This is a genomic window from Pseudomonas sp. LARHCG127 (assembly GCF_052871455.1).
In genome coordinates this window covers 239743-297413 of sequence record NZ_JBIXJT010000007.1, presented here as the reverse complement: position 1 = coordinate 297413, position 57671 = coordinate 239743, and the positions used below count along the sequence as shown (strand labels likewise).

General features: G+C 61.5%; 43 protein-coding genes, 4 tRNA genes and 1 riboswitch (1 of these 48 running past the window's edge). Of the genes, 11 read left to right on the top strand and 36 right to left on the bottom strand.

Going from position 1 to position 57671, the window contains the following annotated elements:
- A protein-coding gene (locus ACIPQ1_RS14740) for a dicarboxylate/amino acid:cation symporter (RefSeq protein ID WP_186728810.1) crosses the window boundary here: on the bottom strand, window positions 1-307 show its 5' portion. It extends 1046 nt beyond the left edge of the window; 307 of the gene's 1353 nt are visible here — the first part of the coding sequence; the start codon lies at window positions 305-307; its stop codon lies beyond the left edge, outside the window.
- Window positions 308-639: 332 nt separating this feature from the next.
- On the opposite strand from ACIPQ1_RS14740, the gene ACIPQ1_RS14735 reads away from it, so the two are divergent.
- Window positions 640-1638 (top strand): AraC family transcriptional regulator, encoded by a 999-nt coding sequence (locus ACIPQ1_RS14735; RefSeq protein ID WP_250964202.1) that lies wholly within the window; start codon window positions 640-642, stop codon window positions 1636-1638.
- A gap of 145 nt (window positions 1639-1783) precedes the next feature.
- On the opposite strand, the gene ACIPQ1_RS14730 is transcribed toward ACIPQ1_RS14735, so the two are convergent.
- The 3 genes from ACIPQ1_RS14730 to ACIPQ1_RS14720 form a co-directional block, all read right to left on the bottom strand.
- Window positions 1784-3130: an ATP-binding protein gene (locus tag ACIPQ1_RS14730; protein ID WP_250964203.1), complete on the bottom strand. Its 1347-nt coding sequence runs from the start codon at window positions 3128-3130 to the stop codon at window positions 1784-1786.
- Window positions 3127-3804, bottom strand: a complete 678-nt coding sequence (locus ACIPQ1_RS14725; RefSeq protein WP_053124352.1) for a response regulator — start codon at window positions 3802-3804, stop codon at window positions 3127-3129. Before ACIPQ1_RS14725 ends, ACIPQ1_RS14730 begins: the two co-directional genes overlap by 4 nt.
- Window positions 3805-3914: 110 nt before the next feature.
- Window positions 3915-4514: a hypothetical protein gene (locus ACIPQ1_RS14720; RefSeq protein ID WP_186707038.1), complete on the bottom strand. Its 600-nt coding sequence runs from the start codon at window positions 4512-4514 to the stop codon at window positions 3915-3917.
- Window positions 4515-4659: 145 nt separating this feature from the next.
- Here ACIPQ1_RS14720 and ACIPQ1_RS14715 point away from each other — a divergent pair, with 145 nt between their 5' ends.
- Window positions 4660-5451, top strand: coding sequence for a dienelactone hydrolase family protein (locus ACIPQ1_RS14715; RefSeq protein ID WP_446534352.1), 792 nt, complete (start codon window positions 4660-4662; stop codon window positions 5449-5451).
- Between the two features lie 199 nt (window positions 5452-5650).
- Window positions 5651-6376, top strand: coding sequence for a 4'-phosphopantetheinyl transferase family protein (locus ACIPQ1_RS14710; protein ID WP_411385400.1), 726 nt, complete (start codon window positions 5651-5653; stop codon window positions 6374-6376).
- 145 nt (window positions 6377-6521) lie between these two features.
- Here ACIPQ1_RS14710 and ACIPQ1_RS14705 read toward each other — a convergent pair whose 3' ends face one another.
- Together ACIPQ1_RS14705 and ACIPQ1_RS14700 are read right to left on the bottom strand one after the other, a co-directional pair.
- A complete protein-coding gene (locus ACIPQ1_RS14705) occupies window positions 6522-8132 on the bottom strand; it encodes an ATP-binding protein (protein WP_208665517.1) in 1611 nt (536 codons plus the stop codon).
- A complete protein-coding gene (locus ACIPQ1_RS14700) occupies window positions 8129-8851 on the bottom strand; it encodes a response regulator (protein WP_186707042.1) in 723 nt (240 codons plus the stop codon). The genes ACIPQ1_RS14705 and ACIPQ1_RS14700 overlap by 4 nt, the downstream gene beginning before the upstream one ends.
- 865 nt (window positions 8852-9716) lie before the next feature.
- On the opposite strand from ACIPQ1_RS14700, the gene ACIPQ1_RS14695 reads away from it, so the two are divergent.
- A complete protein-coding gene (locus ACIPQ1_RS14695) occupies window positions 9717-12608 on the top strand; it encodes a ribonucleoside-diphosphate reductase subunit alpha (protein ID WP_053124363.1) in 2892 nt (963 codons plus the stop codon).
- A 270-nt stretch (window positions 12609-12878) separates the two neighbouring features.
- Here ACIPQ1_RS14695 and flgE read toward each other — a convergent pair whose 3' ends face one another.
- The 6 genes from flgE to ACIPQ1_RS14665 all read right to left on the bottom strand — a co-directional run bounded on the left by flgE (window position 12879) and on the right by ACIPQ1_RS14665 (window position 17965).
- Window positions 12879-14177, bottom strand: a complete 1299-nt coding sequence (gene flgE / locus ACIPQ1_RS14690) for a flagellar hook protein FlgE (protein ID WP_186707043.1) — start codon at window positions 14175-14177, stop codon at window positions 12879-12881.
- 28 nt (window positions 14178-14205) lie between these two features.
- Window positions 14206-14928 carry a flagellar hook assembly protein FlgD gene (gene flgD, locus ACIPQ1_RS14685; RefSeq protein WP_250963484.1) on the bottom strand — a complete coding sequence of 241 codons (723 nt, stop codon included), beginning with the start codon at window positions 14926-14928 and terminating at the stop codon, window positions 14206-14208.
- Window positions 14929-14943: 15 nt separating this feature from the next.
- Window positions 14944-15387, bottom strand: a complete 444-nt coding sequence (flgC, locus tag ACIPQ1_RS14680) for a flagellar basal body rod protein FlgC (RefSeq protein ID WP_250963483.1) — start codon at window positions 15385-15387, stop codon at window positions 14944-14946.
- Window positions 15388-15390: 3 nt separating this feature from the next.
- Window positions 15391-15798 carry a flagellar basal body rod protein FlgB gene (gene flgB, locus ACIPQ1_RS14675; RefSeq protein ID WP_186707045.1) on the bottom strand — a complete coding sequence of 136 codons (408 nt, stop codon included), beginning with the start codon at window positions 15796-15798 and terminating at the stop codon, window positions 15391-15393.
- Window positions 15799-16151: 353 nt separating this feature from the next.
- Window positions 16152-16979 carry a protein-glutamate O-methyltransferase CheR gene (cheR, locus tag ACIPQ1_RS14670; protein WP_003178919.1) on the bottom strand — a complete coding sequence of 276 codons (828 nt, stop codon included), beginning with the start codon at window positions 16977-16979 and terminating at the stop codon, window positions 16152-16154.
- Window positions 16980-17038: 59 nt separating this feature from the next.
- Window positions 17039-17965, bottom strand: a complete 927-nt coding sequence (locus tag ACIPQ1_RS14665; protein ID WP_186707047.1) for a chemotaxis protein CheV — start codon at window positions 17963-17965, stop codon at window positions 17039-17041.
- A 78-nt stretch (window positions 17966-18043) separates the two neighbouring features.
- Here ACIPQ1_RS14665 and flgA point away from each other — a divergent pair, with 78 nt between their 5' ends.
- The 4 genes from flgA (at window position 18044) to ACIPQ1_RS14645 (ending at window position 20649) form a co-directional block, all read left to right on the top strand.
- A complete protein-coding gene (flgA, locus tag ACIPQ1_RS14660; protein ID WP_446534351.1) occupies window positions 18044-18808 on the top strand; it encodes a flagellar basal body P-ring formation chaperone FlgA in 765 nt (254 codons plus the stop codon).
- Between the two features lie 172 nt (window positions 18809-18980).
- The gene (flgM, locus tag ACIPQ1_RS14655) at window positions 18981-19295 is read left to right on the top strand and encodes a flagellar biosynthesis anti-sigma factor FlgM (RefSeq protein ID WP_446534350.1); all 315 of its coding nucleotides are present in this window, start codon (window positions 18981-18983) and stop codon (window positions 19293-19295) included.
- Window positions 19296-19342: 47 nt separating this feature from the next.
- Window positions 19343-19810 (top strand): flagella synthesis protein FlgN, encoded by a 468-nt coding sequence (locus ACIPQ1_RS14650; RefSeq protein WP_186707050.1) that lies wholly within the window; start codon window positions 19343-19345, stop codon window positions 19808-19810.
- Between the two features lie 92 nt (window positions 19811-19902).
- On the top strand, window positions 19903-20649 hold the full coding sequence (locus ACIPQ1_RS14645; RefSeq protein ID WP_186707051.1) for a flagellar brake protein: 747 nt from the start codon (window positions 19903-19905) through the stop codon (window positions 20647-20649).
- Window positions 20650-20710: 61 nt separating this feature from the next.
- Here ACIPQ1_RS14645 and ACIPQ1_RS14640 read toward each other — a convergent pair whose 3' ends face one another.
- The 9 genes from ACIPQ1_RS14640 to ACIPQ1_RS14600 all read right to left on the bottom strand — a co-directional run bounded on the left by ACIPQ1_RS14640 (window position 20711) and on the right by ACIPQ1_RS14600 (window position 39146).
- Window positions 20711-22066: an MFS transporter gene (locus tag ACIPQ1_RS14640; RefSeq protein ID WP_411385403.1), complete on the bottom strand. Its 1356-nt coding sequence runs from the start codon at window positions 22064-22066 to the stop codon at window positions 20711-20713.
- A gap of 70 nt (window positions 22067-22136) precedes the next feature.
- A complete protein-coding gene (locus tag ACIPQ1_RS14635; RefSeq protein WP_446534370.1) occupies window positions 22137-23378 on the bottom strand; it encodes a glutamine synthetase family protein in 1242 nt (413 codons plus the stop codon).
- 331 nt (window positions 23379-23709) lie between these two features.
- Complete coding sequence (locus tag ACIPQ1_RS14630) at window positions 23710-24402, bottom strand: sensor histidine kinase (protein ID WP_060741029.1); 693 nt, start codon at window positions 24400-24402, stop codon at window positions 23710-23712.
- The gene (locus ACIPQ1_RS14625; RefSeq protein WP_186707053.1) at window positions 24395-26002 is read right to left on the bottom strand and encodes a tetratricopeptide repeat-containing response regulator; all 1608 of its coding nucleotides are present in this window, start codon (window positions 26000-26002) and stop codon (window positions 24395-24397) included. Before ACIPQ1_RS14625 ends, ACIPQ1_RS14630 begins: the two co-directional genes overlap by 8 nt.
- 400 nt (window positions 26003-26402) lie before the next feature.
- A complete protein-coding gene (locus ACIPQ1_RS14620; RefSeq protein WP_446534349.1) occupies window positions 26403-27302 on the bottom strand; it encodes a PoNe immunity protein domain-containing protein in 900 nt (299 codons plus the stop codon).
- Window positions 27303-36380 (bottom strand): two-partner secretion domain-containing protein, encoded by a 9078-nt coding sequence (locus ACIPQ1_RS14615; RefSeq protein ID WP_446534348.1) that lies wholly within the window; start codon window positions 36378-36380, stop codon window positions 27303-27305.
- A 45-nt stretch (window positions 36381-36425) separates the two neighbouring features.
- Window positions 36426-36944, bottom strand: coding sequence for a toxin-activating lysine-acyltransferase (locus tag ACIPQ1_RS14610; RefSeq protein WP_109753925.1), 519 nt, complete (start codon window positions 36942-36944; stop codon window positions 36426-36428).
- Window positions 36945-36953: 9 nt separating this feature from the next.
- Complete coding sequence (locus ACIPQ1_RS14605; RefSeq protein WP_446534347.1) at window positions 36954-38615, bottom strand: ShlB/FhaC/HecB family hemolysin secretion/activation protein; 1662 nt, start codon at window positions 38613-38615, stop codon at window positions 36954-36956.
- A 454-nt stretch (window positions 38616-39069) separates the two neighbouring features.
- A tRNA-Arg gene (locus tag ACIPQ1_RS14600) sits at window positions 39070-39146 on the bottom strand.
- Between the two features lie 527 nt (window positions 39147-39673).
- Between ACIPQ1_RS14600 and ACIPQ1_RS14595 the strand changes: the two genes are divergently transcribed.
- The gene (locus tag ACIPQ1_RS14595) at window positions 39674-40000 is read left to right on the top strand and encodes an Arc family DNA-binding protein (protein ID WP_186707061.1); all 327 of its coding nucleotides are present in this window, start codon (window positions 39674-39676) and stop codon (window positions 39998-40000) included.
- Window positions 40001-40126: 126 nt separating this feature from the next.
- Here ACIPQ1_RS14595 and mgtE read toward each other — a convergent pair whose 3' ends face one another.
- Entirely contained in the window at window positions 40127-41569 is a 1443-nt protein-coding gene (mgtE, locus tag ACIPQ1_RS14590) for a magnesium transporter (protein WP_060741018.1), read from the bottom strand.
- A 321-nt stretch (window positions 41570-41890) separates the two neighbouring features.
- Here mgtE and ACIPQ1_RS14585 point away from each other — a divergent pair, with 321 nt between their 5' ends.
- Window positions 41891-42394, top strand: coding sequence for a cell envelope protein SmpA (locus tag ACIPQ1_RS14585; RefSeq protein WP_250963467.1), 504 nt, complete (start codon window positions 41891-41893; stop codon window positions 42392-42394).
- A 40-nt stretch (window positions 42395-42434) separates the two neighbouring features.
- On the opposite strand, the gene ACIPQ1_RS14580 is transcribed toward ACIPQ1_RS14585, so the two are convergent.
- The 7 genes from ACIPQ1_RS14580 to ltaE all read right to left on the bottom strand — a co-directional run bounded on the left by ACIPQ1_RS14580 (window position 42435) and on the right by ltaE (window position 48401).
- Window positions 42435-42511: transfer RNA gene (locus ACIPQ1_RS14580), tRNA-Arg, on the bottom strand.
- 72 nt (window positions 42512-42583) lie between these two features.
- A tRNA-Arg gene (locus ACIPQ1_RS14575) sits at window positions 42584-42660 on the bottom strand.
- 107 nt (window positions 42661-42767) lie between these two features.
- A tRNA-Ser gene (locus ACIPQ1_RS14570) sits at window positions 42768-42858 on the bottom strand.
- Window positions 42859-42920: 62 nt separating this feature from the next.
- Window positions 42921-43109 carry a carbon storage regulator CsrA gene (csrA, locus tag ACIPQ1_RS14565; RefSeq protein WP_003178872.1) on the bottom strand — a complete coding sequence of 63 codons (189 nt, stop codon included), beginning with the start codon at window positions 43107-43109 and terminating at the stop codon, window positions 42921-42923.
- Between the two features lie 184 nt (window positions 43110-43293).
- Window positions 43294-44535, bottom strand: a complete 1242-nt coding sequence (locus ACIPQ1_RS14560; protein ID WP_053124398.1) for an aspartate kinase — start codon at window positions 44533-44535, stop codon at window positions 43294-43296.
- Between the two features lie 90 nt (window positions 44536-44625).
- Window positions 44626-47250, bottom strand: coding sequence for an alanine--tRNA ligase (gene alaS, locus ACIPQ1_RS14555; RefSeq protein WP_446534346.1), 2625 nt, complete (start codon window positions 47248-47250; stop codon window positions 44626-44628).
- 146 nt (window positions 47251-47396) lie between these two features.
- Window positions 47397-48401, bottom strand: coding sequence for a low-specificity L-threonine aldolase (gene ltaE / locus ACIPQ1_RS14550; protein ID WP_446534345.1), 1005 nt, complete (start codon window positions 48399-48401; stop codon window positions 47397-47399).
- 253 nt (window positions 48402-48654) lie between these two features.
- Window positions 48655-48823: riboswitch (FMN riboswitch) on the top strand.
- Between the two features lie 98 nt (window positions 48824-48921).
- On the opposite strand from ltaE, the gene ACIPQ1_RS14545 reads away from it, so the two are divergent.
- Complete coding sequence (locus tag ACIPQ1_RS14545; protein WP_411385414.1) at window positions 48922-49431, top strand: 6,7-dimethyl-8-ribityllumazine synthase; 510 nt, start codon at window positions 48922-48924, stop codon at window positions 49429-49431.
- A gap of 123 nt (window positions 49432-49554) precedes the next feature.
- Here ACIPQ1_RS14545 and astE read toward each other — a convergent pair whose 3' ends face one another.
- The 7 genes from astE to ACIPQ1_RS14510 form a co-directional block, all read right to left on the bottom strand.
- Entirely contained in the window at window positions 49555-50562 is a 1008-nt protein-coding gene (gene astE / locus ACIPQ1_RS14540; RefSeq protein ID WP_411385415.1) for a succinylglutamate desuccinylase, read from the bottom strand.
- A gap of 12 nt (window positions 50563-50574) precedes the next feature.
- Entirely contained in the window at window positions 50575-50862 is a 288-nt protein-coding gene (locus ACIPQ1_RS14535; RefSeq protein ID WP_003178862.1) for a hypothetical protein, read from the bottom strand.
- Between the two features lie 69 nt (window positions 50863-50931).
- The gene (gene astB / locus ACIPQ1_RS14530; protein WP_250963461.1) at window positions 50932-52278 is read right to left on the bottom strand and encodes an N-succinylarginine dihydrolase; all 1347 of its coding nucleotides are present in this window, start codon (window positions 52276-52278) and stop codon (window positions 50932-50934) included.
- A 144-nt stretch (window positions 52279-52422) separates the two neighbouring features.
- Window positions 52423-53892, bottom strand: coding sequence for a succinylglutamate-semialdehyde dehydrogenase (gene astD, locus ACIPQ1_RS14525; protein WP_446534344.1), 1470 nt, complete (start codon window positions 53890-53892; stop codon window positions 52423-52425).
- Window positions 53889-54914 (bottom strand): arginine N-succinyltransferase, encoded by a 1026-nt coding sequence (astA, locus tag ACIPQ1_RS14520; protein ID WP_186707069.1) that lies wholly within the window; start codon window positions 54912-54914, stop codon window positions 53889-53891. The genes astD and astA overlap by 4 nt, the downstream gene beginning before the upstream one ends.
- A 54-nt stretch (window positions 54915-54968) precedes the next feature.
- Window positions 54969-55988: an arginine/ornithine succinyltransferase subunit alpha gene (gene aruF / locus ACIPQ1_RS14515; protein ID WP_003178851.1), complete on the bottom strand. Its 1020-nt coding sequence runs from the start codon at window positions 55986-55988 to the stop codon at window positions 54969-54971.
- 149 nt (window positions 55989-56137) lie between these two features.
- Window positions 56138-57358, bottom strand: a complete 1221-nt coding sequence (locus ACIPQ1_RS14510) for an aspartate aminotransferase family protein (RefSeq protein ID WP_186707070.1) — start codon at window positions 57356-57358, stop codon at window positions 56138-56140.
- Window positions 57359-57671 lie beyond the last annotated feature (313 nt).

Sequence of the window (57671 nt, the reverse complement as noted above, 5' to 3'; positions counted from 1 at the left end):
GTTGCACGACGTTGACCACGACCAGGCCGATCAGCAGGGCAATGGTGGAGACGATTTCAAAGTACAGCAGCGCGTAGCCGCCGGTCTTGCCCACCGATTTCATGTTCTGCATGCCGCCGATACCACTGACGACGGTACAGAAGATGATGGGAGCGATGACCATTTTGATCAGTTTGATGAACCCGTCGCCGAATGGCTTGAGGGCAACACCGGTCTGCGGGTAGAAGTGGCCGAGCAAAATGCCGATGGCAATGGCTACGATCACCTGGAAATACAGGGATTTGTACAGTGGCTGACGAGTCGTCATGGCAAACCTTCCTCAAGAGTCCCGCATGACGACTTCCACCTGTCGTCCACGGCACCTCAATTGCGAACCCTCCTGCACTGGAGGGATTTGTTTTGTTCGGCTGCACGCGGCAGACCTGCAGGCTCTATCGCAAAGCCCGTGCCATTTTCTGGAAATGCCCTACAACCGTTATTACAGAAGGCGTTGTGGATTCCTCAGCGGTTAAACACGGCGGCAGAACATGGCGGATTTCCGCCAACAGGGTGTTTATCACTCCGGGATTTGGCGGATATCCGCCTTGTCCAACCTCGGCCCCCTGCTACCATCGCCCGCTTAACGGACGGATTTCTGCCATGCGCCAACGCACGATCGCCAGCCACTTCGCCCGCGCCGCCTTGGGCGGTGCGCGTCGGCAAGGCTTCGACTATTTGCCTTTGCTGCAACAGCTGGGCATCAGCCCCGAACTCTTGGATGAGCCGCGCGCGCGGATTGCGCCGGAGCAGTTCGCCCGCCTGTTGCAGGCCCTGTGGCTGGCAATGGAGGACGAATATTTGGGGTTCGGCCGGGCACCGAGTAAACCCGGGACGTTTGCGATGATGTGTCACGCGTTGATCCACTGTCGGACCCTGGGCAAGGCCCTGCAGCGCGGCTTGTTGTTCTATGGGTTATTCCCCGACGCCCCGCGCCTGACGCTGGAAACCGAAGGCGAACGCGTGCGGCTGGTACTGGACGATTCGACGCTGTGGGACCCGGATCACTTCCTGACCGAAAGCCTGCTGGTGGTCTGGCATCGCCTCGCCAGTTGGCTGATCGGCCAGCGGATCGGCCTGGAGCAGGTGACGTTCGGCTACACCAAGCCCGCCCACGCGGCTGAGTACGACTTGTTGTTCCCCTACCCATTGGCGTTCGACGCACCCGGCAGCAGCCTGTTGTTCCACAGCCGCTACCTGGACATGCCGCTGTTGCAGGACGAACGCACCCTCAAGCATTTCCTCGAACACTCCCCCGCCGACCTGCTGTCGCGCCCGGACGATGGCCACAGCCTCAGCAGCCAGCTGCGCCGCCTGCTCAGCCGCGACACGGCGCGCTGGCCCGACCTGGACACCGTCGCCGCCCATTTGCACATCAGCCCGCAGACCTTGCGCCGGCATCTGCGGGAAGAAGGCACCAGCTTCCAGGAACTCAAGGATCAACTGCGGCGGGATATCGCCATCTACCATCTGGGGCGTGCCGAGCTGTCGTTGCAGCAGATTGCCGAGGAGTTGGGTTTCTCCGAACCTTCGGCGTTTCACCGGGCGTTCAAGAAGTGGACGGGTGTGACGCCGGGGGCTTATCGGGAGTTGGAGAGCTGATTTTCTGGATTGGTTTTTTGTGGTGTGCTGGCTGGCCTCATCGCGAGCACGCTCGCTCCCACAGGGGATTTGTGTGCGCCGAAAATCCAGTGTGGGAGCGAGCTTGCTCGCGATGAGGCCAGCAAACACACCGAAAATATTCCAGTCAAACCACCGGAAAGTGAATCCGGAACGCCGCCCCGCCCAGCTCTGAATCCCCCAGGGTCAAGCGGGCGCCGTAGCTGTCGATGATGTCCTTGACCACCGCCAGGCCAATGCCTTGCCCCGGATGCTGGCGATCCAGCCGCTCGCCACGCTGGAGAATCCGCGCCCGTTGATCCGGCGGCACGCCCGGCCCATCGTCCTCGACACTCAACTCCGTGCCGCCGAGGGTCTGGTGCATGCTGACGCGCACCTCGCCCAGGCACAGCCGATAGGCGTTCTCCAGCAGGTTACCGAGCATTTCCAGCAAGGCACCCTGTTCGATCGGCACCTGGCAGTGCTCCGGCAGATCGAAGCTGACGGTGACCCGCTTGTCGCGATAGACCTTGTCCAAGGTGTCGCACAGGCTTTGCAGCACCGGGCGCAAGCGCACCTGATGACGCACCAGCCCGCTCTTACGCAAGCTGGCGCGCTGCAATTGGTAGCCAATCTGCTGGCTCATGCGCTCGATCTGGGTTTGCAGCACCCAGGCCTGGCCACGGTCCTCGGGGCGCCGGGCCATGTCTTCGCTGACGCCCTGCAACACCGCCAGCGGGGTTTTCAGGCTGTGGGCCAAGTCATCGAGGGAGTCGCGATAACGGCTGCGCTGTTCCCGCTCGCTATAAAGCAAGCGGTTGAGGGAGCCGGTCAGGCGCAACAGTTCCCGGGGGTGCTCGGTGCTGAGGCTTTCCCGGGCCCCGCTTTCGATTTCGTCCAGCTCCTGGCTCAGGCGCCGCAACGCCCGCAGGCCCCAGGTCAGGCCGATCCACAACAGCGCCAGCAACACCGCCAGGGCCGCGCCAAAGCCCAGGTAGAGATTGTCCCGCAGTCCCTGCAAGGTCACTTCGTAGTCGCGCACCGGTTGCAGGGTGACGATGCTGAACGCCGCGCTCTGGCCGCCGAGCAGCTTGATCTCGACGTCATAAACAAAAAACTCCTGGCCATTGCTCTCGCGAATGCGGGCGAACTGGTTGCCCTGGCCGTCATAACGCGGCGTGTAGTTGATGTTTTCTTCCTGGGTCGCCTTCGACCGCCAGACCAGCCGCCCCTCGCGATCATAGATGTAGCCCAGCAGGCGGGCGTCGGCGAGGTTGAAGCGTTCATCGGGCAACTGCGCCGGCATCTTCAAGCGGTTGTTTTCCACCCGGGCGGCGGAAATCAGCGTGGTCACGTCCGAGGCCAGGCGTTGCTCGATGGATTCTTGCAAGGCCAGGCTGAACGCCCCTTGCATGGCCGGCAACAAGGCCAGCATGAACAGCACCGCCAGGGTCATGGCGGCCAGCATCAGCCGCAGCCGAAGCGAACGAATCACTGGCAGCGCTCGTTGAACAGATAACCCAGGCCCCGCACGGTGTCGATTGGCTTGAAGCCGGCCGGGGCCTCCAGCTTACGGCGAAGGCGTCCTACCAGCACTTCGATGACATTGGGATCGCGCTCGCCGTCGTCGGGGTAAAGCTGCTCCATCAAGCGGTCCTTGGCCACCACCTGCTGGTGATGGCGCATCAGGTACTCGAGGATGCGGTATTCGTAGGCGGTCAACGCCAGCGGCTCCTCGTCGAGGGACGCCTGCTTGCGGTTGAGGTCCAGCAGCAACGGCCCGGCGACGATGGTCGACTGGGTGAAGCCGCTGGAGCGGCGCAACAGGGCGTTCAACCGAGCCTCCAGCTCTTCGAACTGGAACGGCTTGACCACGTAGTCGTCGGCACCGGCGGCCAGGCCTTCGACCTTGTCCTGCCAGTTGCCGCGGGCGGTCAGGATCAGGATCGGAAACGTCTTGTCCTGGGCGCGCAGCCGGCGGATCAGCTCCAGCCCGCTGATGCCGGGCAGGCCCAGGTCGATCACCGCCAGGTCATGGTTGAACTCCCGAGCCTGGTACAAGGCCTCTTCGGCATTGGCCACGGCCTGCACCACATGGCCGCTGTCGGTGAGCCGGGTTTGCAGGTGATGACGCAACAGCGCTTCGTCTTCGACGACCAGTAATTTCATGGAGCCTCTCCCCAGGCAAATCAAACAATCCGGCGCGGCGCACCTCAACGAAAGGCGCCGGATCGTCTTCGACCGATCCGGCTGGATTTCCTCACCGTGCCCTCGCCTGCTTAGAACGTGTAGTTGGCGGACAGGTAGGTCTGGGCGCTGCTGGTCAGGTCCAGCGAGCCAACCTTGGCGCCACCGTGCGGGCTCATCTCGGTGCTGGCGTTGCTGCGCAGGTAACGGTAACCCAGTTCAATCGAGGTGTTTTGCGAAATTTGTTGCAGCACGCCGCCCTGCAAGCCCACCGCGTAGCCGATGTCGCTGTCGCGACTGAAGCCAGGCGAATCCTGGGTCAGCTTGGTCAGGCCCGCCGTGCCGCCACCGAACAGTTTGGTGCTGCCGGTGACCGGATAGAACACATCGTAGCTGCCCAACAGGTTTTCCTGGCGCAACTTGATGCCGTTGTGGGTGCCAGAGACGTTGTCGTAGGTGGCGTAGTAGCGGCCTTGGTCGTTCTGCTTGCCCAGTCGCAGGCCATAAGTGGTGTCCTTGCCGATGATGCCGTCGGCGTTCGGGTTGTTCAGGGCGCTGTTCAAGGCGTCGGACTTCTTCACCTTGTCGCTGGTCTGGCCCAGGGTCAGGCTGGCGAAATTGTCATCGGCGTGGGCCATGGCGCTGGCGCCCAGCACGGTGAAAGCCAGCAGCAGTTTTTTCATAGCAGTCATGATCAAGTTCCTTTGCAGCGTGGATGTGTTGTGGAGTCGCCGTCACCTTAACCAGCGGTCCCTGAACACCCGTTGAACGTTCTCTGAACCGGCGCTGAATGAATCGGCTAATCTGTGCGGACCACTTTTTATAAGGAGATCCGTCATGCGCAGGCTGCTAGCTGTTGTACTTCTGGCCATGAGCGGTGTGAGCCACGCCGCCATCCAGACCCAGGAGATCCCCTACACCAGTGCCGACGGCACCCAGCTGATCGGTTATTACGCTTATGACGACGCCGTCAAAGACCCGCGCCCAGGCGTGGTGGTGGTGCATGAATGGTGGGGGCTGAACGATTACGCCAAGCGCCGCGCCCGTGATCTCGCGGGCCTGGGCTACAGCGCCCTGGCCATCGACATGTACGGCGACGGCAAGAACACCGAGCACCCCAAGGACGCCATGGCCTTCATGCAGGCGGCGCTCAAGGACGGCAAGGCGGCCAGCGCCCGCTTCCAGGCCGGTCTCGACCTGCTGAAGAAACAGCCCCAGACCGACCCGGACAAACTCGCCGCCATCGGCTACTGCTTCGGCGGCAAAGTCGTGCTCGACGCAGCGCGCCAGGGTGTGCCGTTGGCCGGCGTGGTGAGCTTCCACGGTGCGCTGGTGACCAACACCCCGGCCACGCCAGGCAGCGTCAAGGCCAAGGTGCTGGTGGAGCATGGTGCCCTGGACAGCATGGTTACCCAGGACAACGTGACCGCGTTCAAGAGCGAGATGGACAAGGCCGGTGCCGACTATAAATTCGTCAACCTCGAAGGCGCCAAGCACGGTTTCAGCAACCCCGACGCCGACCGCTTGAGCCACGGCGACCATGGCGGACCGGACATCGCCTACAACAAGGAAGCCGATGAGAAATCGTGGGCGGATATGCAGGAGTTCTTCAAGAAAATCTTTGGCTGAGCACACTTCTTTCAGATTAAAAAATTATGTTTTTGGGGCGCGGGAGCTTGCTCCCGCTTGAGTGCGTAGCGCTCACAGATCTTTTGGGGCCGCTTCGCAGCCCAGCGGGAGCACGCTCCCTCGCCACAAAAGCCAGCCTCTGCCCCATACACGCGCCCCCCACTACCCAGCCTTCCACCAACCCGGCAAAATGCCCGGCATGAAGACACTCCCCACCCTCCCCGCCTGTTGCTCGCCCCTGGATGAGCACTGGCTATTGCCCGACGCCCTGCCCGATACGGTGCTGCTGAGCACCCGCTTCGACCCGTTGTTGCTGGTGGGCGCCGACTTCACCAACAGCGTCATCGAGCCGCCGGCGAGCATCCAGCGTTCAGTGGCCAAGCGTCAGGCAGAGTTCCTGGCCGGGCGGATCTGCGCTCGGGCGGCGTTGCAGCGACTCGACGGCCAGATTTGCGTACCGGCCATTGGCGAAGACCGCGCCCCGGTGTGGCCGGCGCATATCAGCGGCTCGATCACCCACAGCACGGGCCGGGCAGCGGCCATCGTCGCGAAAAAAGAACACTGGCAAGGCTTGGGCATGGACGTGGAGAACCTGCTCGACCCCGAACGCGCCGAACGCCTGGCCGGTGAAATCCTGACCTCGCCAGAGCTGCAACGCATGACCCGGCTCGCCCGTGATGACCAGGCCTTGTTGGTGACCCTGACCTTTTCAGTGAAGGAAAGTCTGTTCAAGGCGCTGTACCCCATTGTCAGGCAGCGTTTTTATTTCGAGCATGCCGAGGTGCTGGACTGGACACATGACGGCCAGGTGCGGCTGCGCTTGCTGACGGACCTGTCGACCGAATGGCACCATGGCAGTGAATTGCAGGCGCAGTTTGGGGTGAAGGATGGGCAGCTGTTGAGCCTGGTGGGGATCAGGGCCTGAGATTTTTTGGTGTCTGGGAGGGCCTCATCGCGAGCAAGCTCGCTCCCACAGGATTATTTGGGATGGCCTCAAGTTTTGGCCACAACATAAATCCACTGTGGGAGCGCGCTTGCTCGCGATGAGGCCAGCACAGGCGCCGCATATATCAAGACCTGTCCTGATGCCTCGGCCAACTCAAGCTGAAACACGCCCCACCCAGGCTCTTGCTCTTGCCGATCAGCGCCCTGCCGTCGTGCCAGTGGATGATCCGCCGCACGATCGACAACCCCAGCCCATGGCCGCCCGACGCACGGGCGCGACTGTCGTCCAGGCGCAGGAACGGCTTGAAAATTCGCTCCCACGCCGCTTCCGGCACGCCGGGCCCGTCGTCTTCCACATCCACCCGGCAGCGCAACTGGCCCACCTGGTAACTGACCGTGACCTTGGAATGGGCGTGGCGCATGGCATTGCCCACCAGATTCTGCAACGCGCGATGCAGGAAGCGTGGCTCGGCCTCGACCCAGGCGCCGTCGCAATCAGCGGCCGACAGGCAGAGACCGCGTTCAACGGTGATCCCGGCCCGCAACGGTCCCAGTTCATCGATCACCTGATTGACCAGCGCATCCAGATCCACCCGCTGGAAATTCAAGGCCGGTGAACCTTGTTCCAGTCGCGCGTAGGTGAGCATTTCGTCCACAAGCCGATCCAGGTCTTCGATGTCGTGGTCCATGCCCGCCAGGTATTTGTCCCGGGCCTGGGGCGTGGTGGCGCTGCCGAGCATTTCCAGGCCGAAGCGCAGGCGCGCCACCGGGGTGCGCAATTCGTGGGACACCGCCCGCACCAGCTCGCGCTGGATCGCCAACAGTTGCTGCAGGTGTTCGGCCATGCCGTTGAACGCCGCAGCCAGTCGCCCGACCGAGTCGGCGCCTCGGGCGGGCACCCGGGTTTCCAGGCTGCCCTGGGCGATCTGGGTGGCGGCCGACTCCAGGCCACGCAAACGTCGCTCCAACTGACGCACCAACAGATAGACGATCAAGCCAATCAGACTCAAGCCCAGCGCCGCGATCAACACCAGCCATTGCGGCGGATAAGGGTTCATCTGGTACAGCGGGCCGATCTCCAGTACCCACGGCGTACCGACCATGCCAGCGAAGACCCGGATGGAGTCGCCGCCCTTGCCCAGGGCCATCACCGTGTCGCCCTCGGACACACGACGGCGCTGGTCTTCGTCCATGTCAGCCTGCTCGGCGGTCATGAGTCGCAGGTCGAAACCAAAGCCTTTTTCCTGCTCCAGTTGCGCCAACCGCTTGGGTTGCTCGGCCACCGGGTAACGCACCAGTTCGTCGGCCAACAGGTAAATGGTCGCGCGGGCCAGTTGCTCGCTGATCTGCTGGACCTCCCCCACCAACATCAATTGCTCGGCATCATTGACCAACCGGTAGACTTTTGCCGCGTGCGGCCCGGTCTGCTCGACCAGCGCCTGGCCGCGCAGCACACGGGTGCGCTGGCCGAGGTCAAGGTCGGTCTGGGTGAAGGTCTGCAACGCCAGGGGAATGCCCAGCAGGCGCTCCCACACTGCCAGCGCCCGGCGGCGCTCGGTGTCGTTCATCGGCCGCAGGTTGTCGGCCATCAACGAAAACGTGCCGTGGGCCAGGCGCTCGCGGTATTGCTCGCCGCGGGTCTGGTTGAGCAGGTGCAGGGCCAGCACACCGAGGACCGCCACCAACACCAGCGCGGCGCACATGCCGCCGTAAATACGCAGGAAGATCGAATTCACGGCGCCAGGTCTACGCAAGCTTCAGGAACGAACAGGTAGCCCTTGCTGCGGATGGTCTTGATCAGCCGTGGATGGTCCGGGTCGTCGCCGATCTTGGGGCGGATGCGCGAAATGCGCACGTCGATGGAACGGTCCTGGCCGTCATAACCAATGCCGCGCAGGGCGGTGAAGATTTCTTCCCGGGACAGGATGCGCCCGGCATTGGACACCAGCAGCCACAACAGGTCGAATTCGGCGCTGGTCAGCTCGATACCGTTGCCCTGCAACCAGGCTTCGCGCAGGGCATCGTCGACCACCAGCGGGCCGAATTGCAGGCGCCGCGGCTTCTGCGCCGTACTCGGCTCCGGCTCGCTGCGCCGCAGCAGGGCCTGGATGCGCGCCAAGAGCAGACGCGGGCGAACCGGCTTGCAGACGTAGTCATCGGCGCCCAGGTCCAGGCCTTGGATCTGATCGGTGTCGTCGGTGCGAGCGGTGAGCATCAGGATCGGCCCGTCATACTGCTGGCGCACTTTACGGCAAATGCTCAGGCCGTCTTCGCCGGGCAGCATCAGGTCGAGGACCACCAGGTCCGGCTGCTCGGCAATGATCCGCGCCGCCGCCACCGCGCCGTCGCCTTCGATGGCGACACGCAATCCGTTGCTTTCGAGGTATTCCCGGGTCAGCTCGGCCAGACGCTGGTCATCCTCGACGATCAATACCTGCCAGGCTTCTTGTTCCACTGGGGGACCTTTTGGCTGATTAGCTAAATAAAGAGAGGCATGTTGCCAATATCACTGACAAGGCACGAACCCCGTGGGAGCGAGCTTGCTCGCGATGGCGATGTGTCTGCCAGCCTCCCTGCAACTGGTCGGCCGCTATCGCGAGCAAGCTCGCTCCCACAGGTTGGGTCCTGTGCCTCCCACCCATCTTTTTGTCATGTTAAAGGAGGATAAACACACCCATGCATGGGCCGATTGTATAAACGTCGCCTGCGCAGAAAACAAGCAGACAAATGCGTTTCGATCGGGTGGGTTTTCTGTGGTAACGTCCGCGCCCGCAAAAACCTTCAAGCTGTTTTCGGATCGTCGAAACCGATGAAAAAAGGTCCACTCCAGCTAGGTCGCGGCCTACAGAGCTGTTCCGCGTTTCGCACACAAATTACGCACAGGCTTATCCACAGGTAGTACGTTGCATACCCCCCCAAAACGCATTATCTTGTAGCCCGCCGCGCAAAAAACCCTACATGTAGGGTTTCAGGCCAAAAACCAAACACAAGTCGGGCAGAGAATTCAAGCGCTTTTCTTGCTTCTGTCCAACTGAAACATCGCATTTCCCCAAGCCCAGACCGCCCCTGCGGATGGCAACTGTTTCAAGGTCCGAAACGACCGAAACGGTACGGGTGTTGCAGTCAATTGCTGCCACCCCGGCAACCCGGTTTCGAGCCCCGCTCGCAACCTGAGAACTTCGGATGGAAGCGGCATTAAACGCCTGCTTCCTACTGTCCCGAAGTTGTTATGCCCGGCGCCAGTCGGTTGTAGTGCTTCAGGACGGAACGGTGGGCACCGTGATGGTGCCCAAACAAACATAGAGAACGTGGAGACACCCATGCACACCGACACAACTCGCGAGAACCCGCAGGGCACCGCGCCGCTGGCCGCCGATTCGAGCCCGGATCTGTCCGCCACCGCGCCGGGCCAACTGCGTGTGATCAAGCGTAACGGCACTGTCGTTCCTTACACCGATGACAAGATCACCGTCGCCATCACCAAAGCGTTCCTCGCAGTTGAGGGCGGCACCGCTGCCGCTTCGTCGCGAATCCACGACACCGTGGCCCGCCTGACCGAACAGGTCACCGCGACCTTCAAGCGTCGCATGCCGTCGGGCGGCACCATCCACATCGAAGAAATCCAGGACCAGGTCGAACTGGCCCTGATGCGTGCCGGCGAGCAGAAAGTGGCCCGCGACTACGTGATCTACCGTGACTCCCGCGCCAAGGAGCGTGCTACCCGCTCCCCTGCCGACGCCCCGGTCCAGGCCCACCCTTCGATCCGCATCGCACGCGCCGACGGCAGCCTGGCGCCGCTGGACATGGGCCGCCTGAACACCATCGTCACCGAGGCCTGCGAAGGCCTGGAAGAAGTCGATGGCGACCTGATCCAGCGCGAAACCCTGAAGAACCTCTATGACGGCGTCGCCCTCAAGGACGTCAACACCGCGTTGGTGATGACCGCGCGGACCCTGGTGGAACGCGAGCCGAACTACTCCTTCGTGACCGCCCGCCTGCTGATGGACACCCTGCGTGCCGAAGGCCTGAGCTTCCTGGAAGTCGCCGAGAGCGCGACCCACCACGAAATGGTCGACCTGTATGCCAAGGCCCTGCCAGCCTACGTCGCCAAGGGTATCGAATTCGAATTGCTGAACCCGGTCCTGGCCGAATTCGACCTGGAAAAACTCGGCAAGGCGATCAACCACGAGCGCGACCAGCAGTTCACCTACCTGGGCCTGCAAACCCTGTACGACCGTTACTTCATCCACAAGGATGGCGTGCGTTTCGAACTGCCGCAGATCTTCTTCATGCGCGTGGCCATGGGCCTGGCCATCGAAGAGAAGCAGCGTGAAGACCGTGCGATCGAGTTCTACAACCTGTTGTCGTCCTTCGACTACATGGCCTCGACCCCGACCCTGTTCAACGCCGGCACCCTGCGTCCGCAGCTGTCGAGCTGCTACCTGACCACCGTTCCGGACGACCTGTCGGGCATCTACGGCGCGATCCACGACAACGCCATGCTGTCGAAATTCGCCGGTGGCCTGGGTAACGACTGGACCCCGGTTCGCGCATTGGGCTCGTACATCAAGGGCACCAACGGCAAATCCCAGGGCGTCGTGCCGTTCCTCAAAGTGGTCAACGACACCGCCGTTGCGGTCAACCAGGGCGGCAAGCGCAAGGGCGCGGTCTGTGCCTACCTGGAAACCTGGCACATGGACATCGAAGAGTTCATCGAGCTGCGCAAGAACACCGGTGATGACCGTCGTCGCACCCACGACATGAACACCGCCAACTGGATCCCGGACCTGTTCATGAAGCGCGTCTTCGATGACGGCAAGTGGACCCTGTTCTCGCCATCCGAAGTGCCGGACCTGCACGACCTGACCGGCAAGGCTTTCGAAGAGCGCTACGAGTACTACGAAGCCCTGACCGAGTACAACAAGATCAAGCTGTTCAAAGTCGTCCAGGCCAAAGACCTGTGGCGCAAGATGCTGTCGATGCTGTTCGAGACCGGCCACCCATGGCTGACCTTCAAGGACCCGTGCAACCTGCGCAGCCCGCAGCAGCACGTGGGCGTGGTCCACAGCTCGAACCTGTGCACCGAGATCACCCTGAACACCAACAAGGACGAGATCGCGGTCTGCAACCTGGGCTCGATCAACCTGCCGAACCACATCGTCGACGGCAAGCTGGACACCGCCAAGCTGCAACGCACCGTGAACACCGCCGTGCGCATGCTCGACAACGTGATCGACATCAACTACTACTCGGTGCCGCAAGCGAAGAACTCCAACTTCAAGCACCGGCCGGTGGGCCTGGGCATCATGGGCTTCCAGGACGCGCTGTACCTGCAGCACATCCCGTATGGTTCGGACGCTGCGGTCGAGTTCGCCGACAAGTCCATGGAAGCGGTCAGCTACTACGCGATCCAGGCTTCCTGCGACCTGGCCGACGAGCGTGGCGCCTATGAGACGTTCCAGGGTTCGCTGTGGTCCCAGGGCATCCTGCCGCTGGACTCGCAACAGATCCTGATCGCCCAGCGCGGCCAGAAGTACATCGACGTCGACCTGAACGAATCCCTGGACTGGGCACCGGTTCGCGCCCGTGTGCAGAAAGGCATCCGTAACTCCAACATCATGGCCATCGCACCGACCGCCACCATCGCCAACATCACTGGCGTGTCGCAGTCGATCGAACCGACCTACCAGAACCTGTATGTGAAATCGAACCTGTCGGGCGAATTCACCGTGATCAACCCGTACCTGGTTCGCGACCTCAAGGCTCGCGGCCTGTGGGACTCGGTCATGATCAACGACCTGAAGTACTACGACGGTTCGGTGCAGCAGATCGAACGCATCCCGCAAGAGCTCAAGGCGCTCTACGCGACCGCGTTCGAAGTGGACACCAAGTGGATCGTCGACGCCGCCAGCCGTCGCCAGAAGTGGATCGACCAGGCTCAGTCGCTGAACCTGTACATCGCCGGCGCTTCGGGCAAGAAGCTGGACGTGACCTACCGCATGGCCTGGTACCGTGGCCTGAAAACCACCTACTACCTCCGTGCCCTGGCCGCCACCAGCACCGAGAAGTCGACCATCAACACCGGCAAGCTGAACGCGGTTTCCAGCGGCGGCAACCACGGTGACGATTCGGTCCTGGCTGCTCCAGCCGGACCTGCGCCAGTGCCGAAGGCCTGCGCGATCGACGAGCCGGATTGCGAAGCTTGCCAATAAGCTGAGCGGGTGAGCGTGTAAAAGCGCCCGCTGAAGAAGCCCCCGATAGACCGCTGGTTTATCGGGGGTTTTCTTTTGCCTGAAGAAAATTCGGCGCCTGGGCTGGCCTCTTCGCGAGCAGGCTCGCTCCCACATTTGACCTGCGTACACGTGACCCTGTGGGAGCGAGCCTGCTCGCGAAGAGGGCGGCACAAACAATACAAAACCATCGGCCACAAAAAAGCCCCTCTGCGAGGGGCTCCTTGTGCAGCCTTCAAACAGCCATCGACATCAAGCCATCTGAATGATGGTCTGCATGATGGTGCTCTGGGTGGAGATGGTCTTGGCGTTCGCCTGGTAGTTGCTTTGCGCCTTGATCAGCTCGACCAGTTCGTTGGTCAGGTTGACGTTGGACTCTTCCAAGGAGTTGGAGACGATCGAACCCAGGGTACCGGTCTGTGGCGCATCGTAGCCCGGGATGCCCGAGGCGAAGGTTTCTTTCCAGCTGGTGCCGCCTACAGGCTGCAGGCCCTGCTCATTGGTGAAGCTGGCGAGGGCGAGCTGGCCGATCGGCTTGGTCTGGTTGTTGCTGAAGTTGGCCAGCAAGACGCCGCTGCCGTCGATGGTCAGGTTGGTGATCTGGCCGGTGGCGTAGCCGTTCTGGGTTGGGATCGAGCGGGCAGTGTCGGCGTTGAACTGGGTGGTGTTGCCCATGGAAATCGTAATGGTCGGTGCGCTGGAAGCGCCGTTGGCGGTCCATGTCCCGTTGGTCACGGTGCCCGGAACCCAGCCGGTCAATACCAGATCGCTGTTGACGGTCGCTGGCGGAGTGGTGACCGTGGTCAATCTGCCGCTCGAATCGAAGTTCATGGTCGAAGGAACAGGCGCGGTCGCACCAGTCGTGGTCGGTGCGGTGCCGTTGAGGTTACGGCCGTCGATCAAGGTGTAGACATTCCAAGTGTTGCCAGCCGTCTTGACCATGTACTGGTCCATCGAGTGCTGGTTACCCTGGGTGTCGTAGATCGGGGTGGTGAACTGCTTGGTGAAGGTAGCGGTGTCGGCCGGATTGAACGCGGCAGTGATCGGCGTCGCTGTCGAGTTCAGGTTGATGGTCGACGATACCAGGCTGGTGGCGGTTGGCGGCAGGTTCGAGGTGTCGATGCGCAGGTCGGTCAGGATGCCGTTCTGGATCTTGCCGTTGGCATCCACGCCATAGCCCTGCAGGCGCGAGGTGCCATCGCTGTTGGTGATGAAGCCTTCCTTGTCGGTCTTGAACGTACCGGCACGGGTGTAGCTCAGGGAACCGTCGTTGCTCAGGACAAAGAAGCCCTGGCCCTGGATGCCCATGTCCAGCACGTTGCCGGTGTTGTTCACGTCACCCTGGCCGAACTGCTGGGAAACGTTGGCCAGGCGCACGCCGTTGCCGACGGTCTTGCTGCCCGAACCCAGCTTGGTGGCCGAGTAGACGTCTTCGAATTCCGCGCGGGACGATTTGAAACCGGTGGTCGCCACGTTGGCGATGTTGTTGCCGGTCACGTCCAGCTGTTTGTTGGCTGCATAGAGACCGCTAAGGCCGATGTTGAAAGACATGTTGACTCCTTTTGCCGGTTAGTCGGCTCTACATACCAATAGTTTGTACTTTGGACAGGGCAATGCTGCCCAGCCCGGCCAGGTTGAGCATCAGCTCACCGCCCGTCTGGCTGATCGTCACGCTGCTGACCGTGGCCGGCAGGTTGGTGATCAGCGACGTGGCCTTGCCATCGATGGTGGTCGAGGCCGCGAAGGTGTAAGTGCCCGATTCAACGACCGTGCCCGCATCGTTCTTGCCATCCCAGATGAAGGCGGAATTGCCGGCGTTCTGACTGCCCAGGTCGATGGTGCGAACGGTCTTGCCGTCCTTGTCCACGATCTTGACGGCGACGGAGGACACCGATGCTGGTACCACCACCGTGCCGTTGAGGCTCTTGGAGGTGTCGACCACGGCCTTGTCACCGGGCGCGATCACCGAGCGACCGACCAGGGACGAAGCCTGCAGCGCCTGGGACGAGTTGTAGTTGCCGGCGATGCCGCTCACGGTATCGTTGAGCGTGGTGATGCCTTCCAGGCTGCTGAATTGCGCCAACTGGGCAACGAACTCGCCGTTATCCTGTGGCTCCAGCGGGTTCTGGTTTTTCAGCTGGGTCACGAGCAGTTGCAGGAACGCATCCTTGCCCAATTCCTTCTTGCCGGTGGCAGCGGTGGTCGCTGCGCCCAGGCCATCGGTCGTGGTGTTGGTCTTGACCGAGGAGTTGGCCAGAATCTCGTTGAGGCTCAAACCGCTGGTAGTGTTGGTAACGCTCATGTGACTCGCCCCTTATCACTGACCGAGGGTCAGGACCTTCTGCATCATGGCTTTGGCGGTGTTCATCATTTCGGCGTTGGTCTGGAACGAACGACTGGCGGAAATCATGTCGGCCATTTCTTCGACGACGTTGACGTTCGGGTAGTAGACGTAACCCTTGGCGTCCGCGGCCGGATGGTTTGGCTCATAACGTGCTTCGAGGTTGCTCTGGTCTTCGACCACGCCAAGCACTTGCACGCCCTGCCCCGCCGCGTCCTGGTCCTGGAACAGCGAGTCGCTGCCGCCGGACTGGCCGCCCTGGAACATGGTGGCGAATACCGGGTGGCGGGCGCGGTAGGTCTGGTCGATGCTCGACGAAACGGTCTCGGCGTTGGCGATGTTACTGGCGACGGTGTTCAGGCGAGTGGTCTGGGCACTCATGGCACTGCCGGCAATGTTGAATACGCTAGCGATCGACATGGCTTATTCTCCGCGCAGGGCCGATACCAGCCCTTTGAACTTGCTGTTGAGCAGGGTGAAGCTGGCCTGGAAGTTCACGGAGTTTTCCGCGTAGTTGGACTGTTCCAGTTGAGCGTCCACGGTGTTCTGGTCGATCGACGGCTGCATCGGCGTGCGATACATCAGCGATTCGTCGCCGCTGCCCACGCCTTCGGCTTCGATATGACGGTTGTTGGTCATGTTCAAGGCGAAGTGGCCGTTCTTGGTCTTCTCGTTCTGCTCGGCGAGCACCTTGGAGAAGTCCAGGTCACGCGCCTTGTAGTTCGGGGTATCGGCGTTGGCAATGTTGTTGGCCAGGACTTCGGCACGTTGGGCGCGGAAGCTCAGGGCCTGTTCGTGGATACCGAGCGCTTTATCGAAGCTGATGCTCATGTCGGAAACCTTTGGGTGACCAGAATGTACGTACGATGGCTTTAGCAAGCGTCGTGCCACTTTCAGAAGCCCCGTAAACCGGGGCTTTGCGGGGATCGGCAAAGCGGCAATGCCAGAAAAGCGGCAATCGGCTTCCGCTGGCTGCCGCTTTTCTGCCGCTTTCGCCAGGCAATGGGGAGCAAATGTGGGAGCGAGCTTGCTCGCGATGGCGGTGTGTCAGTCAAGATTGATGTCGTCTGCAATACCGCTATCGCGAGCAAGCTCGCTTCCACAGGGGACGCGGGTGAATGAAAAACAGCGGGCAAAAAAAAGGGAGCCCCATGGGACTCCCGTTTTTTCTGAAACCAAGCCAATCACTTCGCCTGGTAGATGATCCCCGGGCTGCACTGGACCATCTGGTAATGATCCGGCAAACCGTTCAACGCCTCGGAGGCGCCAAGGAACAGGTAGCCACCCGGCTTGAGCGTGCTATGGATACGCAGCAGGATGTCTTTCTTCACTTCGGCGGAGAAGTAGATCAACACGTTGCGGCAGAACACGATGTCGAACTTGCCCAGGCTGGCGTAGCTGTCCAGCAGGTTGAACGAACGGAACTCGACCCGGCTCTTGATCGGCGCCTTGACCACCCACTTGCCCGGCCCTTTCGGGTCGAAGTAGCGTTGCAGGCGGTCCGGCGACAGGCCACGGCCGATGGCCAGGCTGTCGTACTCGCCGGTCTTGCAGTTATTGAGCATGGTGCCGGACAGGTCGGTGGCAACGATCTGCACGCCACCTTTCAACTGGCCCAGGTTGGTCCGCTCGAACTCATCGATGGACATCGACAACGAATAGGGCTCCTGCCCCGACGAACAGGCCGCCGACCAGATCCGCAGGCGCTGGCCCGGGCTGGCCTTGATGGCCGCCGGCAGCACTTTGTTCTTCAGTACCTCGAATGGATAGGTGTCACGAAACCACAGGGTTTCGTTGGTGGTCATCGCGTCCACCACCATCTCGCGCAAGCCGCTGCGCGGTTGGGTCTGGATACGCTGCACCAGCTCGCCCAATGACTTGAGGCCCTGTTGCTCCATCAATTTATTGAGACGGCTCGACACCAGGTACTGCTTGTTTTCACCAAGCAGGATGCCACAGGCTTTTTCCAGGAAGACCCGGAACTGTTCGAAATCCAAATTACCCGTAGACAAGATACCGCCTCTTTCATTCGTGTTGACTTGCCGGACGCACAACGCGCCCGACCTCTACTTTATTCTGCTGCCTTGATCCGATCGACGACCCGGGAAGCCAGGTCATCGGGGCGGAATTTCGCCAGGAAATCGTCGGCACCGACCTTCTTGACCATCGCCTGGTTGAAAACACCGGACAACGAAGTATGCAAGATGATGTGCAGCTTTTGCATACGCGGGTCGCTGCGGATTTCCGAGGTCAGGGTGTACCCGTCCATCTCCGGCATCTCGATGTCGGAGATCATCATCAGGAACTCTTCCTCGGGCTTCTTGCCCTCATCGACCAGCTTGCGCAGGTAATCCAGCGCCTGTCGCCCGTCGTTCAACGCCACCACATCGACGCCGACCGTTTGCAGGCAACGAGTGACCTGCTTGCGGGCCACCGAAGAATCGTCGACGGTCAGCACCCGCAGCGAAATCGCCTTGTGCTGGGTCTCGGCGTCCACCACGCCCGCGGAGATCGCTTCCGGCGTGGGTGCCACTTCGGCGAGGATTTTCTCCACGTCGATGATTTCCACCAACTGGTTATCGACCCGCGTCACCGCCGTCAGGTAGTGATCGCGACCGGTGCCCTTGGGCGGCGGATGGATCTCTTCCCAGTTCATGTTGACGATGCGTTCCACCGAGCGCACCAGGAAACCCTGGGTCTTGGTGTTGTACTCGGTGATGATCACAAACGGATTGCTCTGGTCCAGCAGCCGACCGGAACCGGTCGCCATCGCCAGGTCGAGAATCGGGATGGTCGCACCCCGGATATTGGCCACACCGCACACGACGGGGCTGGACTTGGGCATCAGGGTCAGCTTGGGGCATTGCAGCACCTCGCGGACCTTGAATACGTTGATCCCATACATTTGTTGGCCGTCGAGACGGAACAACAACAGCTCCAGGCGATTCTGACCGACCAGCTGAGTGCGCTGGTTTACCGAATCCATTACTCCCGCCATGCCCTGACTCCTACCTAACGCTAATGTGTCCGACGCGCATTCATCACTAAACGGCACGGGGCTTGCTATTGAACCGGCATGAACGCACAAACGACATTTTCTCGACGCCTGACCACTCACTGCCGCCACTGGCTCGGTGCACTGTTGGCTGCCTGCCTGTTCACCTCGGGCAGTCCTGCCCTTGCGGCGGTTCCGGTTACCTTGCCTGATCTCCTTATCGGCGTCACTCAGGGCTTTCTTGAATTCACCGTAGAAGACTATCTGGCAACCAGTCAAACCGAAGGTCGTTACGAAATCGAAGTCAACCAACTCGACCCGCGCCTGCGCATGCCCATGTGTGACAAGGAATTGACTGCTTCCCTGGAGAGCCCGGCCCGGCCCCTGGGGCGCGTCACGGTGAAGGTCCGTTGCGACAGCGCCGCGCCCTGGACGGTGTTCGTGCCCGCTCAAGTGCGCCTGTTCCGGGAAATTGTCACCACCACCCGTCCGCTCAAGCGGGCCGGGATCGTCGAACCCCAGGACGTCATGTTGCGCGAACGCGACATCAGCCAGATCACCCAGGGTTTCCTGACCTCGGTCGATCAGGCCATCGGGCAGAAACTTGTCCGACCAATGGTCGCCGACCAGGTCGTGACCCTGGTGCACCTGGAGCAGGCCGAGGTGGTCCGCAAGGGCGACCAGGTGGTCATCACCGCCCGCAGCGGTTCCCTGGCCGTGCGGATGCCCGGCGAGGCCCTGTCCAATGGCGGCATGCGTGAACAGATACGAGTAAAAAACCTTAACTCCCAGCGCGTCATCAAGGCGCAGGTGATGGCCCCAGGCCAAGTGGAAGTGGCGATGTAATGACCTGGTAAAGGAGGTAGAAAGCTGGCGCTTGATCCCGGTGTTCCCTAGACTGTGCCTTATGCAAAGGCAAGCGCAGACGTGCGCACGTTCATTGAATAAATGAGCCTAAAGTTTTTTTGGGAATGGCCGAAAACATGGCAAGCGTCCAAATACCCAGAGGTTTTTTACCATGGTCATCGACTTCAATCGTTTAAACAGCTCTTCACCGCTGACAGGCACTACGCGTACCAGCGCCACCAAGGAAACCGTCGAAACCGACAAATCCGCGCCGCTGTCCACGCCAGCCGAAGTCAGCAACGGGGAGTCGGTACACCTCAGCAATGAGGCTCAGCAGTTGCAGAAGCTCACTGACAAGCTGCGCGATCAACCTGTCGTCGACAACGCCCGCGTGGCCGAGTTGAAAGCAGCCATCGCCGATGGCAGCTACAAAGTCGACAGCAACCGCGTAGCCAGCAAACTGCTCAACTTCGAAGCCCAGCGCTAGGCCGCCGCCTGCGCCAGGCTTTTGGACGCTAAGACCCAAGGCCAGCCATGCACGACACTCAATTATTGCAACTGATCATCGACGACTTCGTACCAGCGCAACAATTGCTGGAGTTATTGCAGGCCGAATCCGTGGCCCTGCACGGTCGTGACATGCCTTTGCTGGAAAATATCCTGGCGCAGAAACAGGCACTGATCATCTTGCTCGACCAGCATGGCCGCAAGCGCAGCGAGATCCTCGCCAGCCTCAACCTGCCCGCCAATCATGACGGCCTCGAGCAATTGGCCGGTCAGTCGACCGTCGGCGATCAGTTGCTGTCCCAGAGCAAGGTACTCAACGACCTGCTCGCCCAATGCCAGGCGACCAACGCCCGCAACGGCCAGTCGATCCAGATGCAGCAGGCCGCCACCGCCAACCAATTGCGCATTCTCAACGGCGGCGAGATCCCGACACTGTATGACGCCAGCGGTTCGACGGCCAGAATGGTCAAGCACCGTCCGCTCAGCCAGGCATGAAACGAACTATGCCTTCGCTCTATCAACGCGCGAAACATGCTGGCAAAATGCTAGCCATTCGTAGTCGTATTTTGCCTGGAGATTGACCCACCGTGTTCAATGCCTCAAACGCGGATGATGCTCCGCAGCCACCCAAGGTCCTTACCACGCCCCTGGAAATCTCCGGCAACCTGCGGATGCTGCAAGATAGCCACGACCCGCTGATCATTACGTTCCATGAACGTACCCAGCGCTTTCAGAGTTATCTGGTCAATGTCGATCGCGAGACCAATTCCATCGCCCTGGATGAAATGATTCCCCGGGACGGCGAGCGCTTCCTACTGGCCGGCGAGCCGTTTCGCGTCGAGGGCTTCCATGACGGCGTGCGCATCGCGTGGGATGGCAAGGGCCCGCTGACCATCGATGAATCCAGCGACGGTCGCTGCTACCGCGGCGCCCTGCCCGACGAGGTGGTCTACCACCAACGTCGCAACGCCTTCCGCGCCGCCCTGAAACTGGCGCAACTGGTGAGCGTTGAACTGGGCGGCGACAAGATGAAGTCCCCCGTAGAAGGCAAGCTGCTGGACATTTCCGCCACCGGTTGCAAGTTGCGTTTCGACGGCGATATCACCGAGCGACTGCAATTGGGCCAAGTGTACGAGCGCTTCGTCGCAGCCCTGCCGTTTGGCAACATGACCGCCCCCGTCGAGCTGCGCTACCTGCACTTCGAAGAACGATTCAACACTACGTTCGCCGGCGTACGCTTCCACAACATCAGCGGCCTGGTGCAACGGCAAGTCGAGCGGTTCGTCTACCAGCTCCAGCGCGAAGCCCGCCGCTTCGACAAAGACGACCTCTGATCCTCAAGGCATGAAAAACGGGCAGTCCCTTGCGGTGACTGCCCGTTTTTTTATGCCTGTTTCAAGGCCTGGCCTGGGTAAAACTGGGCCCCTCGGGCTCCTCGGTTTCCGCAGCGGCTTCGGCGGCTGGCTCAGGCTCCGCGTCCGGATTGGGCGATGTCTGCATCTGCTCCTGAACGACCTGCTCGTCGACCCTTGGATCAAGGCACGCCACCAAGGGCGAGCTGGTCATGTTGTCCGGCATGGCCACATGGTGCAGCGGTGCATCATCGACCTGATGCAGATTGGTGACCGCTTTCGGCCGAATCCGCCACACGAGCACCAACGCAAACAAAGCGAAGAAGCCATACAGCATCTGGCTGCCGTACAGCTTCATCAGCACGCCGGCCACCAATGGGCCGATACTGGCGCCCACGCCGTAGGTCACTAACAGCATCGCCGTGAGCGACACCCGGCGATCGCCCTCGACATGGTCGTTGGAAAACGCCACCGCCAGCGGGTACAGGCAAAACTGCACCAACGAACAGCAGAACCCCGCGACGAACAATATTTCCAGCGGCACCTTCGACAAGATGGCCAGCGGCAACGCACACACCGCCAGGGCCAGAGCGAAGCAGCGGATCAACAGTGCCCGGTCATAACGATCCGATAGCCAGCCCAGCGGCCACTGCACCAACAGGCCGGCAAAGATGCAGCTACCCATGAACAGGCCGACCTGTTCGGTGCTCAGGCCCTGCTGGGAGGCGTAGAGCGGCGCCAGACCGTAGAAGGAACCGACGATCAGCCCCGAGCCCAACACCGTGGTCAAAGACTGTGGCACGCGTTTTATAAAGAAACGCGGCTCCATCGGTGCCGGATGCAGCGGTGCCGGGTGAATCCGCCGGGTCAGCGCCACCGGCACCAGGCACAGGGCGAAACACAGCGCCACCAGCATCAGCAGTTCCAGGCCCAGGGCCGGGTGCATGACCAGGATCAACTGCCCCAGCACCAACCCCAGGTACGAGGCGATCATGTAGCCGCTGAACACCACACCGCGCTGCTTGGCGTCGGCCTGTTCGTTGAGCCAACTCTCGATGACCATGTACTGGCACATCATGCCGAGGCCAACGATCATCCGCAGCACGATCCAGGCCGGCAGCCAGTTCACCAGACCATGGCCCAGCACCGCCGCCCCGACGATCCCGGCACAGGCCGAGTAGGCGCGAATGTGCCCGACGCGGGCGATCAGCCGGTGACCGATCTTGCCGCCCAGCACTAGGCCGAAATAGTTGGCGGCCATCAGCGCACCGACCCAGAGGCTGTCCACATGGTCGGCGGCCAGGCGCAAGGCCAGGTAAGTACTCAAGAGGCCCGAGCCGATCAACATCATCAGCGAGGCGAAATAAAGCGCTCGAAAAGGTTTCCAGATTTGGCGCATCGGCGTTCCGAGCGGCTCCTTGAGGTAAGTAAAGGCTATCCGTTGAAGATAGCCCGAATGCGACGGTTCGTTAGGCCTGGGCCGCGAGGACACGCCGCTCCCAGGGCGTGATTTCGTCAAAGAAACTGGTTAGCTCCAGGGTCTTGGAGGCGATGTAGCCTTCGATGAACTCCGCTCCGAACAGTTCCTTCGCCAGATGACTACGCTTCAGACGCTCCAGGGCGGCATGCAAGGTACATGGCAGCGACAGATTATCCGGTACTTCGAATTCGCCCTGGATCGCCGCGCTCGGCTCCAGGCGATGTTCGATCCCGTACAGCCCGGCGGCCAGGCTGGCGGCAATCGCCAGGTAGGGGTTGGCATCGGCCCCGGGCAAGCGGTTCTCGACCCGTCGGGCCACCGGCGAACTGGCGGGAATCCGCAACCCGGCCGAACGGTTGTCATGGGACCAACACGCATTGTTCGGCGAAGCGAACGGATGGCACAGGCGTTGGTAGGAATTCACGTTCGGCGCGAACAACGCGGTGAAGTCCGCCAGGCACGCCTGTTGCCCGCCGATGAAATGCCGGAACGTGGCCGTCGGTTCGCCCGCGTCGTCGCTGAACACGTTGCGGCCGCTGGCCGCCTCGACGACGCTCTGGTGGATATGCATCGAGCTGCCCGGCGTGTGGGCCAGGGGCTTGGCCATGCAGACCACGGTCAGGCCGTGCTTGAGGGCGACTTCCTTGAGCAGGTGCTTGAACAGGAAGGTCTGGTCCGCCAGCAACAAAGGGTCGCCGTGCAGCAGATTGATCTCGAACTGGCTCACGCCCATTTCGTGCATGAAGGTGTCGCGAGGCAAGCCGAGCGCCGCCATGCAGGCATAGACTTCGCTGAAGAACGGGCGCAGACCATTGTTGGAACTGATGCTGAACGCCGATTGGCCGTCTTCGCGCCGTCCATCCAGGCCCATCGGCGGCTGGAACGGCTGGGTCGGGTCCGGGTTGGGGGCGAATACGAAGAACTCCAGCTCGGTCGCCACCACCGGCGCCAGGCCAAGGGCCGCATAACGCGCGACAACTGCCTTGAGCTGGCCGCGTGTCGAGAGCCGGGAGCTTTCACCGGTCAGTTCGTCGGCGTCGCAGATCGCCAGGGCACGGGGCTGTTGGCTCCAGGGCAGGCGGTGGATCTGTTTCGGATCGGCCACCAGCGCCAGGTCGCCGTCGTCGCTGCCGTAGAAACGCGACGGCGGATAACCGCCCATGATGCATTGCAGCAGCACGCCCCGCGCCAACTGCAACCGCCGGCCTTCGAGGAACCCCTCGGCGGTCATCACCTTGCCCCGCGGCACGCCATTCAAATCCGGCGTGACACATTCAATCTCATCAATGCCCGTCAGTCGCTGCGCGAGTGAACGCTGGCCATCGGTCGTCATGACGCAATCCTTGTTATGTGCGAGCCGCGAACGGCAACCCGTACAAAATAGGCTCCGGCTGTTCGGAATATCAAGCAGCCGGAGGCAATTAAAAAAATCTTATGCAACACGACTGTGGGAGCGAGCTTGCTCGCGATGGCGTCGGCTCAGCCAATATTGAGTTGGCTGATACATCGCTATCGCGAGCAAGCTCGCTCCCACAGGGGATTTGTATTGTCAGGACGATTATTCAGGGCAGATAAAGCCGGAACACCCCACCGCCCAACACACCGCCATTGGCAATCTCGGTCCGCCCGCTCACGCCGCCGCGCTGGTGCAACCCGGCGATCCGCGCGGCGAAATACAGGCCCAGCCCGGTGCTGCCGCTGCTGTGGTTGATGCCCTGCACATACTCGGCCTGACGCTCGATCATCTCTGGCGGGTAACCCTCGCCGTCGTCGTTGATGGTCAGCACCAGTTGCCCGGCTTCATCACTCACACTGATCAACAATGCCTGGCGCGCATGGCGAATGGCGTTGTTGATGCAGTTGTCGAGCACCGAGGCGACCAACTCGCGGTCGAAAAAACCCAGCGGGCTGAGCGGATCGACGTCGTAGGTGGCCATGATCCCACGGCTGCGAAACACATCCTGATGGCCGGCCAGTTGCGCCTCGATGAAGTCATCCAGCTCATGGTAGGCCGGGTGCAGTGGCAACTGGTTGACGCCGAGCTTGTACAACCCCAGCAACTGCACCATGAGACCGTTGAGATGGGCGAACTCGAACTCGATGACGCCCTGCTCCGAAGTCTGTCGCTCGGATTCGGGCAAGCGCTCGAGCCATTGCCCATGCGCCTGCATGAGCAAGGTCAGGGAGTTTTTCATGTCATGCACGGTCGACGCGATCACCGTGGAAAAATCGAGTGCCTGTTCGCTGTCATTCATCGCCAAATGCCTTGCTTCGCAGTTTTTGATAGCGCGCAAAACGCGCATCGGTATCGGGCATCATGCCCACCAGTTTCAGGCAGGCACGGCACTCCTGCAGCAGTTCCGACTCCACAGTGGTGTCGGTGCCATGCAGCAGCGATTGCGCCATGTTCAGGGCAATACTGATGTTCTTCGGTTGCATCTTCAGGGCGCGGCGGAACAGCTCTCGCGCCTCCGGCAATGCACCAGTCTTGTAGACCCGCACGCCCTCGCGATTCAACTCGGCGGCGGCATTGCCCTGGTTGAGGATGTTCGGGTCGTCGGTGAGCTTGGCGATGCCTTGCATCACCGTCGGGTCATCACCGTAGATCTCCGCGCAGTTCTTGAGCATCGACTCGCCGGCGCTGGTCTGGCCGAGCATTTGCAACTGCTTGGCCACCAGCAACGCGGCCTCGGCGCTCATGAACTGCTCCATGCCATCGAGGCGCTGCAAGGCCTGTTCGGTGAGCTTTTCGGCGGTTTCGGCATCGTTGAGCAACAGGCTCGTGGCCTTCATCAACCGCGCCCGGACCTGCAATCCGGGGTCGTTGAGGTTCTCCTTCGCCACGGCGCTGAGGGTCGTGTTGATCTCCAGCCGCGTCCGGGTGTCGAGGCCTTTTTCGCTGCCCTTGCTGATCAGCGCATGGGCCAGGCCGAGGTTGCTTTCCGGGTCCTTGAAGCGCGACTGCGCGCCCTGCCCCACCGCTTGGCGATAGGCCCGGGACGCCGTGTCGAAGTCTTCGTTGGTCATCGCCAGCTTGCCCAGCAACGATTGGCGGCGCACCGCCAGCGGCGACAGGCGCACTGCCTCTTCCAGCACGTGCTGCGCCTGCTTGGTGTCGCCTTCGGCCATCAACACTTCGGCCATGCCGTCGTACAACGCCGGCATCATCGGAAAGACTTTCAGGGCTTTTTCATAAACGGCCTTGGCCTGCGTCACCTGGCCGCGCTTGAACATCAACTTGCCCAACCCCGCGTAAGCCCAGGGCAACGGGCGATCGGCGATGATCGAGTTGTACAGCCGCTCCAGAGCCTCGTTCTGATTCAGGTCGCGCAACGCATCGGCGCGATAACGCAGGCACAACGGCCCGTAGCGCGGGTCCTGCTTGCACAGGGCGATGCAGGCATTGAGCACTTCCATCGGCTTGCCACGGTCGAGGGCTTGCAGGATCGGCTTGAGCAGGGTCTTGCGCTGCTCGAGCCGCTCCAGCCGCTGGGCCAGGCCAGAGCGGTTGAATGGCTTGGTCAGGTACGCATCCGGCTCGTGCTCCAGGGCACTGAGCACCATCGCCTGACTGGTCTCGGCGGTCACCATGAGGAAGACACTTTCATGGCTGATCAACTTCTCGACCATCAGGTCTTCCAGCACCTGCTGGCCATTCTTGCGCCCGTCGCCCAGGTGATAGTCCTGCAGGATGAAGTCATAGCGCTTCTGCGAGCACATGCGCAGCGCCACTTCACCGGTGTCGGCGGTGTCTACGTCCTTGACGCCCAGCTCACGCAGCATGGAGCGGATCGAACTGCGGAAATCCGAGAAATCATCGACGATCAAAAAGCTTTTTTGGTGGTACGCCAGCATCGAGGATGTCCAGGCAAGTAAAAAAATAACCCAATGGCATAACAACGAAACGCCGTGTCACAACCCCGAGGCGCGCAGATGATAGTCACCAGCCAGCAACCTTCAAGGGATTTCAGCACCCGCTTGGCCTGGCTGTGTCGTGACGCACATTGCGAGCCGAAACGCTGGAGAGAAACGGGCTCATCAGGTTATCGGCAGGCGATGGCGTTCCGTTAAGGGGAAGGTGTGGGAGAAACCGAGTGCAGACGACTGGCTGAACACCCGTGGCGAGGGAGCTTGCTCCCGCTGGGCCGCGCAGCGGACCTGTTTTTGGCGGCTGCTGCGCAACCGAGCGGGAGCAAGCTCCCTCGCCACGGGTGATGTCAGGCTTCATCCCCTCGACGATCAACACGAAGCGCCCTCACCCACGACGCCCCAACAACTTCGCCCAAAAACCCACTTTATTCTCCACAGCCGCCGCAGCAGGCGGTTCAACTTCCTGCCTCTGCGGGTGCGTACTCGGGCCGTTGGGCCTCAATAAATCCCCCGGATAATGCTCAAGCCCCAAGCACTGTGAATCGTCCATATCAAAAGCCTTGACCGCCGCCACGGCCTCTACGCACCAACGACCGAAATAGGCGCCGCCCTCGAAATTTTCATCGCCATAGGTGTACCAATAGGGATGTCTATAACTGACAGCCTGAGGATCAGAGCCAGATTTGGCACCGGTACGCACCTCCGTGTACCAATGCTTGACGAACGCACTCAACAGCGATGCTTGCGAATCCGCCGGAGCGTCTACCGCCGTCAATAACCGAGCGTAGGGTTTCGGGTAAAGAAGCACAGAACCTATTTTACGTTCAGGGCTGCGACTCGCAATGATCCGGTCGAGCAGCACGTCCTCGCCTTCGTTACCGATCAACGCCAGCAACCGCCTCCACTGGTCATCCGCAATATCCAGCGCCAATCCCAAGCCCACCAGCCAGAAGCAGGTGATGTAATGGTCGTAGTTGACGCACCAGCTATGGCGAGTGAATTGCTGCTCCTGGGTCCAGACCGTCGCGCCAAGGCTCTCGGCCTCCTCCCAGGCATCAAGCAGCCCGGGAAAGTATCGCGACAAGTCCGCTATCGGATCTCCAGCAGAATACCTGCGCAGGATTTGATGCCAATGCTTTTGGGCAGTCTCAAAAGCGTACTGGGGGACGTAGTCAGGCGCCCCCACTGGTTCCCGCAGGGCCTTTTGAGATTTTTCGATATAACCATCGTTGTTGTGAATGACCTTGCTCCAATAATCAGAGCTGCCAAGCGGTGCACGGATCATTTACCTACTCCCTATAAGCTTGGATGTTGCGACGGGGTCTGCAACAAATTTCCCCCCCTTGTCCAATACCCCCACGGAGACATTACCAAATGGATCGGTATGGACTAACCACTTCTCTACTCGACCTGCAAGCAAGGCACTGCGGATGCTTTCCGCCTTGCCTGCATCACCGCCCACAGACTCAAGAATGCGATTGTAATTAGTGGTTGTCCCCGTCATCCAATCATCACTCATCTGCAAACCGTCTTTAGTCGGTTTCAACTTGGAAGAGCCGAACTTGTACTCCACAACCAGGTAATCAACACCCGGCTTGTCGACCTTGTACAAATCATCAATACCGGTTTGGCCAATATCCGGCGCCCGGCCAATTTTCTCGGCACCCGGGACCAGTGACTTGATCCGCTCACCGCCCATGACATCACCCACGATGCTCTTTTGTGCGTTGGTCAGCGCCCGGAAATCCATCAGAGGGGTGCCGTTAGGGTTGAACTGCCCACCACGGGCCACCAGCTTATCGAACTTGGCCAGGCCAGCCATCGCCTCGAGCCCTTCCGCCCCCACCTTGATCCCGGCTTTCGCCAACGCCACCCCACCCTTGGCCGCCCCACCAACACCCGTGGCGATGCTGCCAACCTGCCAGACGAGTTCGCCAATGTCCTGCCCCAGTTGCACGGCGCGATCATCACCACCGTTTTCCAACGCGTCTTTAACGCGGTCAAGTTTGGCGTTGAGTTCGTTGACCACGCCATCGCCGAACTGCTTGCGGGCCTCTGGGTCGTTGACCAGGGCTTTTAGGCCGTTGATTCCGTCAACCGGGTGAAGGAGGAATTGCGCCAACCCTTCAACGTCGCTCCAACCCGCCTGCACCAAGCCTTTGCCCACGCCGAAGCGGGTCAGGACGTCTTGTTTCTGATTGATGTACGCCCACTTGGCGATCACTTGCGCCTTGGCCCCTAAGCCGTCAGCTGCGTCGTATTCCTTCTCCGCCTGAACCAATTGCTGAGTCGCCAGCCAGTTGTTATCCACCGCTGCCCCGGCCGCGCTGTTGGCGGTAGCCGGGTCGAGCGAGGAGCTGGTGGCGGCCAACCCGGTGACAATGCTGACGATCAGGTTGCGCTTGGCCTCACGCTGGGCTTCGCTTTCATCGGGGCTGGCTTCGGAGAACAGACCAGTGAGCAGGCTCGACGCCGCCGCGCCCGCGGCACCGCTGCCACAACTCTGGCTGCTGGCGGCGGCGCCCGCGCAGGCGACGATGCCGTGCAGGGCGGCGTGCAGCGGCGAGCCTTCGGTGAGTTTGCCGTCCGCCACCAGGTCGCCGATGTAGCCGGCGCCCTGCTGTTGCAGGTAGTTGACCACCAACCCTTGGACGAACGCGCTGTTACCGCCGCTGATGTTGCCGCTGGCCGCGCCCACCAGGGCGGTGGTGATCTGCCGGTAGGTGCCGCCCGCGCCCCACTTGTCGGCAATGCCGCTGGCTTCGGCATTCAGGCGCTGAGCGCTGCCGAGCAGCGCCAAGCGTTCACTGTCGGTGAGTTGGGCGTTGGGGTCCAGGGCCGCTGCCTGCGCTTTCTCGGCCTGTTTGCGCTTGAGGTCGACTTCCTTGGCCTTGTTGGCGAGCAAGGTGCTGGCTTCGTTGGAGAACGCCCCGACGATCTCGAAACCGGCACGGATTTCGTCTTCGTCGAAGATCGGCTTGAGGGTGTTGGTGGTGTCGCGATCGCTGGAGACATCGCGGTTGAGGCTGGCGACGGTTTGCTCGCCATTCTGGCCGGTGCGTTTCTGTTGCTCGGCGTCGTTGCTGATGACGATGGTGCCGCCACTGATGCCGCTGCGGGTGACGCTGCTGGCGTCGTCGCTGGCACTGATGGCGATCGGCATGGTGGCGCTGAGGTCGTTGTCGTTCTTCGGCAGGTCGGTGCCCGGGGTTTGCGTGCCGCCGCTGGTGGCGTTGCCTTGCTGGTCTTTGCCGACTTCGCGATAGCCGCCACCGACGCTGACGGTGCTGGCGTCGTACTCGGCCTTGTTCTTGATGTCGCGGCTGGTGAGGCTGGCGGTGACCAGGCGATTCTTGCCGTCCTGCACAGCCTTGTCGCTGCTGGCGATGACCGCGCCGACCAGGTCGGTGTTGCCCCCCACGCGAATGTCAAAGCCGTCGTCCCCGGCCTTGATGCCCGATTGCTCGGTCACGCTGGCGTAGTTGGAATCGATATCCGTGGCACCGAAGCTGCCGCTGACGCCGTTGACCGAACTCATGCCGTAGCAGAACGGCGGAATGCACAGGCTAATGCCAACGCCCAGGCTCTTCTCGTCGACCACGTAGGTGTTGGTGTCTTGCAGGCTTTCGATATTCAGGTCGCCACCGATATCGGCCAATACCTGCTTGCCGCTGGCCACCGCGCCCTTGAGGTTGGTGTCACCGCCCGAGGACAGCAGCAACTGGTTGCCCGCCTGGACATGGGTGTTGGTGTGGGTGAGCCCATCGCCATCCGCCTGGCCGCGAGTGCCGGATGCCCCCAGGTCCAAGGTGAAACCGTTGCGAGCACCGAGGGAGAAGCCGATGCCGATGCTCGCGCTGCTGCCTTTGCTGTCGGTTTCCTGTTTGTCGATATTGCGGGCGGCGAGCAGGTTGATGTCGCCGTCCGCCAGCAGGCTGGCGTTGCGGCCGGCCTTGATATCGCTGCCTTGTACGGTGATGTTGCTGGCGGCACCCGCGCCCGTGGCGCGCAGGCGAACGTCGTTGCCAGCGGTCATGGTCGAGCCGGCCGCGCTGTCGCTGGTATAGGTGGTGGTGCTTTCATTCTTCTTGGTGCCCAGCGACAGGCTGATGTTGATCCCACCCACCGCGCCCGGGTCCATCGCCACGGCGGTAGCGGCATTGTTGGTCGCCAGCACGGCAGTTGCGGCGGCCAGGGCCTTCATGCGTCCGTCGTCGGTTTTCTCCGACGCCCGTTTCATTTGCTGGGACGTCTGGATCGCGCTGATCACCGGGTTGGTCACGGTGAGAGTGAACCCGGTCTGCTTGAATAGGGTTTCCCGTTCGCGCTCGCGGGTGTTGCGCGCCTCGACGACGTCGATGGTCTGCGCCGTGACGTCGATGTTGCCTTGTGGTGCCGATACCTGGCTGCCCACTTGGCGATAGCCCTTGCCCGCTTCGATCAGCACATCACCGGTGGTCGAACCGACCGTGCTCGCCACGGCCGTGTGCTCCGTGGTGAGGTCCTTGACGCTCTGTTGCTGGGTCCCCATGGTCACGGCGATGCCGCCGCCGCTGAACAGGCCGCTTTTCTTCATGGACTTGTCATGGCGTTCGCTGCTGCTGGCGGTGTCGGCTTCGATGTTGACGTTGTTGTCCGCCACCAGCACCGTCTGGGTCGTGGACACCACGTTGCTACCCTTCAGGTTGATGTCGCGACCGGCCTGCACATAGGTCTGCTCGCCGCTGAGGGTGGAGCCTTCGACCGAGGTCTGGCTGATGGTGTCGCGGGTGGTGGTGGTCTTGCTGGAAAACATCCCGTTGCTGCCCTTGACCTTGTGGGCTTCATCGGCGAACTGGTAGTTCTGGCCGGCGGTCAGGTTGACGTCGCGCTTGGCCTCGGCAAACACCGCCCCTTGCTCGCTGGTGACCTGGGCCGCGCGGGCGTTGAGGTCTTGGCCGGCGCTCAAGCGCACGTCGCCCTGCCCTTGGATCTGGGAGCCGACTTCGGTCTGGCTGGCATCCTTGCGCCAGTTGCTGCTGTTCCAGGCCAGCGCTTGCTCGTGGGCTTCGCCGACGGTGGCCAGGTTGATGTTCTTGCCCGCCTCCAGCAAGGTACTGCCGCCCTTGCCGGCATTGACCACCTGGGCCCCGGTGAGGTTGAGGTCGTTGCCGGCACTCACGCCCATCGTGCCTTGGGCGCCGCTGACGAACAGCCCGGCCACCCGCGACAGGTTGGTGCGGGTGCCTTGGGCGCTGCTGCTGTCCCGGCTGCTGGAGACGACGTTGATGTCCTGCCCGGCCTTGAGCGACAGGCTGTCCACGGCACCGATCAGGCCGCCAAGGTTGTTGAGGTTTTCCCGCGCGGTGAGCGATGCCTTGTCGGCCTGGATGCGCCCGCCGAGGTTCTCGATGTTCTGCGCGGTGATCGCCATGACACTGCGCCCGGCCAGGCTGCCACTGTTGACCAGGTCGCCAGCGATGTTCAGGTTCAACTGCTGCCCGGCAATCAGGGCACCGGAGCCGTTGAGGTCGCCCTCCTGGACCCGTACGTACACTTGCGGCACCAGCACGTTGCGGGTGTCGCCGTTGGCCAGGGTGACCTGCTTCTGAACCAGCCAGACGATGTCACTGGTCAACTGGGCCATCTGCGCGGAGGTCAGGGCCACGCCGGGCACCAGTTGCCATTGGCTGGCGACGGTCACGGCGTTGTCGATCAGGGCACGGTACTGCGCTTCGTCATTGGCGTAGCCGTCGAGGAAACGGCGGCCGGTGAGTTGCGCGATCTGTTCACGAATCAATTTCTGCTCGTAGAAGCCGTCGCCCAGGCGTTGTTGCGTCAGTGCCGGGTCGACTTGCAGGCGCTGCAGCATGTAGTCCGATGACAGCCAGGTGCGGTAGCTGGCAAAACGCGGATCGGTTTCGATCAGGTAGCTGCTGGTGTTCTGGGGATTAGTGGTGAACAGGCTGTTGCTCGGCAATGCCAGGGAGGGCCCGCCGCTGCGGATCTGCTCGGCCACGCCCTTGCTGTTGAGGGTGGTCTGGGCCGCGACCTGAACGATGGGCGCCACTTGAAAGGTCCTGTCGACCGGAGCGCTGACCGCGCCCGTGGCGGTGATCTGTTCGCCGACGCCCTGTGTGGCGCGGGCGCTGATCTGGGTGCCGGTACCGTTGCCGGCGGCGTTCTGGGCGAACACGGTCGGTTGCAGGCTGATGTCCTGGATCAAGGGCGCAGGCGTGTAGGCCGTGACGGCTGTTCCTTGACGGTCCCGACCCTTGCGTTGGATGCGATAGAAGCTCGTTGCCGTGCCGCTGTCGGTGGTGGTGCGCTGGCCGGTCAGTTCGGTGTTGGTCAGGCTGGTAATGTTGGCCTGCAACAACCCACCGGCAATGATGCGGCTCTTGTCGTTGAGCACATCCCCTGCATTGATCTGCATCGTCCCGCCCGAGAGGATCTGCGCCGGTGCCGAGGTGGCGATCTGGGTTTCCTGGACCACGCGAGTGTAGTCGTAGCGGTTCCAGCTATCTTTGCTTCCCTCGGGCGTGTTGAGGTAATTGACCTCGTCGTGGCTCACGGAAATCTGGTTGCCCTGGTAGCGGTTCGGCGAACCGCTGAGCTGGAATTCCTGCAAGGCGGTGCGGCTGACTTCCACCTGTTGGGTGCTGAAGTGTTCGTTGGTGTTGCGCACGCTTTGCACATCGAGCGACAGGTTGCCGAGGGCCTCGATGGTCGCACTGGCGTTGGTCAACAGTTGGGCCCGGTCCTGGGCTTTGTCAGTGGCGCTCAGCGCACCGCCAATGGCGAGGTCCCCGGCACTGAAGATCATTGCCTGCTCGCGGTTGTCCAGGGTGCCGGTGCCAATGTCCAGCGACTCGCGGGCGGCGATGGTCGCGGCGACGCCATTCTCATCGCGGTTGCTCAGGGCCGAAGTGGCAATCGCCAATCGGTCGCCGTATAGACGTCCCGTGCCCAGGTTATTGAGCGACAGCGCTTGCACACGCACTTGCTGGCCGTCGATCAGGCCACGGTTGGTCAAGCTGTCGTTGACGGTCAGGCGAACCTGGCCGGCGCTGATCTCGCCGTTGGCGGCGTTGTCCAGGGTCTGCGAGTGAACCAGCAGAAGATTGCCCGCCAGCAGTTTCCCGCTGTTGTTGAAAGCCCCTTCGGTGCTCAGGTCAACCTTGCCATTGGCCTGGATCTGTCCACTCAGGTCCAGGCCACTTTGCAGGCTGAACGTCAGGTCGCCCAGGCTCAGGGCTCGGCCGCTGCCCCCGTAATAGGCGGCGTTGAGCGACAACAAGCTGCCGGCGAGCAAGGTCCCATTGAGGTTGTGCACCGCCTGGCGACGTTGCGCCGGATCGCGGTCAGTGATGGTCAGGCCGGCCCCCGAGGAAATCAGGCCGCCCTGGTTATCCAGCGCTTGGCTGACGCCGATGGACAATCCTTCGTCGGTGCGCACGGCACCGGCCTGGTTGCCGAAGGTGTCGAGCGCCAGGCTCATGGCGCGGCCTTCGAGGCCCTGATTGGCGCCTTGGGTGGCGCTGTTGTCGAGCACGTTGGCAGTCACGCCCAGGATTCCCCCACTGCGCACCAGTCCGCCCTGGTTGTTGAGCGTCTCGCCCAGCACCAACTGGACATCGCCGAGGCCCTGCAATTGACCGCCGCGGTTATCCACCCGGGCGCCTTCGACCTGTACGCTCTTCTGGCCAACGATCTGGCCGCCGCTGCCGTTGGTCAGGTCGGTGGCCTTGAGCACCAGCGCACCTTTGGCGCCGAGGAAACCGGTGCTGTTGTTGAGGTGGGCGCTGCGGATTTCCACCGCATCCTGGCCGCTGATGCCTTGGGTGGTGCCGGACTGGAGGTTGTTCAGCGCCTGGCTGCCGGTGTCGATGAACAGCTTGCCCTTGGCCTGGATCAGGCCCGCGGCGTTGCGCAATTCACCGCTGCGCAGGTCCAGGGTCGCGCCGGCATTCAGCGTGCCTTGGCTGTTGTCCATCAGCAGGCCGTGGCTATTCAGGTCCAAAGCCTGGCCACTGATCACCCCGCCCTGGTTATTCAAGCCCTGGGCCGACAGGGTGATATCGCCCAGCGCTTCAAGGCGTCCGCCGCTGTTGTTCAGCCCATCCGCCGAGACGCTGACCTTGAGCCCGGACTTCACCGAACCCAGCACGCCATTGGTGTTGTTCAACTGCCCGGCGATGATCTCCATGCGCTGGGTGGCGGCGAGCGTGCCGCCGATATTGTCCAAGCGGTCGAACGTCGCATGCAGCTCACCGCCGGCACTCACGGTGCCCTGGGTGTTATCCAGCGCCTTGCCGCTGACCTTTGTCGTACCGCTGGCGGCCAGCGTCCCGCCGCCGTTATTGACCGCTTCGTCGGCCGTGACGGTCAAGGCACCGTTGTCGGTGGCGAGGACTTTGCCGCCCTGGTTGTTCAGCGTGCCGACCTTCAGCGCCACGGCACCGGGACCGCTGACTTGCCCAGCCTGATTGTCGAAGCGTTCACGGGCGGTGACCTGTAGCGGTTGCGCGCCGGTCTGGAGAATCCGTCCACGCTGGTTGGACAACGTCGTGGTGTCGAGCGTGATCTGTTGGCCTTGGGTCAGGCCATCATCGACCACCACCTCGCCAGCCTTGACGTTCAATATGCCATTGCTGGCCAAGGTGCCTTTGCTGCCGGCCAACTGGGTGGCCTGGATATCCAGGGTGCCTTTGCCGGCGTGCTCGACCTTGCCCGTGCTGTTGTCGAACCGGTCGGCGCCAAGTTTCACATTGGTGGCATTGGAGGCAATCCGGCCGTCGCTGTTGTCGAGCGTGGCGGCGGCCTTGATCGACGTGTCGGCGGTGCCGGTCTGCACCAGCTCGCCGCCGGCATTGGAAATATCCCGCGCGCCCATCTGCAGGTTCCCCGCGGTGACCTTGGCCGTATCGGTGCGCAAGGTCTTGGCCGCTTTGGTATTCAGCACTTGGGTCGCATCGACTTGACTGCCAGTGAGGTTGGCATCGCCGGTGCTGGCCGTCAGGGTCACGTTGCTGCCCAGGGTCTGGCTGCCGCTCAGGTCCAGGTCAGCCGCCTCGACGCTGACATCGCCGCCAGCCAGATTCTGGCCCTGCGCCTTGACCGTGGTGGCCCCTAGCGCGAGGTTGCCACTGCTGCCCAGCTTGCCGTCCGCGCCGACGCCCGCCGCCAGGCTCGAGGCCCTGGTGCTGCGGATGGTCTTGGCAGTCAGCGTGGTGTTGGTCTGGCTGGCAACGGTGCCGCTGTTGTCGATGTCACCGGTGCTGTCGAGCCTCAGGTCGCCCTTGGCGTAGAGCGTGCCGCTGTTTTCAACGCTGGTGGCAGCAACCCGGGTCGCCGTTGTGCTGCTGATGGCGCCCTGGTTTTGCAACTTGCCGTCGGCGCTGATGACCACCTCGCCCGCCATGGCGCCGATCTGCCCGGCGTTGCGCACACCCACGCCGGACTCCGTGCCCACCAACATGATCTTCCCGGCATACATGCCGCCGAGCTTGGCCACGTCGATGGCAACCGTGGGTTTTTCTCCCTCGGCGCCTGGTAGCGGCGTGGCCTGGGTGTTGTCGGCATTGACCTGATTACGTCCGGCCGTAACCTTCAAGTCGTTGGCCCACACCCCGGCGTTGACCTGTACCGAACGGGCAATCAGATCCGTATAGTCGGCCTCGCGGGCGTCCAGGCCTTTGCCTTCGATGTTGAGGGTCCCGCCCTGCACGGTGTAGCCGGTGATGCGACCGTTCTCCAACTGCGCCCGACCGGTGCTGAGGGTGGCCCGGTCGGCGTTGATGAAGCCGCAACCGTTGCAGGTGATACCCGACGGGTTGGCGATCACCACTTCGGCGCGCTGGCCGGCGACTTCGACGTAACCGCGTAATTGGCTGGGATTACTGGAATTGACTTCGTTGAGGATGACCCGCGCGCTGCCATTGCCCAACATCGGGTTGCCTTCGATCCAACCGCCCAGTTTCGTCTGGCTATTGCCCGCACCGTTGTTGAGGATTACCCCCCGGCCATCGACGTCGAACTGGTTGTAGGTGTTGCGCGAGACACCGCCAGCGCTAGGCGCGCGGATATTCACCTGCGGCGTGCCGTTGGCGCTTTGTATCACCGTCGGTCGTTGCCCAGCCGGGGCGCCTGGGTCAGCGACGATGGTGCCAGCCCAGCTCGGCGCCACGTTCAAGGACACCAGGCCAATCGCTGTCATCAGGGCAAAGCGCAACGCTCCGAGTGTCGCCGTGCAAGCCGCTGCGCCCGCCGCCGGCCCGGAACGGGTCCCCGGCGCCTTGACCTGGCTGGTGACGTTCTCGGCCACGACCATCAGCAGTCCGCGGGCCTTGTTGAAAACGATTCGGTACAGATGCTTGTTCATAGCAATTCCATTTGCGGAGCCAGCCCGCACGAGCAGTGGTTGGAGTTACGCTTCGATTGCCAGCGGATGGGCGGCAAACCAGGCCTGGGCCTGTTCGGGAATGACCCCGATCCCTTGGAATGTCTTGACCCGCAAGCCGCGCTCGTCGCCTCGGTGATAGAGGGCACGGGCACAGCGATCAATAAACAGATGACGTTGCAACAAGCGGCTCAATACCGCCGTGTGGCCAAAGGGAGCGACCCAGTCGTTGAGCCAGAGGCGCTCGCCGCTGTTCCAGTCGTCCTGGGTCAGCGCCAACGGCGACTGGCGCAGATAACGTTGCTCCGCCGCCTCGTCGAGGTTGAGCCAGGACAGGTAGAACACCGGCTTGCCGTGTTCGGAGCCGAGCACGAACTGGCGATGCTTGAGGGCCGGCAGCAGCAGCGTTGGCAAGGTGTGCAACGGCGCATCGCGATGGGCCTTGGAGTGCATCCACAACCAGGTGGCGGAGCCGAACACCGCGGCTTCGCTCCAGGGTTCGTCGATCAGGCCGGGGGCGATAATGTCTAGCGTCTCGAACTGCATGGGATCACCTCAGAATGACCAGATGACGGTGAACGCGCTGGTCACGTTGGCTGTCTCGAAACCATCGGGCTTCTTCAACGGCGTACCCACCGACCAGTCATAGGACAGGCTCTTGTAACCGCCGCGTATACCCACCACGGCCCCCGCCAGGCGCTGGCCGATCAGGAATTCGCTGGATTGACCACTGACTTCGCCATAGTCGATACCGGTGTAGAGTTCCTGGCCGGTCTGCCCCAGGGACAGGCCGATTTCGTTGCGCAGGGTCCAGCCACGGTCGGCGGACAGAATGTTTTCGCCATCGAAACCGCGCACGCTGTAGCGCCCGCCGATGGAGAAACGATCCTGAGGCACCAGCGGCGTGCGGTTCCATTGCGCGCGCCAGCCGCCGATGTAGCGCAGGCGCTGATCGCCAACCTGGAACGGCACCTGCAATTGGGCATCGGCGGTGATGATTTGCGAGCGTGACGTGCCGGCGTCAAAGTCTTCTTCGGGCGCCCTGAGCGCGTCGTGAGCACCGGTGCCGCGACGATAGGCGACGCCCAGGTCAAGAATCGAAGCGCCAATGAACTCCCGATGATCCAACCCCAACTGCCAACCGGCCATGCGGCGTTTCTGGTTGCCGACTTCGGTGTCGTCGATGAAGTTCTCAGAGGAGCGCGTCCACAGGCTGCCCCAGGCCGTGGTCTTGCGAACGGCGTCGCGGTACAGCAGGCGTGACAGGCGCACCTCGTTGTTGCGACTCTCGCCCCGGTACTGATAGGTCTGGTTGGCGCCGGCGACCGACTGTTCGTAGTTGTATTCGCTGCTGGTGAACCCCAACTGCCAATAACCGAACGGCAGTGAATAATGCAGCGTGCTGCCATCGGAGCCGCGATGGCCGGACTCGCCACCGCCCAGGTCATGGTTGACGCTGGCGTAGAACAAATCGTTGAGCGACAGCAGGTTGTCCAAGGACAGCGACACGTTGCCCTGGTATTTGCCCGTGGTCTTGCTGCCCGAATTGTCCACCGACAGGCTCACCCGAGCGGGAAACCGCTGGCTCCAGGCGATTACCACGTCGCTCTCACCGGGTTTGGCGTCGGCGGCACGGGCGGGCGCGATCTTGATGTCGGCCTCGGCGGTCGGCACGCGCTTGAAGTTCTCCAGCGCCTGCTCGATGTCGCGCAAGTTGAGCAGATCGCCAGGACTGGCCGGCATCGCGTTCCAGGCATTGGCTCGGGAGCTGGTGCCCTCTTCGAAACGAATCTCACGGATGCGCCCCGGCACGAGGGTCAACACCAGGACCCCACTGTTCAGATCCTGGGCTTCGGCGAGTACGCGCGTGGTGACGTAGCCGGCCTCGATGATCGCATTCTGCATGCGCTTCATCGTCAGGTTGATCCCGCCGCCACCGAGGCAACGGCCAATGGCCGGATCATCCTTGGGGTTGGCGGCGCGCAACGCCCACTGGAATTGTTCCGACGCTTCGCCGATCAGGCGAATGTCATTGATGGCGAAGCAGGGACTCTCCTTGGCGGGCAAGCGCTCGACACCTTCATCCACGGGTGTCGCCTGCAGGCGCACGTCGGGCCGGGACTCCAACTGATCGCGCAACACCCGTTCGCGCTCTTGCTGGCGCAGCAGTTCTTCTTCAGGCCCAGCCGCCTGCGCAACGCTCCACGCGCCCGTCATCCAGGCCGCTATCAGCAGCAGGGCGAGGCGTTTGGCGTTTTGTGCAGATGAGCAGGTTCCGTCAGCACAACGGCGAGGGCTGCTCGGTTTACGCGGTCGGCAGGGTGCGGCTGGCTGCATGTCACATCCTTGTGGCCTGAATCAAAGACACGGTGGGTCAGGCCTGCGAAATGCGGCACCGACATCGGTAAAAAAGAGGTACGTATTCCATCGGCTACGAAGGAAAAGTCCTACAACGTACCGAGACGGTCAGATAGCAGAGGGGGGAGAAAGTTTCGCGTTACCGAAACAGGCTCGGTAAAAAAGAGCAAAAATGGGCAGTCGATCACAGCCTGGGGGAATGAAGAGCGGTGCAAGGCACGCATGGCGCGCTGAAGGCGAAGATGATCGTGCGCAGATGGGGAATGCAAGCAGGGGAAAGTGAGCGGAAAACACGCTAACCCACTGTTTATAATGGTGTCCCAGGGCAGGTTCGAACTGCCAACCTTCCCCTTAGGAGGGGGATGCTCTATCCAATTGAGCTACTGAGACACGAGTCGACCACGAGGAATGCGGTGCGCGGAACGGCGTGCATGTTAACGACCTGCCCTGCGTTTGTCATGTCGTCCCTTTTTTTAAGTGTAGGTAAATGGTACTGCCCGGAAGGCTGGATAGGCCAGACGGCCATGCCTCGGCCACCATTCATCTGCCCCTGGCTTGCTCATCCTAGTAAATCGGCCATTTGCCACTATCCTGTACAAGACAGGGACGGCAGGCGTTTTTGTCCATTTCCGTTATCCGCCAGACGGTATGGCACAACGACACAATCTGACGGTCACAAAATGCGAACCTGTTGTTTTTTCCAACCAGTCCGCATTTTTTTGATGAAAGGTGCTGGCATAACGCCTTTACCCGGATCAGAATTTGTCACAGAATTGGCGCCAATGATCTGGCAATTTTGAGGCATGATGCGGGCCTCTTAACAATTCAGGTTGAACATTTGGCAATGGGGCTTGTCTTATCGACATCCTGCGGCCAATCCCAAGAACCGCTCCCCTGAACTAACCGGTTAAATAAATATGCGCCCAATGAAACAGGCAATTTATTCCAGCCGTACGGCTGACAAGTTCGTCGTACGTCTGCCAGACGGAATGCGGGAACGCATTGCCGAGGTGGCTCGTAATCATCATCGCAGCATGAACTCTGAAATCATTGCGCGCCTGGAGCAAAGCCTGATTCAGGAAGGTGCACTGGGTGAAGAGTTGAGCATGCGCCTGGACAGCCCAGAGCTGTCTTTGCATGAGCGCGAGTTGCTTCAACGCTTCCGACAACTTTCCCACCGCCAGCAGAACGCCCTCGTTTCGCTGATTGCTCATGACGTAGAGATGGCCGCAGAGCCGAGCTGATCACACGCAAAACACTCAAGCCAGCCTCGTGCTGGCTTTTTTATGCCTGGCGTTTGGCCCTCCTGCTCCCCTTTTCTCGCGCCCACAAAAAAGCCCGCCAACAGGGCGGGCTTCCTCGATAAATGATCAAAGCAGAAAGATAGTCGCCAACCCCAGGAAAATGAAGAACCCGCCACTGTCGGTCACCGCAGTAATCATGACACTGGCACCCATGGCAGGATCACGCCCCATACGGGCCAGGGTCATGGGAATCAAGACTCCCATCAATGCTGCCAGCAGCAGATTGAGTGTCATCGCGGCCGTCATGACCACACCCAGCGACCAGCTACCATAAAGCAGGTAAGCCACCACACCGATCACGCCACCCCAAATCACGCCGTTGATCAAGGAGACAGCCAGTTCCTTGCGCATCAACCGCGAGGTATTGCCGGTGCTGACCTGGTCCAGCGCCATGGCACGGACAATCATGGTGATGGTCTGGTTACCGGAGTTGCCACCGATACCGGCGACGATGGGCATCAGCGCCGCAAGCGCCACCAGCTTCTCGATGGAGCCTTCGAACAGGCCGATGACCCGGGAAGCGACAAACGCCGTGATCAGGTTGATCGCCAGCCAGGCCCAGCGGTTACGCAGGGACTTCCAGACCGAGGCGAAGATGTCTTCCTCTTCGCGCAGACCGGCCATGTTGAGGACTTCGCTTTCGCTTTCCTCACGAATCAAGTCGACCATTTCATCGATGGTCAAACGGCCGATCAGCTTGCCGTTCTTGTCGACCACCGGTGCGGAAATCAAGTCGTAACGTTCGAATGCCTGGGCCGCATCATAGGCGTCTTCGTCCGGGTGAAAGCTCACCGGGTCGCTGGCCATGACCTCGGCGACCTGCTTTTCCGGGTCGTTGACGAGCAGACGCTTGATGGGCAGCACGCCCTTGAGCACGCCGTCATAGTCGACCACGAATAGCTTGTCGGTATGGCCGGGCAGCTCCTTGAGACGGCGCAGGTAACGCAAGACCACTTCAAGGCTGACGTCCTCGCGGATCGTCACCATCTCGAAGTCCATCAACGCACCGACCTGCTCCTCGTCATAGGACAGCGCCGAGCGCACACGCTCACGCTGCTGGCCGTCGAGGGCTTCCATCAGTTCGTGGACAACGTCCCGCGGCAGTTCGGGCGCCAGGTCGGCGAGTTCGTCGGCGTCCATCTCCTTGGCCGCCGCCAGCAACTCGTGATCATCCATGTCGGCGATCAGGGTTTCCCGAACCGAGTCCGACACTTCGAGCAGGATGTCACCGTCGCGGTCAGCCTTGACCAACTGCCAGACCGTCAGGCGCTCTTCCAGTGGCAGGGCTTCAAGAATGTAGGCGACGTCGGCGGAGTGCAGGTCATCGAGCTTGCGTTGCAGCTCGACAAGGTTCTGCCGGTGGACCAGGTTCTCGACCCGGTCATGATTCGGGCCTTCCTGGCGATGCGTCAGGTCTTCGACGACCCGCTGGCGCTGCAGCAGCTCAACGACTTGAGCGAGGCGATCCTGAAGGCTTTCCTGCGTTTTTTTTACTTCTACTTGGGTCATAGGCGAACTCCACTCCCAGCAGTGGAGCACGCCGGAAGGATCAATCAGTTAATTCATGATTGGCAAAACTAGATATTGAGTAACTACTGGGTAAGTCCATGGAGATATTCCAAAGCCCCGGCGGGGCTGACGGGCGCAATCATACACCGCTTGACGCTTTAAAACGCTAAAAAATCATGGCAAGAACAAGCGCTTGCGAGACAAACCTGAACACAGGCTGAACCATCCCCTTACGACGACTTATCCAGAAAAGAAAACACACGCGCCGGCAGGAATGCAGCGACTACCCTTTTCTCCTGCACCGTCAAGGAGGACGACCGGATGCCTGTCAGCCACTACCTGTTCCTGCTCGCCGCCCTGCCCTGCCTGCCGTTGTGGGCAGCCGGGCAGACTGTGCACCGCTGCGAAAGTCTTGCGGGGCACGTGACGTTCACCACCTTGAGCTGCGGCCCGGGAGAAGCCCTGTCGCTGCAGCAGATCCACCCGTACAGCCCTGGCACGAGTGAGCCGACGACCGAAGCGATGCTGCCCGAAGCGGAGCACCGACAAACATCCGGCAACACAACCGCCCGCAAGGAACCGACCGTGGTTGGCCAGTTCCAGGACCGCTGCGGAAACCTCATCGATGCCAGGCAACGGCGCAATGCCATCCTGGAACGACGCATCGTCGCCGGCATGAGCCAACAAGATGTAGAAAGCGCCTTGGGCAAGCCAGACTCGATCAAAGTCAGGAATTCGAGCACACGCTATACCTACAAGGCGAAGAAAGGTCGCAGCGCCGAGGTTGTGTTCGATGAGAAGGGGTGCGTGAAAGGCAAATCGTAGACAGCAAAAAGCCCGCGTTAAACGCGGGCTTTTTGGTGTTTGGTGCACTCGACAGGATTCGAACCTGTGACCGCTCGGTTCGTAGCCGAGTACTCTATCCAGCTGAGCTACGAGTGCAAGTTGTGGTTTTATACCAGATCACAACTGGTTGAAGCCAAGTTATTTGCATTGCTGCAAACGACTCTTAAATGGTGCACTCGACAGGATTCGAACCTGTGACCGCTCGGTTCGTAGCCGAGTACTCTATCCAGCTGAGCTACGAGTGCATTTGTTGCCGCGCATTATAGGTCGTCAATTCCTTTTGTAAAGCGCTTTTTTCAGCAATTTCAACCACTTACTGATAAAGCCAGGTTCTGACGCACTAAACGAATAATGGCGGAGAACGGGGGATTCGAACCCCCGACACCCTTTTGAGGTGTACTCCCTTAGCAGGGGAGCGCCTTCGGCCACTCGGCCAGCTCTCCGCAACACGGGGCGTATATTAACTACCTTCATCCCCGTTTGCAAACATAAAAATCGATAAAAATTAATGGCTTGGTTCGTCGTCCTTCTCTTTCTTGATACGCAGGTAGATTTCCTCCCGGTGTACAGCGACCTCTTTCGGGGCATTGACGCCGATACGCACTTGGTTTCCTTTGACGCCGAGCACGGTCACGGTGATTTCGCCATCGCCAATAATCAGGCTTTCTGCACACCGACGGGTCAGAATCAGCATACCTTTCTCCTCACGCAATTCACTTAAGGGACAACAGTCTGCAAAAAAAAGGCATTGGACCTACAACCGAAACGGTCGAAGCCTACAGGCCTAGTATTGACCAGCGCGGGCAAAAGAACAGTTTTGAGACGCGCCATTCAGAAAAACAAAGGGCGCGGTCCAGCCGCGCCCTCAAGACAACGCTTTACTCGCCCTGTTGGACAGCAGCGTCGAGTTCGAAAGCCGTGTGCAGGGCGCGCACGGCCAGTTCCAGGTACTTCTCTTCGATGACCACGGAAACCTTGATTTCCGAGGTAGAGATCATCTGGATGTTGATGCTTTCCTTGGCCAGGGATTCGAACATGCGGCTGGCCACGCCCGCGTGGGAACGCATGCCGACACCAACGATCGAGACCTTGGCGATCTTGGTATCGCCCACCACTTCCCGGGCACCGATCTCGCCAGCGGTCTTTTTCAGGATCGCTTCGGCAGACTGGTAGTCGTTGCGGTGCACGGTGAAGGTGAAGTCGGTGGTGTTATCGTGCGAAACGTTCTGCACGATCATGTCGACTTCGATGTTCGCGGCGCTGATCGGGCCGAGAATCTTGAACGCCACGCCGGGGGTGTCTGGCACGCCACGGATGGTCAGCTTGGCTTCATCGCGGTTGAAAGCGATGCCGGAAATGATCGGCTGTTCCATGGATTCCTCTTCATCGATAGTAATGAGGGTGCCCGGACCCTCTTTGAAGCTGTGCAGAACGCGCAGCGGAACGTTGTACTTGCCGGCGAACTCAACCGCCCGGATCTGCAACACCTTCGAGCCTAGACTGGCCATTTCCAGCATTTCTTCGAACGTGATCTTGTCCAGGCGCTGGGCCACAGGCACGACCCGTGGGTCGGTGGTGTAGACGCCGTCCACATCGGTGTAGATCTGGCATTCGTCAGCCTTGAGAGCCGCTGCCAGCGCCACGCCGGTGGTGTCGGAACCGCCACGGCCGAGGGTGGTGATGTTGCCCTGCTCGTCCACGCCCTGGAAACCAGCGACGACCACGACACGGCCAGCCTTCAGGTCACCGCGGATCTTCTGGTCGTCGATCTGCAGGATACGCGCTTTGTTGTGCGCGCTGTCCGTCAGGATGCGCACCTGGTTGCCGGTGTAGGACACCGCCGGCACACCACGCTTGATCAGCGCCATGGCCAGCAAGGCGATGGTCACCTGCTCGCCAGTGGAAACGATCACGTCCAACTCGCGGGGAACCGGTTGCTGGTCTCCGCTGATTTGCTTGGCCAGATCGATCAGACGGTTGGTCTCGCCGCTCATGGCCGACAGCACAACCACCAGGTCATCGCCCGCTTCACGGAATTTCTTAACCTTGTCGGCGACTTGTTCGATTCTCTCGACAGTGCCGACCGAGGTGCCTCCAAATTTCTGTACGATCAAAGCCATTTCAAAGCCGCCTCTGCCCATGAAGGGCGCCCAATAATTCAATCAGCAGCGCGCGGGCTCGTCACTAGACCACGAGCCCGCGACGCTGCCTTAAATACCCTGCTCTACAAATGCAACGGTCTGGGCCAGTGCCGCGTCCAGTGCGCCGACGTCGGTACCACCGCCTTGCGCCATGTCCGGACGACCACCGCCCTTGCCGCCCACTGCCGCAGCGGCCTGCTTCATCAAATCACCGGCTTTGAGTTGGCCAGTCAGGTCTTTGGTCACGCCTGCGACGAGAACGACCTTTTCCTCATGGACACTGCCGAGCAGGATCACTGCGCGGCCGAGTTTGTTTTTCAGTTGATCGACCAGCGCCAACAGCGCCTTGCCATCCTGGCCATCCAGACGCACGGCCAGCACCTTCACGCCCTTGACGTCCACGGCCTGGGCCGACAGATCGTCGCCCGCGGCGCTGGCGGCCTTGGCCTGCAACTGCTCGAGTTGCTTTTCCAGCAGGCGGTTGCGTTCCAGCACAGCCGACAGCTTGTCGATCAGGTTGTCGCGGCTGCCCCTGATCAGGCTTGCCGCTTCCTTGAGTTGTTCTTCCGCCGCGTTGAGGTACGCCAGCGCCGCTGCGCCAGTGACCGCCTCGATACGCCGCACGCCGGAGGCGACGCCGCCTTCGCTGATGATCTTGAGCAGGCCGATGTCGCCGGTGCGATTGGCGTGGATACCACCGCACAGCTCCACGGAGAAATCACCGCCCATGCTCAGCACGCGCACATTGTCGCCATATTTCTCACCGAACAACGCCATCGCGCCCTTGCGCTTGGCGGTCTCGATGTCGGTTTCCTCAGTCTCTACCGGAGAGTTCTTGCGAATCTCGGCGTTGACGATGTCTTCCAGCGCCTTGATCTGCTCAGGCTTGATGGCTTCAAAATGGCTGAAGTCAAAGCGCAGGCGCTGGCTGTCCACCAACGAGCCCTTCTGCTGGACATGCTCGCCCAGCACCTGGCGCAACGCTGCGTGCAGCAAGTGCGTGGCGGAGTGGTTCAGCGATGTCGCGTGGCGAACCTCGGCATCGACATGGGCCGCCACGGGAGCGGCGATCATCAAGCTGCCCGACGCCAGCACGCCATGGTGCAGGAAAGCACCACCGGTCTTGGTGGTGTCACGCACGTCGAAACGCGAGCTGCCCGCTTGCAGGTAACCGCTGTCGCCGATCTGGCCGCCGGACTCGGCGTAGAACGGCGTCTTGTCCAACACGATCACGCCTTCCTGGCCTTCGCTCAGGATGTCCACCGACTGCCCATCCTTATAGATGGCAACGATCTTGGCCGAACCGGTGGTGCCGGCATAGCCGGTGAATTCGGTGGCCACGTCAACCTTGACCAGGCTGTTGTAGTCCATGCCGAAGGAGCTGGCGGAACGCGCGCGCACCCGCTGGGCTTCCATCTCGCGCTCGAAACCGTCCTCGTCGAGGGTCAGGTTGCGTTCGCGGGCGATGTCGCCGGTCAGGTCCATCGGGAAACCGTAGGTGTCGTACAGCTTGAACACCACGTCGCCCGGGACCACGTTGCCCTTGAGTTCGGCCAGGTCCTGCTCGAGGATCTTCAGGCCTTGCTCCAGGGTCTTGGCGAATTGCTCTTCTTCCGCCTTGAGCACGCGCTCGATGTGCGCCTGCTGGGACTTGAGTTCCGGGAAGGCTTCGCCCATCTCGGCCACCAACGCTCCGACGATCTGATAGAAGAAGCTGCCCTTGGCGCCCAGCTTGTTGCCGTGACGGCAGGCGCGACGGATGATCCGGCGCAGCACATAACCGCGACCTTCGTTGGAAGGCAGCACACCGTCGGCAATCAGGAAACCGCAGGAACGGATGTGGTCAGCGACGACTTTCAGCGAAGCCTGGTTGTCGTTGGTGCAACCGATGGCCTTGGCCGACGCGCTCAGCAGGCTCTGGAACAGGTCGATCTCGTAGTTGGAATGAACGTGCTGCAGCACCGCACTGATCCGCTCCAGGCCCATGCCGGTGTCCACCGACGGCGCTGGCAGCGGATGCAACACGCCATCGGCGGTGCGGTTGAATTGCATGAACACGTTGTTCCAGATCTCGATGTAGCGGTCGCCGTCTTCTTCCGGCGAGCCGGGTGGGCCGCCCCAGATGTCGGCGCCGTGATCGTAGAAAATCTCGGTGCAAGGACCGCATGGGCCGGTGTCGCCCATGGTCCAGAAGTTATCGGAGGCGTAAGGCGCGCCTTTGTTGTCGCCGATGCGCACCATGCGCTCTGCCGGGACACCGACCTCCTTGGTCCAGATGTCATAGGCTTCGTCATCGGTGGCGTAGACCGTTACCCAGAGCTTCTCCTTGGGCAGGTTCAGCCACTTGTCGGAGGTCAGGAAGGTCCAGGCGAAAGTGATAGCGTCGCGCTTGAAATAATCACCGAAGCTGAAGTTACCCAGCATTTCGAAGAACGTGTGGTGACGTGCGGTATAGCCGACGTTTTCCAGGTCGTTGTGCTTGCCGCCGGCACGCACGCACTTCTGGCTGCTCACTGCACGGGTGTAGGCACGTTTTTCCTGGCCCAGGAAGCAGTCCTTGAACTGGTTCATCCCCGCGTTGGTGAACAGCAGGGTCGGGTCGTTGCCCGGAATCAAAGAGCTGGAGGCTACTCGGGTGTGGCCTTGCTCTTCGAAGAAGCGAAGGAAGGCTTCACGGATTTCTGCGCTTTTCATTAGGTTCTTCCACGGAGGCTGCGGCCAAAGGCCTGTGCAAAACGTCAACAGACGAAGCAACGGCAAAGGGCCGCATTATATCGGCCCTGCGCGTGGGGTACAGCGTGTTTATGTGATAGAAACTGTCAATTGCCCAGGTTAACGGGTCATTGGCGGGAAAAATCGACGAAAGCGGCGATCACCTGGTCGATTTGCGCCGCGCTCACGTCCATGTGCGTCACCATTCGCAAGCGTGCCGCCGCGCTGAGCTTGATGCCCCGTTCATCGGCAAACGCCTTGATCACCTCGGCCCGCTCGCCCATTTGTACGTAGACCATGTTGGTCTGCACCGGCTCGACCTTGTAGCCCGCCGCACGCAAGCCCTCGGCGAGCCGCTGGGCATTGGCGTGGTCATCGGCCAGGCGCTGCACGTGATGTTCCAGGGCATACAGCCCCGCCGCCGCGAGAATGCCGGCCTGGCGCATGCCGCCACCGACCATCTTGCGCAACCGACGCGCCTTGCCGATCAGCTCGACGCTGCCGCACAGGACCGAGCCCACTGGCGCGCCAAGGCCCTTGGACAGGCACACCGACACCGAATCGAAATGTTGTGTGATCTGCCGGGCATCGACATTCAGCTTGACCGCAGCGTTGTACAACCGCGCCCCGTCCAGGTGCAGCGCCAGGCCATGTTCCTGGGTGAAACGCCGGGCCCGAGCCAGGTATTCCAGCGGCAGCACCTTGCCCTGCATGGTGTTTTCCAAGGCCAGCAGGCGGGTGCGGGCAAAGTGGAAGTCATCGGGCTTGATCGCCGCGGCGACGTGCGCCAGGTCCAGGGAACCGTCCGCCTGCACCTCCAGAGGCTGGGGCTGGATCGAACCGAGCACCGCCGCTCCGCCGCCTTCGTATTTATAGGTGTGGGCCTGCTGGCCGACGATGTACTCATCGCCGCGCTCGCAGTGGGCCATCAACCCCAACAGGTTGCTCATGGTGCCCGTCGGCACGAACAGCGCTGCGGCAAAGCCCAGGCGCGCGGCCAGTTCAGCTTCGAGGCGATTGACGGTCGGGTCTTCGCCATACACATCGTCGCCGGTCGGCGCACTGGCCATGGCATCGAGCATGCCGGCGGAAGGTTGGGTGACCGTGTCGCTGCGAAGATCGATAACACTCATGAATCTGGCCTCGGGTGCTGTTTGGGGAATTCCCTTTCGAAGGACAATTACTGCGGGCATGGCGCGGAATAATCAAGCCCAGGACCACACTAACCCAACAGATTATCCAAATCCCCTGTGGGAGCGAGCTTGCTCGCGATGGCGGCAGTAAACCCTGCATCGATGCAAGCTGAACCACCGCTATCGCGAGCAAGCTCGCTCCCACAGTGGTTTATGTGTTAAAAAATCTCCGCCGTCACATGCCGTGGCGGCAAAACGTTCTCAGGGCGGGGTGCAACTCCCCACCGGCGGTAATTGCGCGCAATGCGCATAGCCCGCGAGCGCTTGGCGCTACATCGCTTTTTGGGGTGTAGCGACAAGGTCAGCAGACCCGGTGTGATTCCGGGGCCGACGGTCATAGTCCGGATGAAGAGAGAACGGGATCGACACCCAAGGGCCGACTGCGACTCCGTGCGCGGCGTACCCTCGAATCCCCTTCGATTCATGACGCCCTGTTTTTCACACAAACAGGAACCAGAACATGCAACCCACTGCAATCGACAGCAAAAGCAAAAGTCATCCGGGCGAGCGCGTCGCGTTCATCCAGGCCTGCTGGCACAAGGAAATCGTCGACCAGAGCCGGAAAGGCTTCGTCGCCGAAATGATCCTCCAGGGTTACCAGGAAAGTGATATCGACTTCTTCGAAGTCGGCGGCGCCTTCGAAATTCCGCTGCACGCCAAGCTGCTGGCCAAGTCAGGCCGCTACGCCGGCATCGTCGCCGCCGGCCTGGTGGTGGACGGTGGTATCTACCGCCACGAGTTTGTCGCCCAATCGGTCATCAGTGGCCTGATGCAGGTGCAATTGGAAACCGAAGTGCCGGTGTTCTCGGTCGTGCTCACGCCGCATCACTTCCATGCCGGGGAAGAACATCAGAAGTTCTTCTTCGAGCATTTCGTGCACAAGGGCCAGGAGGCGGCGAAGACCTGCGCCGATACCTTGCACAAGACCCGGACGTTGCGTCGCAGTGAACAGCGGGCGGTAGCGGTCTAAAGCTGCAAAAAAAACCTGTGGCAGGTCGCTGCATGGCTATCGCGGTTTTCACGTCTTTATTGAAGGCGACTGACACTCCGCTATCGCGCGCACGCTCGCTCCCACATTGGTTTTGTGGAGGTTTTAGACCAGGCTTTCATCAGTCGCCGGCACGATCAGGATGCCAGCCCGCAAGCCATTCTTGACCTTGGGGTTCGGGAAGATGATCCGCGCGCCCTCCTCTTCGATCACCCAGCGGGTCTGGGCGATGTCTTCGGCCAGCACATAGCCTTTTTCAAGCTCGGAGAAGTTCTCGACATCCGCCGGCAGGTTAAGGCGGAAACTGTCGCTGTGCTTGATGATTTCCCGGGCCACGCTGAACAGCTGGAGGCCATCGAGGCCCTCGTCCAACTCCGGCTCGTTGCCTTCGATGATCTGGTGCAGGCCAGTTTCCAGCAGGCTGACGTTGACTCCGTCGTTCTGCCCGAACGGCCGGGCCTTGCCCAGCTCCAAGGTGAAGGATTCGGCACCGAGCTGATCGTAGGTATAGGCACTGAACACGATGGACGGCTTGTTCTGCAGCAGCACCGCTTCCATGCCCGCGGCACGCAGGCGCGCCAGTTCCCGGCGTGAATGCTGGCGACCTTCTTTCCATGGATAGAGGGCGAACTGCTCGATCTTCGAGCCACGAATGGCAGTGTGCAGGTCGTAGTGCAAGCGACTGCGCTCCGGCCGGCTGAAAAAACTGGCGGCCAGCCGCTCCAGCTCGCAGGCCCGCAGCGCCTCAGGACCACCGCTCAACTCATGGCGACCATTGAACAGCCGGTTGACGTCCTGTTCGACGAAACGCTCACCGCGCCGGATGGCCTCGGGGTTGCCGAACAGGAACAGAATGCGTGCCCGGGGTTTCAGGTCACCACGGGCGATGTCATGCAGCAGGCGGTCGAGCAATTCGATCGGCGCGGTTTCGTTGCCGTGGATGCCGGCCGACAGCAGCAGGTCCAGGCCGTTGTCCCAGGCTTCGGGCGGCTTGACCTCCAGCGCGCCCTCGCTCAACCAGCGCATCCGTACGCCTTCGACAGTCAGTTGAGTCTTCTCCGCCGGTTCACGGCCGGCGAGGGTCAGTTCAAGCAGTTTGCCGAGGGCGAGCATAGCGCGGTTTCCTTAGTGGTCGTGGCCGCAATCCGGGCCATGGACATGGTCATCGTCGCCGACGTCCGCCGGTTCCATTTCCAGTTGCAGGCTGACCAGGTTGGTCGCCAATGGACGCAACAACAGGTTGGCGTATTCCTCGTCCCCTTCCTCGACGTCAACGCCGATCAGCAGCTGACCGCGGCCATCCTGCTGGATCCACAATTCCTTGCCTTGCCACATCACCGCGACGCGGGTGCAGGAGGTTTCCAGTTGGGTGCCGTCGGTGTCTTCGAGGATCAGCTGCAGGGTATCGCTCATGTCTTTACATTCTCGTCTGGGGATAAGGCAACGCGCCCTGCTTTGACTGTAGTCAGGTCGCGCGCGCTTTCAATTGATCTGGAAAGGATAAACCGCGCCAAGTTTAAGGATTTGTGTCAGTTCATCCAGTGCCCCGCGGCATTCGAGCAGCAACTGCGGGTCTGCCAGGTCATTCTCGGTCATGCGGTCGCGGTAGTGACGCTCGACCCATTGGGTCAGCGAATCGTACAGCGGCGCGGTCATGATAACCCCTGGGTTGACGGCCGCCAGTTCGGTTTCATTCAGCGCTACGCGCAACCTCAGGCAAGCAGGGCCGCCGCCGTTCTGCATGCTTTGCTTGAGGTCGAAGACCTTCACTTCGCGGATAACGCCGCCAGCGCCCGTCAGGCCTTGCAAGTATTGCCAGACGCGTTCGTTGCCGCGGCATTCTTCCGGCACGATCAATAGCATCGAGCCGTCGGGACGCGACAGCAACTGGCTATTGAACAGGTAGGAACGAACCGCATCATCGACGGTGACCGCCGAACGCGGTACGCACACCGATTGAAATTTCCCACCGACCTTGGCGAGTTTGCTGCTCAATTCGGCCAGCATCTTGTCGGTCTCGAGAAACGCGTCCTCGTGATAGAACAGCACTTCGCCATTACCCACCGCGATCACGTCGTTGTGGAACACGCCTTGGTCGATCACCGACGGATTCTGTTGCGCGTAGACCACGCCCTCCTCCCGCAGACCATGCAGGCGCGCAACCGCCTGGGAGGCTTCGAGGGTTTGGCGTGCCGGATATTTCTGCGGTGCGGGGTAACGGGTGTCGAAGGCACTGCGACCGAAGACGAAGAATTCGACACCGGCCTCGCCGTAGGCGCGGCAGAAACGGGTGTGGTTGGCCGCGCCTTCATCGCCGAACTGCGCCACCGCCGGCAACGCGGCGTGATGGGCGAAGTGTTGCGGGTTGGCGAACATCGCCCCCAGCACACGGCTGGTGGTCGGATGCTCGATGCTGCGGTGGTATTTGCAGTTCAGGTTGGCGGCGGTGAAGTGCACGCGGCCATCGGCCGTGTCGGCGCTCGGGCTGACCGTGGCGGCGTTGGCCACCCACATGCTGGAGGCCGAGCAACTGGCGACCAACAGTGGCATCGCTTCTTTCGCGGCCTGCTGGATGACCTGGGCATCGCTGCCGGCAAAGCCCAGCCGACGCAAAGCCGCCACGTCCGGGCGCTCCTGCGGTGCCAGCACGCCTTGCTGGAAACCCATGTCCATCAGCGCTTTCATTTTCGCCAGGCCCTGCAACGCCGCTTCCTTGGGGTTCGAGGACTGCTGGCTGTTGCTCTGGGACGCGACGTTGCCGTACGAGAGCCCGCCGTAGTTATGGGTCGGCCCCACTAGACCGTCAAAGTTGACTTCATAGGATTTCATCAGCGAGGCTCCACGAGAATCTGTTTTTTATAGGCATCAGGTAACGGTTTTGATCGAATACCGAGGCGCGGCCTTCGCGAGCAAGCTCGCTCCCACAGGGTCTTGCACCGTCCTTGTGGGAGCGAGCTTGCTCGCGATTGGGGCTTAAACCATTTTTACGCCAGGCGTCAGGCTCGCCGGCATGACAAGGCTCGGCGTCTCCAGGGAAGCCACCGGGTACGCGCAATAATCCGCCGCGTAATAAGCGCTGGCGCGATGGTTGCCCGAGGCACCGACACCGCCGAACGGCGCGCTGCTGGCGGCGCCGGTCAGCTGTTTGTTCCAGTTGACGATACCGGCGCGGCTTTGCAGCCAGAACTCTTGGTAACGGTCCTGGGAATCGGACAGCAAGCCGGCGGCCAGGCCATATTGCGTGTTGTTGGCTTCGGTAATCGCTGCGGGGAAATCCTTGTAGCGGATCACTTGCAGCAACGGCCCGAACAACTCCTCGTCGGGACGCTCGGCCACGGCCGTCACGTCCAGGATACCCGGCGTCAGCAATGCAGCCTGGGCCTGCGGCTGAGTCATGGCCAACAGCGGCACTGCGCCTTTGCCCAGCAAGTGGTTTTGCGCATCCATCAGCGCCTTGGCCGCGCCCAGGGAAATCACCGAGCCCATGAACGGTGCCGGTTGCTGGTCGAAGGCACCCACTTCAAGGGTAGAACTGACCGCCACCAGGCGCGCCAGCAAGGCATCGCCCCAGGCACCTACCGGCACCAGCAGGCGGCGCGCACACGTGCAGCGCTGCCCGGCGGAAATGAAGGCGGATTGGATAATGGTGTAGACCGCCGCATCGACGTCCGCCACCTCATCCACCACCAGTGGGTTGTTACCGCCCATTTCCAGCGCGAGGATCTTGTCCGGGCGACCGGAAAACTGTTGGTGCAGCAAGTTTCCGGTGCGGCTGGAGCCGGTGAAGAACAGCCCGTCGATGCCCGGGTTCGCCGCCAGGGCGATACCGGTTTCCCGCGCGCCTTGCAGCAGGTTCAGCACGCCCGCCGGCAAACCCGCCTCGACCCAGCACTTGACCGTCAGCTCGGCGACTTTCGGCGTCAGCTCGCTCGGCTTGAACAACACGCAGTTGCCGGCGAGCAGCGCAGGCACGATGTGGCCATTGGGCAAATGGCCAGGGAAGTTGTAAGGGCCGAACACCGCCACCACACCGTGGGGTTTGTGGCGCAGCATGGCGGTGGCGTCGCCCAGGGGGCCGCTCTTCTCGCCGGTCCGCTCGCGGTAGCTCTGCACCGAAATGGCGATTTTGTTGACCATGCTGGTCACCTCGGTCGCCGCTTCCCACAACGGCTTGCCGGTTTCTTCACCGATGCACCGGGCCAGTTCGTCAGCATGGCTTTTCAGGGACGCGGCAAAGGCCTCCAGCACCTGGATGCGTTCATCCAGCGAGCGGCGGGCCCAGTCCGGGAACGCTTGGCGCGCGGCCTGCACCGCCGATTCCACCTGCGCCGCGGTGGCGCCGTTGCCCGACCACAACACCTGCTGGGTCACTGGATTCAACGACTCGAAGAGGTCGCCCTGGCCTTCCAGCCAGCTACCTGCGATGTACAACGACTTCATCATTTTGACTCCCGGGCAGCAGACAACGCCACGGCACGCACCTGGTCGCCGGCGTTGAGTTGAAGACGTTTGGCGGTCAGCGGATCGACCACCAGTGTGCCTGCGGCAAAGCGCGCCGGTGCCGCGGTGATGCGGCAGTCTTCGCGCTTGCGGTTATGGATGAGGAACGGCGTGGCGTCATCGCCCGGCGTGCCGATGGCCAGCACCAGCGCCTGGCTGTCGCGAATCGCGCGGATCTTGCCGGTTTCGCATTCCACCGCCGGGCCGGCGTCGAAGATGTCGACGTAACCTTGGTAGCTGAACCCTTCGCTCTTGAGCATCGACAGCGCCGGTTCGGTATCTGGATGAACCTGGCCAATCACGGCCCGGGCATCTTCGGACAAGAAGCAGGTGTACAGCGGGAACTTGGGCATCAGCTCGGCGATGAACGCCTTGTTACCAACGCCGGTCAGGTAATCGGCCTGGCTGAATTCCATCTTGAAGAAATGCCGGCCCAGGCTTTCCCAGAACGGCGAACGCCCGTTGTCGTCGGACATGCCGCGCATCTCGGCGATGATCTTGTTGCCGAACAACTGCGGGAATTCGGCGATGAACAACAGCCGCGCCTTGGCCAGCATCCGGCCGTTGAGGCCATTGCGGAAGTCGGCGTGGAGGAACAGCGAGCACAGCTCCGAATTGCCGGTCAGGTCGTTGGCCAGGAACAACGTCGGGATTTCCCGATAAATGTTCAACTCCTGGGACGCGCTGACCGTCAGGCCGACCCGGAAGTTGTACCAGGGCTCACGCAATCCCACCGCGCCGGCGATGGCGGAAATGCCCACCACGCGACCGTCATCGTCTTCGAGCACGAACAGGTAGTCCGCGTCACCACGCCCGGCTTCGCCGCGAAAGGTCTTCTCGGCCCAGCCGACCCGATGGGCCAGGCGCTCTTCGTTGGCCGGCAAGGTAGTCAGGCCGGTGCCCGTGCTGCGGGCCAGGGCGATCAGAGCGGGTAAGTCGCTGCTGCGTACGGGACGAACGATCATGCTATCTCCTCAGACGGGCCGCTCTCGCCACCCGCGAAACTCAGCTGTAAAGCGTTATACCGCTACCAAACGCACGCTGGCGCCTTCGCCAACGCCCAAGGCTTCGGCCGCTTCCATGTCCAGCGTTACAGGCTTGCCTGGCGCGTAGTCGAGCTCGAGCAGCACGGCGCGGTAATCCTGCAATTGGGCATTGGCCACCAGGTATTGGCGGCCGGCCCCCTTGACCGGTTCGCCGATCTTGACCGGCACCACGCGGCTCTGGGCAATCGAACGGATGCCCGAGACACGGGCATGCAGGGTCGGGCCACCGTCGAAGATGTCGATGTAGTGATCGGTCTCGAAACCCTCGCGCATCAGGATGTCGAAGGTGATCTGCGCCCGCGGATGAACCTGGCCCATGGCTTCCTGGGCGGCATCCGGCAACAGCGGCACGTAGATCGGGTAATGGGGCATCAGTTCGGCGAGGAACGTACGGCTTTTCAGCCCGCACAAACGCTCGGCGGCGGCGTAGTTGAGGTCGAAGAAGTTGCGACCGATGGCGTCCCAGAACGGCGAGTCGCCATTCTCATCGCTGTAGCCGACGATCTCGGTCACCACCGAATCGGCGAACCGCTCCGGATGACTGGCGACGAACAACAGCCGCCCGCGGGAATTGAGTTCCGACCACGGCGAACCCACCAATTCCGGCACCACGTAGAAACTGGTCAACAGGCTGTTGCCGGTCAGGTCGTGGCATTGGGAGAGTACGTGGATCTTGTTGTGGATCTTCAGCTCACGGGACGCGTGAACGAAGGTCTCGTTGCGAAAGCTGTAGAACGGTTCGGAATAACCGGCCGAAGCGACAATGGCCGAGCAGCCAGCCAGCTTGCCGGTCGCGGTGTCTTCGAGGACGAAGAAATAGCTCTCTTCGCCGTTGAAACTGACTTCGGCGGCAAACGAGGCTTCGCTGGCGGCGATCTTGTCGCTCAGGCGTTCAACGTCATCCGGCAAGGAGGTGACACCGATCGGACTGTCCGCAGCCAGACGCTGTACCTCGCCCAGATCAGCCATTTGCGCGGGGCGCATCACCAGCATGGTGTCACTCCTTAACTTGAAATAAACGGTTCGACCAAAGGGTCGATACACAGAAAAAAACTAAACAAACACCCTGGCCCGCATTGCATCTGCGGCGGTCTTCGATTTTTCAGCCGCTGCAAGACTCCTGTGGGAGGTCCGGGTCAGCCTCAGGCTTGCGTCAGCTTCGCCGCCGCCCGCTCGAAGCGGTCCAGGCCGGCGTCGATGTCGGCGTCTTCCACCACCAGGCTCGGGGCGAAGCGAATCACGTCCGGGCCGGCTTGGAGGATCATCAGGCCTTCCTGTTCGGCGGCATTGAAGATGTCCTTGGCCTTGCCTTTCCAGGCGTCGTTCAGCACGCAACCGATCAGCAGGCCCAGGCCACGCACCTGGGTGAACAGGCCGTACTTCTCGCCGATCTGTTCCAGGCGTGCCTTGAATTTGTTGTGCTTGGTCTTGACGCCACCGAGCACTTCAGGGGTATTGATCACGTCGATTACCGCCTCGGCCACCGCACATGCCAGCGGGTTGCCGCCGTAGGTGGTGCCGTGGGTGCCGACGACCAGGTGCTTGGCCAGCGCTTCGGTGGTGAGCATCGCCGCGATCGGGAAACCACCGCCCAGGCTCTTGGCGCTGGTGAGGATGTCCGGGACCACGCCGTAATGCATGTAGGCGAACAGATGGCCGCTGCGGCCCATGCCGGTCTGCACTTCGTCAAAGACCAGCAGCGCATCGTGGGCATCGCACAGGTCGCGGGCGCCTTGCAGGTAGGCCTGCTCGGCCGGCAACACACCGCCCTCGCCCTGGATCGGTTCCAGCACAACGGCGCAGGTCTTATCGGAAATGGCGGCTTTCAAAGCAGCCAGGTCGTTATAAGGAACGTGGGTAATGCCGGTAATTTTAGGCCCGAAACCGTCGGAGTACTTCGATTGCCCGCCGACGTTGACGGTGAACAGGGTACGACCGTGGAAGCTATTGAGCGCGGCGATGATTTCGTATTTTTCACTGCCGAAACGATCGAAGGCGACGCGACGGGCCAGCTTGAAGGCGGCCTCGTTGGCTTCGGCGCCGGAGTTGCAGAAGAACGCGCGCTCGGCGAAGGTCGCGTTGACCAGTTTGTGAGCCAGGCGCAGGGCCGGTTCGTTGGTGAAAACGTTGGAGACGTGCCACAGCTTGTTGGCCTGTTCGGTCAGTGCACCGACCAGCGCCGGGTGGGCATGGCCCAGTACGTTGACTGCGATACCGCCAGCAAAGTCGATCAGCTCGCGACCGGATTGATCCCATACGCGGGAACCGGCACCACGCACAGGAATGAAGGCAGCAGGTGCATAGTTGGGAACCATAACCTGGTCGAAATCGGCGCGTTGTACCGCGGCTTGCTCAACGGACATCGGAGTCTCCTGATGAGGAACACCCGCCTGGAACTGGCGAGCTTGGTAAGGATTGTAAGGACAGTTTTCAGCCCGGCCTTGCCGCCAAGCGACAACTTCTTATAGCGCCAACCCACGTTTTGCGCGGGTTTACGGCAATGCGACAAATAGCGTCGCAAAGGCGCAGTTTAAACGTTGCCGGTGTATTTGAGGTGCCCGCATTCACATTTGCGCTGCCAGACACAAAACACCTGTGGGAGCGGGGGGGGGGGGGGGTGGGGGGGGTGGGCGCACCAAAAATTAAAAGCAAAAACCCCCAACACAGCCAACCACC

Coding starts and splice junctions, on each gene's coding strand:
- ACIPQ1_RS14735 (WP_250964202.1), top strand. CDS start 640: ATGCGCCAACGCACGATCGCCAGCCACTTCGCCCGCGCCGCCTTGGGC.
- ACIPQ1_RS14725 (WP_053124352.1), bottom strand. CDS start 3,804: ATGAAATTACTGGTCGTCGAAGACGAAGCGCTGTTGCGTCATCACCTG.
- ACIPQ1_RS14720 (WP_186707038.1), bottom strand. CDS start 4,514: ATGACTGCTATGAAAAAACTGCTGCTGGCTTTCACCGTGCTGGGCGCC.
- ACIPQ1_RS14715 (WP_446534352.1), top strand. CDS start 4,660: ATGCGCAGGCTGCTAGCTGTTGTACTTCTGGCCATGAGCGGTGTGAGC.
- ACIPQ1_RS14710 (WP_411385400.1), top strand. CDS start 5,651: ATGAAGACACTCCCCACCCTCCCCGCCTGTTGCTCGCCCCTGGATGAG.
- ACIPQ1_RS14695 (WP_053124363.1), top strand. CDS start 9,717: ATGCACACCGACACAACTCGCGAGAACCCGCAGGGCACCGCGCCGCTG.
- flgE (WP_186707043.1), bottom strand. CDS start 14,177: ATGTCTTTCAACATCGGCCTTAGCGGTCTCTATGCAGCCAACAAACAG.
- flgD (WP_250963484.1), bottom strand. CDS start 14,928: ATGAGCGTTACCAACACTACCAGCGGTTTGAGCCTCAACGAGATTCTG.
- flgC (WP_250963483.1), bottom strand. CDS start 15,387: ATGTCGATCGCTAGCGTATTCAACATTGCCGGCAGTGCCATGAGTGCC.
- flgB (WP_186707045.1), bottom strand. CDS start 15,798: ATGAGCATCAGCTTCGATAAAGCGCTCGGTATCCACGAACAGGCCCTG.
- ACIPQ1_RS14665 (WP_186707047.1), bottom strand. CDS start 17,965: ATGGCGGGAGTAATGGATTCGGTAAACCAGCGCACTCAGCTGGTCGGT.
- flgA (WP_446534351.1), top strand. CDS start 18,044: ATGAACGCACAAACGACATTTTCTCGACGCCTGACCACTCACTGCCGC.
- flgM (WP_446534350.1), top strand. CDS start 18,981: ATGGTCATCGACTTCAATCGTTTAAACAGCTCTTCACCGCTGACAGGC.
- ACIPQ1_RS14650 (WP_186707050.1), top strand. CDS start 19,343: ATGCACGACACTCAATTATTGCAACTGATCATCGACGACTTCGTACCA.
- ACIPQ1_RS14640 (WP_411385403.1), bottom strand. CDS start 22,066: ATGCGCCAAATCTGGAAACCTTTTCGAGCGCTTTATTTCGCCTCGCTG.
- ACIPQ1_RS14635 (WP_446534370.1), bottom strand. CDS start 23,378: ATGACCGCCGAGGGGTTCCTCGAAGGCCGGCGGTTGCAGTTGGCGCGG.
- ACIPQ1_RS14630 (WP_060741029.1), bottom strand. CDS start 24,402: ATGAATGACAGCGAACAGGCACTCGATTTTTCCACGGTGATCGCGTCG.
- ACIPQ1_RS14625 (WP_186707053.1), bottom strand. CDS start 26,002: ATGCTGGCGTACCACCAAAAAAGCTTTTTGATCGTCGATGATTTCTCG.
- ACIPQ1_RS14620 (WP_446534349.1), bottom strand. CDS start 27,302: ATGATCCGTGCACCGCTTGGCAGCTCTGATTATTGGAGCAAGGTCATT.
- ACIPQ1_RS14615 (WP_446534348.1), bottom strand. CDS start 36,380: ATGAACAAGCATCTGTACCGAATCGTTTTCAACAAGGCCCGCGGACTG.
- ACIPQ1_RS14610 (WP_109753925.1), bottom strand. CDS start 36,944: ATGCAGTTCGAGACGCTAGACATTATCGCCCCCGGCCTGATCGACGAA.
- ACIPQ1_RS14605 (WP_446534347.1), bottom strand. CDS start 38,615: ATGACGGGCGCGTGGAGCGTTGCGCAGGCGGCTGGGCCTGAAGAAGAA.
- ACIPQ1_RS14595 (WP_186707061.1), top strand. CDS start 39,674: ATGCGCCCAATGAAACAGGCAATTTATTCCAGCCGTACGGCTGACAAG.
- mgtE (WP_060741018.1), bottom strand. CDS start 41,569: ATGACCCAAGTAGAAGTAAAAAAAACGCAGGAAAGCCTTCAGGATCGC.
- ACIPQ1_RS14585 (WP_250963467.1), top strand. CDS start 41,891: ATGCCTGTCAGCCACTACCTGTTCCTGCTCGCCGCCCTGCCCTGCCTG.
- csrA (WP_003178872.1), bottom strand. CDS start 43,109: ATGCTGATTCTGACCCGTCGGTGTGCAGAAAGCCTGATTATTGGCGAT.
- ACIPQ1_RS14560 (WP_053124398.1), bottom strand. CDS start 44,535: ATGGCTTTGATCGTACAGAAATTTGGAGGCACCTCGGTCGGCACTGTC.
- alaS (WP_446534346.1), bottom strand. CDS start 47,250: ATGAAAAGCGCAGAAATCCGTGAAGCCTTCCTTCGCTTCTTCGAAGAG.
- ltaE (WP_446534345.1), bottom strand. CDS start 48,401: ATGAGTGTTATCGATCTTCGCAGCGACACGGTCACCCAACCTTCCGCC.
- ACIPQ1_RS14545 (WP_411385414.1), top strand. CDS start 48,922: ATGCAACCCACTGCAATCGACAGCAAAAGCAAAAGTCATCCGGGCGAG.
- astE (WP_411385415.1), bottom strand. CDS start 50,562: ATGCTCGCCCTCGGCAAACTGCTTGAACTGACCCTCGCCGGCCGTGAA.
- ACIPQ1_RS14535 (WP_003178862.1), bottom strand. CDS start 50,862: ATGAGCGATACCCTGCAGCTGATCCTCGAAGACACCGACGGCACCCAA.
- astB (WP_250963461.1), bottom strand. CDS start 52,278: ATGAAATCCTATGAAGTCAACTTTGACGGTCTAGTGGGGCCGACCCAT.
- astD (WP_446534344.1), bottom strand. CDS start 53,892: ATGATGAAGTCGTTGTACATCGCAGGTAGCTGGCTGGAAGGCCAGGGC.
- astA (WP_186707069.1), bottom strand. CDS start 54,914: ATGATCGTTCGTCCCGTACGCAGCAGCGACTTACCCGCTCTGATCGCC.
- aruF (WP_003178851.1), bottom strand. CDS start 55,988: ATGCTGGTGATGCGCCCCGCGCAAATGGCTGATCTGGGCGAGGTACAG.
- ACIPQ1_RS14510 (WP_186707070.1), bottom strand. CDS start 57,358: ATGTCCGTTGAGCAAGCCGCGGTACAACGCGCCGATTTCGACCAGGTT.